Annotated in this window: 47 protein-coding genes and 5 pseudogenes (2 of these 52 running past the window's edge); 22 read left to right on the forward strand and 30 right to left on the reverse strand. The window is 62.9% G+C overall.

The annotated features are described in order from the left end of the window. A protein-coding gene (locus tag N181_RS11950; protein ID WP_037395827.1) for a tripartite tricarboxylate transporter permease crosses the window boundary here: on the forward strand, window positions 1-200 show its final stretch. 1,306 nt of this gene lie to the left of the window's left edge; only the last 200 of its 1,506 coding nucleotides appear in the window; the start codon falls outside the window, past its left edge; it ends in the stop codon at window positions 198-200. A 337-nt stretch (window positions 201-537) separates the two neighbouring features. On the opposite strand, the gene N181_RS11960 is transcribed toward N181_RS11950, so the two are convergent. Next, on the reverse strand, window positions 538-2,130 hold the full coding sequence (locus N181_RS11960) for a gamma-glutamyltransferase family protein (RefSeq protein ID WP_037395823.1): 1,593 nt from the start codon (window positions 2,128-2,130) through the stop codon (window positions 538-540). A 206-nt stretch (window positions 2,131-2,336) separates the two neighbouring features. Next, window positions 2,337-4,577, reverse strand: coding sequence for an adenylate/guanylate cyclase domain-containing protein (locus N181_RS11965; protein WP_037395821.1), 2,241 nt, complete (start codon window positions 4,575-4,577; stop codon window positions 2,337-2,339). Between the two features lie 192 nt (window positions 4,578-4,769). Here N181_RS11965 and N181_RS11970 point away from each other — a divergent pair, with 192 nt between their 5' ends. Beyond that, a complete protein-coding gene (locus N181_RS11970; RefSeq protein ID WP_037395819.1) occupies window positions 4,770-5,018 on the forward strand; it encodes a type II toxin-antitoxin system VapB family antitoxin in 249 nt (82 codons plus the stop codon). Further along, window positions 5,015-5,428, forward strand: coding sequence for a type II toxin-antitoxin system VapC family toxin (locus tag N181_RS11975; RefSeq protein WP_037395817.1), 414 nt, complete (start codon window positions 5,015-5,017; stop codon window positions 5,426-5,428). Before N181_RS11970 ends, N181_RS11975 begins: the two co-directional genes overlap by 4 nt. A gap of 1 nt (window position 5,429) precedes the next feature. Here the strand turns inward: N181_RS11975 and N181_RS11980 are convergent, their stop codons facing one another. Beyond that, the gene (locus tag N181_RS11980) at window positions 5,430-5,954 is read right to left on the reverse strand and encodes an Lrp/AsnC family transcriptional regulator (RefSeq protein WP_012706109.1); all 525 of its coding nucleotides are present in this window, start codon (window positions 5,952-5,954) and stop codon (window positions 5,430-5,432) included. Window positions 5,955-6,002: 48 nt separating this feature from the next. Between N181_RS11980 and N181_RS11985 the strand changes: the two genes are divergently transcribed. The 3 genes and pseudogenes from N181_RS11985 (at window position 6,003) to N181_RS11995 (ending at window position 8,873) form a co-directional block, all read left to right on the forward strand. Beyond that, on the forward strand, window positions 6,003-7,190 hold the full coding sequence (locus N181_RS11985; protein ID WP_037395812.1) for an MFS transporter: 1,188 nt from the start codon (window positions 6,003-6,005) through the stop codon (window positions 7,188-7,190). A gap of 138 nt (window positions 7,191-7,328) precedes the next feature. Further along, on the forward strand, window positions 7,329-8,141 hold the full coding sequence (locus N181_RS11990; RefSeq protein ID WP_060563397.1) for an isocitrate lyase/PEP mutase family protein: 813 nt from the start codon (window positions 7,329-7,331) through the stop codon (window positions 8,139-8,141). Window positions 8,142-8,379: 238 nt separating this feature from the next. Then, window positions 8,380-8,873: pseudogene (locus N181_RS11995) on the forward strand (nucleoside deaminase). 83 nt (window positions 8,874-8,956) lie between these two features. On the opposite strand, the gene N181_RS12000 reads toward N181_RS11995, so the two are convergent. Further along, the gene (locus N181_RS12000) at window positions 8,957-9,622 is read right to left on the reverse strand and encodes a TetR/AcrR family transcriptional regulator (protein WP_037432445.1); all 666 of its coding nucleotides are present in this window, start codon (window positions 9,620-9,622) and stop codon (window positions 8,957-8,959) included. A gap of 293 nt (window positions 9,623-9,915) precedes the next feature. On the opposite strand from N181_RS12000, the gene N181_RS12005 reads away from it, so the two are divergent. From N181_RS12005 to N181_RS12025, 5 genes are all read left to right on the forward strand, one after another. Then, window positions 9,916-10,482, forward strand: coding sequence for a TRAP transporter small permease (locus tag N181_RS12005; protein WP_037395806.1), 567 nt, complete (start codon window positions 9,916-9,918; stop codon window positions 10,480-10,482). A 10-nt stretch (window positions 10,483-10,492) separates the two neighbouring features. Further along, window positions 10,493-11,773, forward strand: a complete 1,281-nt coding sequence (locus tag N181_RS12010) for a TRAP transporter large permease subunit (protein ID WP_037395804.1) — start codon at window positions 10,493-10,495, stop codon at window positions 11,771-11,773. Between the two features lie 63 nt (window positions 11,774-11,836). Beyond that, window positions 11,837-12,850 (forward strand): TRAP transporter substrate-binding protein, encoded by a 1,014-nt coding sequence (locus tag N181_RS12015; protein ID WP_037395802.1) that lies wholly within the window; start codon window positions 11,837-11,839, stop codon window positions 12,848-12,850. An 80-nt stretch (window positions 12,851-12,930) separates the two neighbouring features. After that, window positions 12,931-13,791, forward strand: coding sequence for a shikimate dehydrogenase (locus N181_RS12020; protein WP_037395842.1), 861 nt, complete (start codon window positions 12,931-12,933; stop codon window positions 13,789-13,791). Between the two features lie 60 nt (window positions 13,792-13,851). Beyond that, the gene (locus N181_RS12025; protein ID WP_060563399.1) at window positions 13,852-15,741 is read left to right on the forward strand and encodes a bifunctional sugar phosphate isomerase/epimerase/4-hydroxyphenylpyruvate dioxygenase family protein; all 1,890 of its coding nucleotides are present in this window, start codon (window positions 13,852-13,854) and stop codon (window positions 15,739-15,741) included. A 217-nt stretch (window positions 15,742-15,958) separates the two neighbouring features. Here N181_RS12025 and N181_RS12030 read toward each other — a convergent pair whose 3' ends face one another. Then, entirely contained in the window at window positions 15,959-17,113 is a 1,155-nt protein-coding gene (locus tag N181_RS12030; protein WP_037395798.1) for a ceramide glucosyltransferase, read from the reverse strand. 194 nt (window positions 17,114-17,307) lie between these two features. Further along, complete coding sequence (locus tag N181_RS12035) at window positions 17,308-17,778, reverse strand: cupin domain-containing protein (protein ID WP_037395796.1); 471 nt, start codon at window positions 17,776-17,778, stop codon at window positions 17,308-17,310. 330 nt (window positions 17,779-18,108) lie between these two features. Here N181_RS12035 and N181_RS12040 point away from each other — a divergent pair, with 330 nt between their 5' ends. Beyond that, window positions 18,109-19,446, forward strand: a complete 1,338-nt coding sequence (locus tag N181_RS12040) for a mechanosensitive ion channel family protein (RefSeq protein WP_037395794.1) — start codon at window positions 18,109-18,111, stop codon at window positions 19,444-19,446. Here N181_RS12040 and N181_RS12045 read toward each other — a convergent pair whose 3' ends face one another. The 3 genes from N181_RS12045 to N181_RS12055 are packed head-to-tail and all read right to left on the reverse strand — an operon-like array spanning window position 19,447 to window position 21,649. Continuing rightward, window positions 19,447-20,337: a dihydrodipicolinate synthase family protein gene (locus N181_RS12045; protein WP_037395793.1), complete on the reverse strand. Its 891-nt coding sequence runs from the start codon at window positions 20,335-20,337 to the stop codon at window positions 19,447-19,449. 10 nt (window positions 20,338-20,347) lie between these two features. After that, window positions 20,348-20,983, reverse strand: coding sequence for a LysE family translocator (locus N181_RS12050; RefSeq protein WP_037395790.1), 636 nt, complete (start codon window positions 20,981-20,983; stop codon window positions 20,348-20,350). Window positions 20,984-21,040: 57 nt separating this feature from the next. After that, the gene (locus tag N181_RS12055; RefSeq protein WP_037395788.1) at window positions 21,041-21,649 is read right to left on the reverse strand and encodes a LysE/ArgO family amino acid transporter; all 609 of its coding nucleotides are present in this window, start codon (window positions 21,647-21,649) and stop codon (window positions 21,041-21,043) included. A 99-nt stretch (window positions 21,650-21,748) separates the two neighbouring features. Here N181_RS12055 and N181_RS12060 point away from each other — a divergent pair, with 99 nt between their 5' ends. After that, the gene (locus N181_RS12060) at window positions 21,749-22,648 is read left to right on the forward strand and encodes a LysR family transcriptional regulator ArgP (protein WP_037395786.1); all 900 of its coding nucleotides are present in this window, start codon (window positions 21,749-21,751) and stop codon (window positions 22,646-22,648) included. A 213-nt stretch (window positions 22,649-22,861) separates the two neighbouring features. Next, on the forward strand, window positions 22,862-23,335 hold the full coding sequence (locus N181_RS12065; RefSeq protein WP_037395840.1) for a VOC family protein: 474 nt from the start codon (window positions 22,862-22,864) through the stop codon (window positions 23,333-23,335). A gap of 83 nt (window positions 23,336-23,418) precedes the next feature. On the opposite strand, the gene N181_RS12070 is transcribed toward N181_RS12065, so the two are convergent. From N181_RS12070 to hutC, 4 genes are all read right to left on the reverse strand, one after another. Continuing rightward, window positions 23,419-23,865, reverse strand: a complete 447-nt coding sequence (locus tag N181_RS12070; RefSeq protein ID WP_370036560.1) for a type II toxin-antitoxin system VapC family toxin — start codon at window positions 23,863-23,865, stop codon at window positions 23,419-23,421. Next, a complete protein-coding gene (locus N181_RS12075) occupies window positions 23,840-25,801 on the reverse strand; it encodes an elongation factor G (protein ID WP_037395782.1) in 1,962 nt (653 codons plus the stop codon). The genes N181_RS12070 and N181_RS12075 overlap by 26 nt, the downstream gene beginning before the upstream one ends. A gap of 109 nt (window positions 25,802-25,910) precedes the next feature. Beyond that, window positions 25,911-27,527 (reverse strand): GMC oxidoreductase, encoded by a 1,617-nt coding sequence (locus N181_RS12080; RefSeq protein WP_037432428.1) that lies wholly within the window; start codon window positions 27,525-27,527, stop codon window positions 25,911-25,913. Between the two features lie 121 nt (window positions 27,528-27,648). Next, window positions 27,649-28,356 (reverse strand): histidine utilization transcriptional repressor HutC, encoded by a 708-nt coding sequence (gene hutC / locus N181_RS12085; protein ID WP_037395778.1) that lies wholly within the window; start codon window positions 28,354-28,356, stop codon window positions 27,649-27,651. A 522-nt stretch (window positions 28,357-28,878) separates the two neighbouring features. Here hutC and repA point away from each other — a divergent pair. The 3 genes from repA (at window position 28,879) to repC (ending at window position 32,550) form a co-directional block, all read left to right on the forward strand. Further along, window positions 28,879-30,072 carry a plasmid partitioning protein RepA gene (gene repA, locus N181_RS12090; RefSeq protein ID WP_037432433.1) on the forward strand — a complete coding sequence of 398 codons (1,194 nt, stop codon included), beginning with the start codon at window positions 28,879-28,881 and terminating at the stop codon, window positions 30,070-30,072. A 3-nt stretch (window positions 30,073-30,075) separates the two neighbouring features. Further along, window positions 30,076-31,080, forward strand: a complete 1,005-nt coding sequence (gene repB / locus N181_RS12095) for a plasmid partitioning protein RepB (protein WP_037432426.1) — start codon at window positions 30,076-30,078, stop codon at window positions 31,078-31,080. Between the two features lie 156 nt (window positions 31,081-31,236). Further along, window positions 31,237-32,550, forward strand: a complete 1,314-nt coding sequence (repC, locus tag N181_RS12100; RefSeq protein WP_037432424.1) for a plasmid replication protein RepC — start codon at window positions 31,237-31,239, stop codon at window positions 32,548-32,550. A 404-nt stretch (window positions 32,551-32,954) separates the two neighbouring features. Here the strand turns inward: repC and N181_RS12105 are convergent. Together N181_RS12105 and N181_RS12110 are read right to left on the reverse strand one after the other, a co-directional pair. Further along, a pseudogene (locus N181_RS12105) lies at window positions 32,955-33,307 on the reverse strand (VOC family protein). Between the two features lie 94 nt (window positions 33,308-33,401). Further along, the gene (locus N181_RS12110; protein ID WP_037432422.1) at window positions 33,402-34,238 is read right to left on the reverse strand and encodes a hypothetical protein; all 837 of its coding nucleotides are present in this window, start codon (window positions 34,236-34,238) and stop codon (window positions 33,402-33,404) included. A gap of 638 nt (window positions 34,239-34,876) precedes the next feature. Here N181_RS12110 and N181_RS12115 point away from each other — a divergent pair. Further along, window positions 34,877-36,043, forward strand: coding sequence for an RHE_PE00001 family protein (locus N181_RS12115; protein ID WP_037432420.1), 1,167 nt, complete (start codon window positions 34,877-34,879; stop codon window positions 36,041-36,043). A gap of 33 nt (window positions 36,044-36,076) precedes the next feature. Here the strand turns inward: N181_RS12115 and N181_RS12120 are convergent, their stop codons facing one another. Both N181_RS12120 and N181_RS12125 read right to left on the reverse strand, forming a co-directional pair. Beyond that, entirely contained in the window at window positions 36,077-36,577 is a 501-nt protein-coding gene (locus N181_RS12120) for a hypothetical protein (RefSeq protein ID WP_037432418.1), read from the reverse strand. Between the two features lie 175 nt (window positions 36,578-36,752). Beyond that, window positions 36,753-37,616 (reverse strand): DMT family transporter, encoded by an 864-nt coding sequence (locus N181_RS12125; RefSeq protein ID WP_037432416.1) that lies wholly within the window; start codon window positions 37,614-37,616, stop codon window positions 36,753-36,755. A gap of 110 nt (window positions 37,617-37,726) precedes the next feature. Between N181_RS12125 and N181_RS12130 the strand changes: the two genes are divergently transcribed. Next, window positions 37,727-39,124: an aminotransferase-like domain-containing protein gene (locus tag N181_RS12130; protein ID WP_037432414.1), complete on the forward strand. Its 1,398-nt coding sequence runs from the start codon at window positions 37,727-37,729 to the stop codon at window positions 39,122-39,124. A 409-nt stretch (window positions 39,125-39,533) separates the two neighbouring features. On the opposite strand, the gene N181_RS12135 is transcribed toward N181_RS12130, so the two are convergent. The 4 genes and pseudogenes from N181_RS12135 to N181_RS12145 form a co-directional block, all read right to left on the reverse strand. Further along, window positions 39,534-40,643 (reverse strand): S-(hydroxymethyl)glutathione dehydrogenase/class III alcohol dehydrogenase, encoded by a 1,110-nt coding sequence (locus tag N181_RS12135; RefSeq protein ID WP_037432412.1) that lies wholly within the window; start codon window positions 40,641-40,643, stop codon window positions 39,534-39,536. Between the two features lie 67 nt (window positions 40,644-40,710). After that, window positions 40,711-41,346, reverse strand: a pseudogene (locus N181_RS12140) (sugar phosphate isomerase/epimerase); the annotation flags it as partial. Next, window positions 41,342-41,484 (reverse strand): annotated as a pseudogene (locus N181_RS35345) (LacI family DNA-binding transcriptional regulator); the annotation flags it as partial. The pseudogenes N181_RS12140 and N181_RS35345, both read right to left, overlap by 5 nt. 221 nt (window positions 41,485-41,705) lie before the next feature. Next, window positions 41,706-42,641 (reverse strand): LysR substrate-binding domain-containing protein, encoded by a 936-nt coding sequence (locus tag N181_RS12145; protein WP_037432410.1) that lies wholly within the window; start codon window positions 42,639-42,641, stop codon window positions 41,706-41,708. Window positions 42,642-42,731: 90 nt separating this feature from the next. On the opposite strand from N181_RS12145, the gene N181_RS12150 reads away from it, so the two are divergent. Then, window positions 42,732-44,276, forward strand: coding sequence for a trimethylamine methyltransferase family protein (locus tag N181_RS12150; protein WP_037432409.1), 1,545 nt, complete (start codon window positions 42,732-42,734; stop codon window positions 44,274-44,276). A 135-nt stretch (window positions 44,277-44,411) separates the two neighbouring features. On the opposite strand, the gene N181_RS12155 is transcribed toward N181_RS12150, so the two are convergent. Then, a complete protein-coding gene (locus N181_RS12155; protein WP_037432407.1) occupies window positions 44,412-46,400 on the reverse strand; it encodes an oxidoreductase in 1,989 nt (662 codons plus the stop codon). A gap of 101 nt (window positions 46,401-46,501) precedes the next feature. Then, complete coding sequence (locus N181_RS12160) at window positions 46,502-47,497, reverse strand: ABC transporter substrate-binding protein (RefSeq protein ID WP_037432405.1); 996 nt, start codon at window positions 47,495-47,497, stop codon at window positions 46,502-46,504. A gap of 207 nt (window positions 47,498-47,704) precedes the next feature. On the opposite strand from N181_RS12160, the gene N181_RS12165 reads away from it, so the two are divergent. Further along, on the forward strand, window positions 47,705-48,730 hold the full coding sequence (locus tag N181_RS12165; RefSeq protein WP_037432403.1) for a GlxA family transcriptional regulator: 1,026 nt from the start codon (window positions 47,705-47,707) through the stop codon (window positions 48,728-48,730). A gap of 58 nt (window positions 48,731-48,788) precedes the next feature. On the opposite strand, the pseudogene N181_RS12170 reads toward N181_RS12165, so the two are convergent. From N181_RS12170 to N181_RS12180, 3 genes and pseudogenes are all read right to left on the reverse strand, one after another. Next, window positions 48,789-50,067 (reverse strand): annotated as a pseudogene (locus N181_RS12170) (M24 family metallopeptidase). A 219-nt stretch (window positions 50,068-50,286) separates the two neighbouring features. Next, on the reverse strand, window positions 50,287-51,348 hold the full coding sequence (locus N181_RS12175) for an FAD-binding oxidoreductase (protein WP_037432401.1): 1,062 nt from the start codon (window positions 51,346-51,348) through the stop codon (window positions 50,287-50,289). Between the two features lie 5 nt (window positions 51,349-51,353). Next, a complete protein-coding gene (locus tag N181_RS12180; RefSeq protein ID WP_037432399.1) occupies window positions 51,354-52,592 on the reverse strand; it encodes an aromatic ring-hydroxylating oxygenase subunit alpha in 1,239 nt (412 codons plus the stop codon). A 157-nt stretch (window positions 52,593-52,749) separates the two neighbouring features. Between N181_RS12180 and N181_RS12185 the strand changes: the two genes are divergently transcribed. Then, window positions 52,750-53,628: a LysR family transcriptional regulator gene (locus N181_RS12185; protein ID WP_037432397.1), complete on the forward strand. Its 879-nt coding sequence runs from the start codon at window positions 52,750-52,752 to the stop codon at window positions 53,626-53,628. A 113-nt stretch (window positions 53,629-53,741) separates the two neighbouring features. Here N181_RS12185 and N181_RS12190 read toward each other — a convergent pair whose 3' ends face one another. The 4 genes from N181_RS12190 to N181_RS12205 form a co-directional block, all read right to left on the reverse strand. Beyond that, entirely contained in the window at window positions 53,742-54,743 is a 1,002-nt protein-coding gene (locus tag N181_RS12190) for an Ldh family oxidoreductase (protein WP_037432395.1), read from the reverse strand. A gap of 82 nt (window positions 54,744-54,825) precedes the next feature. Next, window positions 54,826-55,905, reverse strand: coding sequence for a quaternary amine ABC transporter ATP-binding protein (locus N181_RS12195; protein WP_037395750.1), 1,080 nt, complete (start codon window positions 55,903-55,905; stop codon window positions 54,826-54,828). Continuing rightward, entirely contained in the window at window positions 55,898-56,785 is an 888-nt protein-coding gene (locus tag N181_RS12200) for an ABC transporter permease (protein ID WP_037395749.1), read from the reverse strand. The genes N181_RS12195 and N181_RS12200 overlap by 8 nt, the downstream gene beginning before the upstream one ends. A 97-nt stretch (window positions 56,786-56,882) precedes the next feature. Beyond that, a protein-coding gene (locus N181_RS12205; RefSeq protein WP_037395748.1) for an ABC transporter substrate-binding protein crosses the window boundary here: on the reverse strand, window positions 56,883-57,671 show its 3' portion. The gene runs 213 nt beyond the window's last position; the window shows 789 of its 1,002 coding nt (coding positions 214-1,002); its start codon lies off the right edge, out of view; its stop codon occupies window positions 56,883-56,885.

The raw sequence follows: 57,671 nt of genomic DNA on the forward strand, positions 1-57,671 counted from the left end.
TGCTGCTCGGCTTCGTGCTCGGGCCGCTGCTCGAGGAGAATCTCCGGCGCGCCATGATCCTGTCACGCGGTGACCCGACCACCTTCTTCACCCGGCCGATCAGCGCCGTCCTCTTGCTGATCGCCGCCATCGTGCTCGTCGTCGTGTTCCTGCCGAGCGTCAAGGCGAAGCGCGAACAGGTTTTCGTCGAGGAGGATTGAGACGATCCTTCCTGATATGGCTCAAGCGGCCCCGCGCCTCGAAAGGCGCGGGGCCGCTTGCTTCCAAGGCATGCCGGCACGTCCCGCTACAGCGTCCGGTTTCTTTTCAGGCGCCACGATACGCGACAGTAGCCCACCGCCTCGCCTGCGGTACGGGAGGGCTTTTCTTCCCTCCTCATTCCTGTGCTCGTCACAGGAATCCAGCCAGCCCAAGTCCTTGGGCTGAAAAGACTCTTCCGCGCCGCAGACGCGGCGCTGCTGGATCCCTGTGACAAGCACAGGGATGAGGGCAAGAAAAGCATTCGTGACATTGTCCCAAAACTCTAGGTGACATGCTCTAATACCCCAGCGCCATTCCATCCTTGCGGGGGTCGGACCCTCCGATCAGGACGCCGCGCTCCCAGTCGATCCGGATGGCCTGCGCGCCGCCGATGGCCGTGCGCGGCGGCTCAACCTTGAAGCCGCGGCGTTCCAGTTCGGCGCCGAGGCGGGTGCGGATGGCTGTCTCGGCCTCCACCGTCGCGGTCGCGGGCAGTGGAAAGAGGCGCGGCAGGTCGATGGCGGTCTGAAGATCGAGGCCGCAATCGTAGAGCCGCGACAACAGATGCGCATTGCCCATGGCCTGATAATGGCCGCCCATGACGCCGAACGGCATGACCACGCGGCCGGCCTCGGCGACCATTCCGGGGATGATCGTATGCATCGGCCGCTTGCGCGGGCCGACTTCGTTCGGATGCTCTGCGACCAGCGAAAAGCTCTGGCCCCGATTGTGGAACAACACGCCGGAACGCGGTGCCATCAGCCCGCTGCCATAGGCGCTGAAGATCGAATTGATGAAGCTGACCACGTTGCGGTCTCGATCCACCACGCAAAGATAGACGGTATCCTTGTGCTCGACCGTGTCGAAGGACGGCAGCGGCTCGGCGACCCGATCGACGGAGATGGCGCTGGCGAGGCGGTCGGCAAGCGTGCTCGACAGCATGCGCTCGACGACCCCGTCCGACCCGGTCGGATCGGCGACCATCGCGTCGCGCGCGGCGTAGGCGAGCCGTGTCGCCTCGAGGAGGATATGCAGATCGTCGATCGCGAACGGGTCCTTGGACACCGAGAAACGCGAGAGGATGTTCAGGATCAGGAGGGCCACGACGCCCTGACCGTTCGGCGGACATTCGTAGATGGTTCGGCCGCGATAGGTCGTGGAGATGGGTGTCACATAGTCGCCTTGAGCGCTGCCGAAATCCTCGAGGCTGTGCTGACCGCCGAGGCTGCGCAGATAGTCGACCATGTCCTCGGCCACGGCGCCGCGATAGAAGGCGTCCCGGCCGTCGCGCGCGATCCCGTCGAGGGTGTCGGCGAGCAGCGGCTGGCGCTGGATGCTGCCGACCGGCGGCGCCTCTCCCTCCACCAGGAAGGTGGCCCGGGCGGTCGGGTCTACCGCCAGGAGATCGCGCTGCAGGCCAAGATCGGCGGCGACACGCGGCGTCAGCACGTAGCCCTCGCGTGCCATCGCGATCGCCGGTTGAAGGACCTCGGCGATCGGCATCCGCCCGAAGTCGCTCAGGAGGCGGCACCAGGCGTCGACCGCTCCGGGAACGGTGACGGCATGTGGAGAGGAGCGCTCGATCGCCTCCACCCCTTCGGCCCGCAACGCCTCGCCGGTCAGGGCGGCCGGCGCCCGGCCCGAACCGTTATAGGCGCGAATGTCGGTGGATCCCTCCAGCGCTATCATCGCAAAACAGTCCCCGCCGACGCCGGTCGAGCCGGCCTCGACGACCGACTGAACCGCCACGGCCGCCACCGCCGCATCGACGGCGTTGCCGCCTGCCTTCAGGACCTCGATGGCCGTCAGGGTTGCGGCCGGATGCGAAGTTGCCGCCATCCCATGGCGGGCAACGGCCAACGATCGGCCAGGATCTTCGAAATTGCGCATGGCGTTGTCCTTGTCACTCCGCTCGCGTCAGTGCAGGGCCGGTCACGGTTCGGCGCGGATCACAAAGCGGCCCATCACGTGTAGGTGGTCACTTGCTTCTGCCGCATAAGATGTGACAGGAAGAGCATGCATTCAATCGATGATAGCAGCGGGACTGGCGAGCCCGGCATGGTGCGCTGGGTGCTACCTCGCCGTTTTGCCTGCCCTTACTGCACCTGCGAGAAGGTGAAGGCGATATCGCCATGGTACCAGACGAACTCGTTCTCCTTGGCGTTGAGGCCTCCGGGGTTTCGCAGCACCAGGCCGCAGAGGCGCGCGGTGTCGAGCCACACAAAACAGACCTCGTCACCCGGAAAGCGCATCTCGACACCGGTCATGCGGCCACCGCCGATTGAGGCCCAGCCTCCCGATAGCGTGCCCTCGCCCTCCGCCGAGATGGCCGCCTCGTGCACCTCGCCATCGAATATGCGTCCGCGCAGCCGATGCCCGAAGAACAGCGAACGGACCTCTTCGGCCGTCAGCCTGTTCCTGCTGGTGAACTCGCCGTTCATCAGGCTCTCCGGCACGCCGGCGAGCCGCAGCCCCTCCCGGAGCGGTTCTCGGTCCTCGTGTGTCTTGACGCCGAGCGGCGGGGACGTCAGCGGCGGGCACGTGGCGATGCTGACCACGGTTCCGCCCCGTCTGACGCTCAGCGCATTGAAGCGGGCGACTGCGGCTTCGGCTTCCGACCGACGACCAAGATGTCCAGAGGCGGCGGCAAGCACCAGAAGCGAACTCTCGTCCTCGGGATTGAGCCTGATGCTGCGCTCCACAGCCTCCACAGCCGCCTCGTAATTTTCCATGCGGAACTCCGTCAGGCCGAGGACATACATGAAGAAAGCGGGATAGTGAGGGTCGAGCCGGATGGCCGTGCGGATATGGGGAATGGCCTCCGCCGGCCGCCCGGCCGAAGTGAGGATCAGAGCCATCAAGGCATAGCTCCAGGAGTCTCCGGGTTCGAGCGCGATGGCTTCCTTGACTTCGGCGAGCGCCTCCGGGTGCTGCCAGTCGGCTTCGGCCAGCAGCCCGGCCGCCTGGTGCGCCAGTGCCGTGTTGTGCTTCTGCGCACTGCGCAGATACTTCGATGCCTTGGCTCTCGCTTCGAAGCGCGTCATTCCCAAATGGTAATGCCAACGCCAGTGATAGAGGCGTGCATGAACCATGGCCGCCGCGGCATAGGCGCGTCCATAGGCGGGATCGAGCGCGATCGCCTCTTCGAAATAGGGCAGCGCCTTGACGGAATCCTCGGGAGTCATGCGCCGGTAGTGCTCCCAGCCGCGCAGGAACGCATCGAAAGCGGCCGGCACCGTGGTTTCCTTGCGGCTGAGGGCCATTTGCTCGTCGGGCTGCAAGCGAAGCGCCAGGGCGTCGGCAATGCCGCGTGTCACTTCGTCCTGCAACGCAAAGACATCGGCGAGCGTCCCGTCGAATTTTCCAGCCCAGGCGTGCCCCCCGTCTTGCGAGTCGACAAGCTGGGCATTGATGCGCAGCTGTTCCCCGGCGCGCTGCACGCTGCCCTCCAGGATGTATCTGACGCCGAGCTCCCCGGACACCTGCTCGGCCGTCACCGCCCTGCCCTTGTAGGCGAAGGTCGAGTTGCGGGCGATCACAAACAATCCGGAAATCTGCGCCAGCTCGGTGACGAGCGCATCGGTCATGCCATCGGCGAAATATTCCTGCCGCGGATCGTCGCTGACATTGGCAAAGGGAAGCACGGCGATCGACGGCTTGTCCGGCAGGGCCAGATCCGCGCGGGCGATCGAGGCCGGTTCCTCGGCCCGGTCCCACGGCTGCCACCAGATGAGGCCGGCAGCGACGCCGAGCATCGCGGCAGATGCCGCGAGTATTCCAAAGCGTCGTCTGCGGCGACCCAGCGACTTCGCGCTGCCGGCGCGCGCTTCACACGGCAGGAGGCGGTAGGTCCGCACCGGCTTTTCGATGTGCTTCAGGCGCTGTTCGCCGAGAAAGTCGAACCCGACGTCGAGGTGCTTCTCCACCTGGTCGAAAGCCGTGCCGGATATCATGATCCCACCCGGTTCGGCGCGGCTCTGCAGTCGCTCGGCGATGATCACGCCATCGCCCTGGATGTCGTCTCCCTCGACGATCACGTCGCCGAGATTGATGCCGATGCGGAATTCAAGCCCGTGCTCGTCGACGCCGCGTTTCTCGGATTTCGCCCGCTGCACCTCCACCGCGCAGCGGACCGCCTCGACGACGCTGTGGAACTCGATCAGCAGCCCGTCGCCCATGGTCTTGATCAACCGCCCGCCGTGTGCGGCAATGCGTTCTTCAAAAAGTTCGTGCAGATCGGCCTGGAACCGCACACGGGTGCCTTCCTCGTCGGCCTGGCTGAGTAGCCCGTAGCCGGCGACGTCCGCAATCATGACGGCGGCAAGCCTGCGCTCCATTGGACGAAGTCCCTCGGATGACTACTCTACCGCAATATTGGCAATTACTAAAACAAGCCGATGGCACCTGGACCTTCCGGGAGCCGCATCGAAGACATAAGCGTCCATGCGGAACTGTGCCATCAAGGTGGCACGAGCCATCTTGATGGCTTTGTCATCTCGGCCTATATTGACTGGGCAAGGAGTCCCAAAATGGCCGAACCGCAGCTTTCAGTCAGAAGTGCCAGAGCCCGTGATCTTGCGCATCGGCTTGCGCGACGCGAGAACCGCTCGATCGCCGACATTGTCGAACGCGCGCTTGAAGCCTATGAGATTCGCGAAGCGGGCCGCGAGCCCGCGTCGGCCTTCTACGCCCGCTTGTCTGACAGCTACGCAAGCGACATCGATCTTGAGGCCATGATCAGGGAAGGACGGCGGCCCCATAAGGGGCCCGAGCTTTGATCTTTCTGGATACCAACGTCATCTCCGAGACGCTGCGCAAGTCGCCGTCCGAAGCGGTGATCTCCTGGCTGGTGCGTCACGACGCGGAGATCGCACTTCCGACCGTGACGATCGCCGAGATCGCCTACGCTATCCAGAAGATTATGCCCGATCAGCGCGCGGCGCGGCTGGAACAGGCGCTTTCCGACTGGCGGCGACGGTTTGCCGACCGGATATTCGGTCTAACGGAAGAGGCGGCGATTGCCTATGGTGAGATCATGGGCGCAGCCTCGAGGCAGGGGCGCACAATGTCGGCCCCGGACGGCATGATCGCCGCCATCGCACGGGTGAATGGCGGACGTCTGGCGACCCGCAATATTGCGGACTTTCGATCGACGGGGCTCGACCTCGTTTCACCGTGGGACTTCTAATCTAGCTCTTCACCACGGCCGGCCATTCGCTCGTCGTGCCCGGCTGCACCGGCCGTTCCAGATAGGTCGAAAGCACGACATAGCTCCGCGTCGCCTTGACGCCGGGGGTGTCGTAGAGGCGCGCCAACAGGCCTTCGAGCGCATGGGTGCTCTCGGTGCGGACCTTGAGCAGCATGCAGGTGTCACCCGCGACCGAGTGGATCTCCTCGACTTCGGGATATTCCTCGATAGCAAGCAGCGCCTGCGTCTTGCCCCAGCCGGTCGTATCGACATGGACGAAGGCGAGCAGCGTCTTCCCGACAGCCTCGGGATCGATCAGCGCGGCCACGCGGCGGATCGCGCCGGAGCGCCGGAGGCGCTTCACCCGCTCATGCGCGGCCGGCGGCGAAAGCCCGACGCGTTCGCCGAGCTCGGCGTAGCTCGTCGTCGCGTCCTCGACGAGGACGCCTAATAGCTTTCGGTCCATCGCGTCGAGGTCGCGCTCTGGCGGGCGCTTCCGCCGAACGTCATCTGTATTTTGATCCATTCCGTTATTGCCTCTTGCTACCGAATTTCATTCTGCAAATATGCAGGAATGACGAACATCGATCAATCTATTTCCACGCTATCGGCAGAGCGGGCGCGCATCCCGCCCTTCGCCTTCGTGCTGACCGTCTGCATCGGTGTCATCGGCTCCAACTCGCTGGCGCTCGGACCGATTGCGCCGGAAGTGGCACGGAGCCTCGGCGCCGATGTCCCCGCCGTGATGACGGCTTCCGCTGCCTTCGGCCTCGGCACGGCGGCGAGCGCCGTCTTTCTTGGCCGCCTCATCGACCGGCACGGCCCGCGGCGCATGCTCGCGGCGGCGCTGCTTTTGCTTGCCGCCGGGCTCGCCGGCAGCGCCTTCGCGCCGGCGTTGCCACTCCTGGTCGCTGCCCAGCTCGTCGTCGGCATTGCGGCAGGTATTGCACTTCCGGCCATCTACACGCTGGCCTCGGTGATCGCGCCGGCCGGGCGGGAGAGCGAGACGATCGGCCTGGTGCTGACCGGCTGGACGCTGAGCATGGTGGCCGGCGTGCCGCTGTCGGCGGCCATCGCCGATTTCGCCGGCTGGCGGACGGTCTACCTCGTCGTCGCGGCCGCGACCCTGGTCGCCTGCACCGCCGTCCGGCTCGCGGCGGTGCGGGAAGGATCGGCGGGCCAGGCGACCTCGCCGCTGGCGGCACTCGGCGTGCGCGGCGTCGCGCCGCTTCTGGTCGCCTGTGCGGCTTTCATGGCGGCCTTCTATGGTGTTTACGGCTATATCGGCGACCACCTGCATGCCGCGCTCGGCCTGCCCGTCAGCGCCAACGGCCTCGTTGCGATCTCCTACGGACTGGGCTTCGGCGGCGCCGCCTTCCTCGACCGGCTGATCGATCGCTTCGGCGCGGCCAGGCTGCTGCCGCTCATTTTCCTCGCCGTCGCCGGCGTCTATATCGCGATGTCGGCGGCGAGCGGTTTCTATCCGGCCATGCTGGCGGTCGTCTTTCTGTGGGGGCTTGCCAACCATTTCGGCCTGAACGTGCTCATCATGCGGCTGACCGCGCTCGATCCCGCCAGGCGTGGCGCAATCATGGGGCTCAACAGCGGCGTCACCTATCTCGCCCTCTTCGCCGGCACCATCGGCTTCGGCGCGGTTTATGCCGGGACTGCCTTTTACAGCCTGCCGCTGGCGGCGGCAGGCTTGATGCTGGCGGCGGCCGCCTCGGCAGCGCTCGCGCCTTTGCAGACCGGCGCGCACTGAAAGATTGCCAGGCAGCTAGCTAAGTCCTCCGTCGATGACCAAGGGCGAGCATTCGCTGAACTCATCCGTGCAACCGTTCTTTATTTGTTCTCGCGAACTTGCAATGCTCGCCTATGGAGAGCTTCGATGAGGTGACATATGGACGACAAACACACGCTGTTTCGGAAGCTGCACGACGACCCCGGGGCCTTCATCATTCCCAATCCCTGGGATATCGGCACGGCGCGAATTCTGGCGGCGATGGGTTTTCCCGCTCTCGCCACGACCAGCGCCGGCATGGCGTTTTCGCTCGGCCTACCGGAGGGTTTCGCCTCTCGCGAACACACACTCGCCCATTGCCGGTCGATCGTCGATGCGACGCCACTTCCGGTGTCGGCCGATCTCGAAAAAGGCTTCGGGAACGATCCGGAAAGTGCCGCCGAGACCGTCGTGGCGGCGGCCGGCATCGGCTTGGCCGGGTGCTCTCTGGAAGACCACACGGGAGATCAGGCACAGCCCATCTTCGATTTCGGACTGGCGGTGGAACGTATCGAGGCGGCGGCGCAGGCCCGCCGATCCCTGCCGCACGATTTCATTCTGACGGCGCGTTGCGAGAATTTCCTCTGGGGGCGCGCCGACCTCGATGACACGATCCGACGGCTGCAAGCCTTCGAGCGGGCCGGGGCCGATGTGCTCTATGCTCCGGGCCTCCCCGACCTCGATTCGATCCGCACCGTTTGCGAGGCTGTGACGAAGCCGGTCAACGTCGTGATGGGAATGTCGGGGGCGACGTTCAGCCTGGCTGAACTGGCCGGGGCCGGGGCGAAGCGCATCAGTGTCGGTTCCGCCCTGGCACGCCTTGCTTTCGGTGCGGTCGTGGGCGCCGCACGGGAGATGCGCTCGCAGGGCACCTTCCGGTTCTCGGAGAAGGCCATGGGTTTTGCGGAGCTGGAGGGATTTTTCCGCAATTAGGGAGCAACCGCCACCGGTCCGCCCGATCGTTCTCTGACGAGCTTACACCTTCGATCTGTGTTGCTGACAAATTCAAAAGGATCAAACTTGATTTTTGATACCTGTTCATGGGGGAAGTCAGTAACCAGCGCCGGGAAGTGGCAACTTTTATACTTTGCGGAGAACGCAAATTGCCCGCTCCGTTACCGGGGAAGCATTGATGGTGAACGAACTGCCATAACTCTCAGGAGCTCACAAAATGGCAGGCACCAAACGGCCCTATGATGAGTCACTTTTGCGGCAGGCCTTCGATGTGGCGCGGCGTTCGCGCGAAGGCGGGGATCACCCATTTGGTTCAATTCTCGCCGACCATGATGGCAATGTCTTACTGGAACAGTGCAATGGCTACAGTTCGGAAGGTGGCGACCGCACGGCCCACGCGGAGCGGCTTCTCGCCACGCGCGCCGGCAAGGCCTATGACTTGGATTTTCTTGCCGGATGCACGATGTACACGTCCGCGGAGCCATGCGCCATGTGCCCGGCGCGATCTATTGGGCAGGCATAGGGCGCGTCGTGTTTGGCCTGTCCGAGAGACAGATGAAACAACTGACGGGCGACCACGTGGAAAACCCGACGCTCGATCTTCCCTGCCACATCGTGTTCGCAGCCGGTCAGCGCCCAACGGAAGTTGTCGGCCCCATGCTTGCGGAGGAGGCCGCGAAACTTCACGAAGAGTACTGGTCTCGCCGTTAGTGGCCCTTCTGCGACATGGGTGGCCGTTGCTACCTGATTGCGGATCTTTCCGAGCCCCGACGTAGCGGCTGTTTACACCCGCGTCATCCGCCCACAACCTCGCCGGCCTCCTCCTCCTTCAGATAGCTCACCACCGCATCGGCGATCATCGTGCGGTGCCGGCCGATCGTCGCCGGCTCGGAGAGGTCGCGGCGGAAGATCGTGCCGAAGGTGTAGCGGTTCGAGACGCGGAAGAAGCAGAAGGCGCTGATCAGCATGTGGATGTCGATCGGGTCGGCCTTGCGGCGAAAGGTGCCGTCCACTAGGCCGCGCTGGACTATGGCATCGATAGTCTGGATCACCGAGACGTTCAATTCGCGGATCGCCTCCGAACGCAGCATGTGGGCGGCGTGGTGGATGTTCTCGATGCTGACGAGCCGGACGAAGTCGGGATTGGCCTCGTCATGGTCGAAGGTGGTGGCGATGAGAGTGCGGAGCGCCTGTTCCGGCGGCAGGTTGGCGAGTTCCAGATCGGCCTCGAGCGTGCGGATCTTTCGGTATGAGCGCTCGAGCACGGCAAGATAGAGCGCTTCCTTGCTGCCGAAATAATAATAGATCATCCGCTTCGAGGTGCGGGTCTTTTCGGCGATCGTATCCACCCTCGCGCCGGCGAGACCATGGGTGGAAAACTCCTCGGTCGCCACCTCGAGAATGTCTTCCTGAGTTCTCGCCGGATCGTTCTTCCTGCCGTTCATCTGCCGTTCGGCCATCGTCGCGCGCTGCCCCGCTCTTCCACAAGCCCTTGTTCCGTCGGCCATAATGCCCGCTTTTCCAGATCGAGCCGGAGGCCCCTCTCCCAAGCGATGCATCAAGACATATTCAGCTTGGCGCTTGCTTTCAATAGCAAGCCACTTGACATCCGAACTAGTTAGTACATTTTAGAAAGACATTGCTGGACACGCGGAGGAGCGCGGGGTCCTGGCGGCCGGGATCTTCCGGCATTGGGAGACAAGCTCGCGCAAGCCGCGGCCACCAGGCCCGGTTTGTCGCTCGGGAGGAGCGCATGACCCGCATCATCGATTTCTATTTCTTCGCGCTGAAGGTGACGATCGCCCTGCTGCTGGCCGGCATGGTCGTGCTCGTCTTCGGCAATGTCGTCCTGCGCTACGCCTTCAACCAGGGGATCACGGTCTCCGAGGAGCTGTCGCGCATCTTTTTCGTCTGGCTGACCTTTCTCGGCGCCGTCGTCGCCATGCGCGAACACGGCCATCTCGGCGTCGATACGCTCATCAAGCGGCTGCCGCCGCTCGGCGCCAAGATCGCCGTGCTGATGGGCCACGCGCTGATGCTTTATGCCACCTGGCTGATGATCAGCGGCAGCTGGGCGCAGACGCTGATCAACCTTCATGTCGGCGCGCCGGCAACCGGGCTTTCCATGGGCTTCTTCTATGGCGCCGGTCTTGCCTTCGGCATTCCGGCCTTCCTGATCCTCCTCTCCGACGCCTTCGCCATCGCCACCGGCCGCATCGATGTGACGACCGCCGAACTGGTGCGCGACAGCGAGGACGAGGTCGCCCTCGACGAACTTCCCTCCTCGCCCGCCCTCGGGCCGGTTTCCGCGAAGCACTGAGGAGGCGTCCATGACCGTTTCGATCTTCATCGGCGCCCTTCTCGGTCCCATGGCGCTCGGCGTGCCGATCGCCTTCGCCCTGATCTTGAGCGGCGTCGCGCTGATGCTCTATCTCGGCCTCTTCGACGCGCAGATTGTCGCGCAGAACGTCCTGAACGGCGCCGACAGCTTTCCGCTGATGGCGGTGCCCTTCTTCCTGCTCGCCGGCGAGGTGATGAACACCGGCGGCCTTTCCCGGCGCATCGTCGCGCTTGCCATGGCCATGGTCGGCCACATCCGCGGCGGCCTCGGCTTCGTGGCGATCTTTGCCGCCTGCATTCTCTCCAGCCTCTCGGGCTCGGCCGTTGCCGATGCGGCGGCACTCGGTGCGCTGCTTCTGCCGATGATGCTGAAGAGCGGCCATGACGCGGCGCGGGCCGGCGGCCTGCTGGCGTCTGCCTCGATCATCGGTCCGATCATTCCGCCGTCGATCGGCTTTATCCTCTACGGCGTCGTCGGCGGCGTCTCGATCACCAAGCTGTTCCTCGCCGGCATCTTTCCCGGGCTGATGATCGCCGCGGCACTTTGCATCACCTGGTTCATCGTCGCCCGCAAGGAGCAGTTCGAACTGCCGCCGAAGGAGAGCGGCGCGGTGCGGCTCCAGGCCCTCGCCGACAGCATCTGGGCGCTCATGCTGCCGGTGATCATCATCGTCGGCCTGAAGTTCGGCGTCTTCACGCCGACCGAAGCGGGCGTGGTCGCGGCCGTCTATTCGCTCTTCGTCGCGATGGTCGTCTATCGCGAGCTGCCCCCGGCCCAGCTCTTCCACGTCTTCGTCGCGGCCGCCAAGATCACCGCCGTCGTCATGTTCCTGGTCGCCTGCGCCGCGGTCTCGGCCTGGCTGATCACCGTTGCCGACGTGCCCGGCGCGCTCGCCGCCCTCGTCGAACCGCTGATGGACAACCAGACGCTGCTCCTCATCGCGATCATGGCGCTGATCGTCGTCGTTGGCACCGCCATGGACATGACGCCGACCATCCTGGTGATGACGCCGGTCTTGATGCCGATCATCAAACAGGCGGGCATCGACCCGGTCTATTTCGGCGTGCTGTTCATCATCAACAATTCGATCGGCCTCATCACGCCGCCGGTCGGCACGGTGCTGAACGTCATCTGTGGCGTCTCGAAGCTGTCGATGGAAGACCTGATGAAGGGCGTGATGCCCTTTCTGATCGCCGAACTGATCGTTCTGTTCCTGCTTGTCCTGTTCCCTGAGCTGGTGACCGTTCCGGTCTCCTGGTTCGGGCACTGACACTGACTTTCGCGCTTATTCAACGCGGCCGGCGGGAGTGCCGGCCCAACCCGGGAGGAAAACATGTTGAAATTGACGAAACTGGCACTGGGCCTCGCCCTGCCGCTCGCCCTGCTGACCGCAGAGCCGACGCTCGCGGAGATCGGCGAACACACGCTGAAATTCGCCTCGGCCAACAACAAGGGTCACCCGCAGGTGACCGGAATGGAGAAGTTCGCCGAGTTGGTGAAGGAAAAGAGCGGCGGCAAGATCGAAGTGAAGCTCTTCCCCGGCGGCACGCTCGGCGGCGACGTCCAGACCGTCTCGGCGCTGCAGGGCGGCGTCATCGAGATGACGGTTCTGAACGCCGGCATCCTCGCCAACAACGTCAAGCAGTTCGGCGCCGTCGACCTTCCATTCCTCTTCAACAGCGGCGAAGAGGCCGACAAGGTGATGGACGGCCCGTTCGGCGAGAGCCTCATGAAGCTGCTGCCTGACACCGGCCTCGTCGGCCTCGGCTATTGGGAGCTCGGCTTCCGCAACCTCACGAACAATCGCCATGCGGTGACCAAGCTCGAGGACATCAAGGGGCTGAAGATCCGCACGATCCAGTCGCCGATCCCGCTCGAGCTCTTCAACACGCTCGGCGCCAATGCCGTGCCGCTGCCCTACACCGAGCTCTACACGGCGCTCGAGACCGGCACGGTCGACGGCCAGGAGAACCCGGCGGCCAACATCCTGAACGCCAAGTTCTACGAAGTGCAGAAATACATGACGCTCACCCGTCACCAGTACAATCCGCAGATCGTGCTGGTCAGCAAGAAGTTCTGGGACGGGCTGAACGACGAGGAGAAGGCCGTGCTGCAGTCGGCGGCGACCGAAGCGCGCGACTTCCAGCGCAAGGTTTCGCGCGAGAAGGACGCCGAGGCGCTCGAGGAAATCAAGAAGACCGGCATGGAGGTCAGCGAGCTCAGCCCCGAGGAAACGCAGAAGCTGCGCGATGCCGTCAAGCCGGTGATCGAGAAGTTCAGCGCCGAGATCGGTGCCGACACGGTGCAGGCGCTCTTCAAGGAGATCGGCGCGGCCCGCGGCCAGTAACCAGCCAGGCTTCCGGTCCGCCGTCTCAAGCGGCGGACCGGGTGAAGCGCGACGGGATGGACAAAGTGGAACCGGAAAACATGACCGAAACGCTTGTAAGACCCTTGAAGGCTGGCCTGATCGGCGCCGGCATCCAGGCCTCGCTGACCCCGGCGATGCATATGGCCGAGGGCGCCGCCCAGGGGCTCGGCTACGACTACGAGTTGATCGACCTGCAGGCGCTCGGCGCCACGGAGGACGACCTGCCGCGGCTGCTCGCCGAGGCGGAGGGCCGCGGCCTTGCCGGGCTCAACATCACCCATCCGTGCAAGCAGGCCGTCATCGCCCATCTCGACGAACTCGCCCCCGACGCCCGCCGGCTCGGCGCGGTCAACACCGTGGTGCTGAAGGGCGGACGGCGCTTTGGCCACAATACCGACTGGTGGGGCTTCGGCGAAGGCTTCAAGCGCGGTCTGCCGGGCGCCAACCTCTCCTCCGCCGTGCAGCTCGGCGCCGGCGGCGCCGGCGTGGCGACGGCCTATGCGGGCCTCTCGCTCGGCCTCAGCCAGCTTACCGTGTTCGATCGCGAGCCGGAACGGGCCGAGGCGCTTGCCGAGATGCTTTCGACGCTCTTTCCCGAGGCGGAAATCGCCGCCGGCACCGATCTCGCCGCTGCGATGCTTGACGCCGCAGGGCTGATCCACGCCACCCCGACCGGCATGGCGAAATATCCGGGGCTGCCGCTCGACCCCGAGCTGCTTGCGGCGCGCCACTGGGTCGCCGAAATCGTCTACTTCCCGCTCGAAACGGCGCTCCTCAAGGAAGCCAACCGACGCGGCTGCCGCACGCTTGACGGGGGCGGCATGGCGGTGTTCCAGGCGGTCGGCGCCTTCCGGCTGTTCACCGGCCTCGAACCGGATGCGACCCGCATGCTCGACCATTTCAAGGCAATGACGGGGTGAGGAACTGATCGGTGGGCTGGCGCACCCCCCCATAACAAGTGTAAAAGCGAGGACAGGACGATGAAGACCTCGATAGCGACAGTTTCCTTGAGCGGCGACTTGAGCGACAAGCTGCGCGCCATTGCCAAGGCCGGCTTCGATGGCGTCGAGATATTCGAGAACGACTTCCTCGCCTTCGACGAGAGCCCGCGCGAAGTCGGCCGGATGGTGCGCGACTTCGGCCTCGAGATCAGCCTCTTCCAGCCGTTCCGAGATTTCGAAGGCATGCCGGAGCCCTTGAGGACGCGCACCTTCGACCGGGCCGAGCGCAAGTTCGACCTGATGCAGGAGCTCGGCACCGACCTCGTCCTCGTCTGCTCGAATGTCTCGCCGGCAGCACTCGGCGGCATCGACCGGGCCGCCGCCGATTTCCGCGAGCTCGGCGAACGCGCCGCAAAACGGGGCCTGAGGGTCGGCTATGAGGCGCTCGCCTGGGGCCGCCATATCAGCGATCATCGCGACGCCTGGGAGATCGTCCGGCGCGCCGACCATTCGAATATTGGCCTGATACTCGATAGCTTCCACACGCTGTCGCGAAAGATCGAGGTCAACTCGATCCGCTCGATCCCGAAGGAGAAGGTCTTCATCGTCCAACTCGCCGATGCGCCGCTGATCGACATGGACCTGCTCTATTGGAGCCGTCACTTCCGCAACATGCCCGGCGAAGGCGACCTGCCGGTCACCGACTTCACCCGCGCCGTGGCGGCGACCGGCTATGACGGCTACCTGTCACTGGAAATCTTCAACGACCAGTTCCGCGGCGGCAACGCCAATGCCATTGCCGTCGACGGCTATCGCTCGCTGATTTATCTGGGCGACCAGGTCAAGCGCGCCGAGCCGGATATCCGGCTACCGGTTCCGGATATGCCGCCGCGCGTCGATGTGAAGGGCGTCGCCTTCGTCGAGTTCACCGCATCGGAAGAGGAAGCGGTCGAGCTCGAAGCGCTGATCCGCACGATCGGCTTTCGCAAGGCGGCGCGGCACCGGACGAAACAGGTGCTGGTCTACCGCCAGGGCGCGATCAACCTGGTGGTCAACACCGAGCGCGAGGGCTTCGCCAGCGCCTCCTATCTGGTGCACGGCACTTCCGCCTATGCCTTCGGCCTCATGGTCGACGATGCCGCCGCCACCGCGGTACGGGCCCGCGCCCTTGGCGCCGAGCCCTTCGATCAGGCCGTCGGGCCGGGGGAGCTCATGGTCCCGGCGATCCGCGGCGTCGGCGGCGGCCTCATCTATTTCCTTGACGAGAAATCCGGCCTCGCGAAGATCTGGGAGATCGAATTCGAACCGGTGACCGATGACGACCCGGTGGCGCCGGCCGGCCTCACCGCCATCGACCACGTCGCCCAGACGGTCAAATACGAGGAGTTGCTGACCTGGCTACTTTTCTACACGTCGTTGCTCGACACGCGGAAGACGCCGATGGTCGACATCATCGACCCGGCCGGCATCGTCCGCAGCCAGGTCGTCGAAAACGACGCCGGCACGCTGCGCCTGACGCTGAACGGCGCGGAGAACCGCAACACGCTTGCCGGCCGCTTTATCGCCGAAACCTTTGGCTCCGGCGTCCAGCACCTCGCGTTTGCGACGGACGACATCTTCGCGACCGCTGCAGCCCTCAGGGCGAACGGTTTCAAGGCGCTGCCGATTTCGCCCAACTACTATGACGACGTCGAGGCCCGCTTCGGCCTCGAGGCCGAACTGGTCGAGCGGCTGAAGGCGGAAAACATCCTCTACGATCGCGACGACAGCGGCGAATTTTTCCAGCTCTACAGCCCGACCTATGGCGAAGGCTTCTTCTTCGAGATCATCGAACGGCGCGGCTACCGTGGCTACGGCGCCGCCAACGCCATCTTCCGCATCGCGGCGCTGAAGAAGCATTTGCGCCCGGACGGTATGCCGAAGGGGTGAGTGGGGGGCGTACGTTTGCCCGCACCTCTACGGAGCTGCGGACTATGCAGCATATCCTGGGAAACTTCGGCATAGCATTCAGCGATATCCCGCTTGCTGCTACGCTTGAATATAGACGCTTATGAGGTGTTCACACCTCTGCAAGAGGTGCCCGACACGTTCTCGCGAAACGTCGCTGCGAAGGTTTCGGAGCGGATAGTGTTTCGTATGCTCTTCACTAAGCACTCGCCAGCGGCGACAGCCCACTCGCCTCCAGCCGGCACTCCTGCGAGCCGATCGATATCTTGTTGCCGCGCCAGTCGGCGCTGCCCGCGAGCCAGCTGCGGACCCAGATGATCGGCAGCAACAGGTCGCGCGTGAGCATGGCGACGGGCGACCAGCGGGAAAGATGCCAGTTCTTCCGATGGACGAGGACGAGTTCCGGCAGGTAGGCAGCGGTCGCGACAAAGCCGGCAACGGGAAGTAGGCTGTGGCCTGCAGCGATAGCGGCGACCGCCGACAGAATGAGCGGCGGCACCACGCCAGCCAGGATTTCCGGCGCGAAGAACTGGGGAAAAGTGACGCGCCGCAACCGCGCCCAGCGGCACTGCCGCGCCCAGACCTCGCGGAACGTGCGGGTGCCGAGCGGCTGTTCGAACGGCGCGGAAACGAGATGCACCTTCAGGCCGAGGCTTCTCACCAGTTTCGTTGCGGCCGCATCCTCAGCGATCTCCGACGCCAGTGCCTGAATGCCGCCGTGGGCATTCAGCATGCATTTGCGCCAGAGCATGCTCTTGCCCTGCGCAAACCCGAACCCAAGCGCCTCGCCGGCGTATTGCCAGCGCGCCTGGTGGGCGTTGAGAAACGCACATTCAACCTCTGCCCAAAATCCGTGCGGGCGTGAGCCGAGCGGGGTCGAGCAAACCAGCCCACTATCCGACCGCCACGCCGCCATCAGCCGAATGAGATAATCAGCCGGCATAAGAACGTTCGAGTCGGCGAGAACCACCCATTCATGCGCAGCCGCACTCCAGCCCTTGACGCAGTTGTTCAGCTTGGGATTGGCGCTGATCCGGTCGTCCCCGACAAGAATTGTTGCAGGAACGGCCGGGTGGCGCAGACGCACTTCCTCGATCAATGGGATCACCGGATCCTTCGCGTCAGCTATGCAGAAGATGACTTCGTAGTCCGGCCAATCGAGGCGAAAAGCGCTCTGGAGCGTTTCCCGGGAAAATTCCTCAAGGCCGCATAGCGGGATCACCACAGAGACAGGAGGCCGACGCAACGTCTTGGGCTGAGGGCTGAGACGAGGCCAGATACGCCAGCCCGCAATCATCAGGCTCAACACGTTGATGGCCAGAAATGCACCGGCGGCGAACAAATTCAGCATCATTTACCCAGCTACGAGCCGCGTCGCCATTCTGGCGAACTCAGGCGCACAGATAAACATCACCGGAAGATGACATGGCTATGACACCCAGGACCCAGCTGGGAGCAAGTACCCAGAAGGCATGAAAGGCATTCACCCCGCCCCTTGGGCAGTGCTTTGTCGAGTGATTGCCGTTTGTCCTTAATTGCTGCGAGCGGCTACTGCGACTTTTGGGGATCGTCCGCCGGATTGACATACTTGATGCCCCACGGCCCATTGGTCGTAATCTGGACGACGGTCTCTTCGTCGAAGTAAGCGAAATGTGCCATGCCGGACGGCAGTGCGAAGAAGCTGCCAGCGGGCAGTGCCTTGGCGGCACTCCGATCGGCGGTCTCTCCCATTCCAAGATTGATGGTCCCCGAGATGACTGTGACCACTTCATTCGCTGGATGCGTATGCGGCGAGACCGCGTAGCCCGACGGCACTTTGAGCCGGAGCGCAAATAGGCCCTCCTTGGTGGGATCGCCGAACAGGACCGCCGTTTCCGCTCCGGCAGGTAGTATTTTCGGGGCCGGGGTCCACTTGACCTCATTGGGCACGATTATCGTGTGCGCATCTTCTCCCGAGGCAAAGGAGGCGATCCCGCAGAGTCCGATGAAGACGACGGCGGTTAGTGACGCGTTTTTCATGATGAACCTCCATCTGTCGCCGCGCCTTCCACCTCGGCTGCGCGCCGGGGCAGGCTCGCGAAACGCTGAGGATAAGTCCGCAGGCCGTCTCCAAGCAAGCGCGTCCGATCATGCGAGGTTGATCCGGCAGCCGATGAGGGACCACCGACCTTTGTCGCGTCCGAAGCCGCGCCGCCGCATCGGTCGCCGAATTGAACAAAACCCCTGCCCGGTTGGTTATATGACTGCACCGAGCGCCTTTTCAGGCGCACGGCGTCCGTTGCTTTTCCCGGTCCCGGATCGACCCATTTCCTGGGAACAGGCAGCAGCCAAATCGCGAAGAGAAAGACGATGGATTTGGTCGAGGCCCTCAACGCTGCCGCTACGTGGCTCCAGGCGTTCCTGCTCAACGAATGGACGCTCTACCAGTCTGCGCTGATCGTCGTCGGCTACTTCGTTTGCGGCCTGCTTGCAAAACGCCTCGAACCGACGCTCGAGGCCCGCGCCCGGATGATCAAGGGAAATCCGGATCTGCTGCGCGTCATCATCGCCTTCATGCGGCGGCTCAAGTGGCTGTTCCTGATCGTCTGGTTATGGATCGCCGATGTCGTCCTGTCGCGTTATGGGTGGCCGTCCTATCGCTGGCTGGTGGCAACCGCGCTGACCCTCGTCGCCGCATGGTTCATCATCGCAGTGCTGACCCGCATCATCCGCAACCAGATGCTGGCGCGCGTCGTCGCCGTTATCGGCTGGCTCTATTTCGCGCTTTACGCGCTCGGCCTGGACCGCCCGGTGCTGACTGCGCTCGACAGCCTCGCCGTCAATCTCGGCGCCGTCCGCCTTTCGATGCTGCTCGTGCTGAAGGCGATCCTGCTGTCCGCGGCGATGATCTGGCTTGCCGTCCTCTTCGGCAACATGACGTCGAACTGGGTCCAGAAATCCGCCGACCTGACTCCGTCGCTGAAAGTCTTGATCAGCAAGCTGATCAAGATCGGGCTCATCATGCTCGCCGGCACCATTGCGCTGTCGGCCACCGGCATCGACCTCACGGCGCTCACGGTCTTTTCCGGCGCCGTCGGCGTCGGCATCGGCTTCGGCCTGCAGAAGGTGGTGTCGAACTTCATTTCCGGGATCATCATTCTGCTCGACAAGTCGATCAAGCCGGGAGACACGATAACGCTCGGGGAAACCTTCGGCTCGGTCCGGGATCTCCGCTCCCGCTTCGTCTCCGTCATCACCAGGGACGGCAAGGAATATCTGATCCCCAACGAGGACTTCATTTCCAAGCAGGTGGTGAACTGGTCGTTTTCCAGCGACTATGTCCGCATCGACGTGGGCTTCGAGGTTTCCCCCACCAGCGATCCGCACAAAGTAGCGCGCCTGGCGATCGAAACCGCCAAGAGCATTCCGCGGGTCGCCAGCGCCTATGCCGAACCGGTCTGCTGGCTGACCGGTTTCGGCGGATCGTCGCTCGGTTTCAAGCTCCGGTTCTGGATTTCCGATCCGAGCAACGGGCTGACGAACATCCGCGGCCAGGTGTTCATGGCCCTTTGGGACGCGTTCGAGGCGGCCGGCATCTCGATGCCCGACCCGCGCGAAATCATCATGAAGACCCCGGTCGAGGTTACCGGTGCAGAAGAGCCGACGACAGCGCCGCGCGTTCTGTCAGACGGCCGGCGCCAGACGTGATCAGATCAAGACGTGACCGAGCGCGCTTCTCACTCTCGATATTTCCGCATCGGGCAAAGGCAGGATCGGGCGCGGCGGCTCGGCCTGGCAAAGGCCGAGCGCTTCGGCGATCGCATACATCACCCGGAAGCTGCCGAACTGTTTGAACAGGCTCCACAATGGCTGAAATGCCCGGTCGAGCCGTTCGACCTCGGAGCGGTTTCCGGCCTGGGCGGCGCGTGTCAGCGCCAGGGCTTCCGCGGGCAGGAGGCCGGCAATCACGCTGTACCAGGCTTCACAGCCGGCAAGCAGCGCAGCCGCCGCTCCCCAATCGCCGCTGTAGCCGATCGAGAAACGCGGCGGAGTCTCGGTGCGAAGCCGGGCCATCTCGCCCTTGAAATCGCCATCCGGCGGCAATGGCATTTTCACCGCCGCGATGTTCGCCAGCTTCGAAAGCCGCCCGATCAGCGCATCGCTGAAGGTGAATTTGGTGGTGCCGGGATTGTTGTAGATGCAGAGCGGCAGGTCCCCCGCATCGGCGACCGCCGCGAAATGTTGGTATACCTCCTCGTCGAGCAGCGGCGTGTAGGACATGGGCGCAAGCAGCAGCCCGTCGGCGCCGGCCGCCTTGGCATCACGCGCCAGTGCTTGCGCGTCGTCGGTTCGAAGCGCCCCAACGCCGACGATCACCGGTGTTCTGCCGCCAACGCAGGCCACTGCCGCTTCGATAGCACGGTGCCTTTCCTCCCGCGAAAGGAAGGCGTAACCGCCCGTGCTGCCGAGCAGCCCGATGGAATCGGCACCGGCCAGTTGGATGCGCTCCAGCAAACGCGTGAGCGCCGCCGTGTCGACATGCCCGGAAGCATCGGTCGGGGTGATGGGAAAGGCCGAAAGTCCGGTAAAGAGCGTCACGATCGTCTCCTCATGCGCGCGACAGCAGCAGCCGCAGGCCGGCCACGCCGAAAAACACGGCCAGAAGGCCCTCGATCCAGCGCCGCGCCCGGCGATAGAGGCGCACCATCGGCGCGGTCGAGAAAATGATCGCGTAGCCGCAGAAAATGGTCACGCTCAGCACCGCGCAGCCTGCCAGCATCGCCGCGAGCGTATGCCACGACGACCCCGGCCCGAGTCCGAGGGTTACCAGGGCGATCCACGCGAGCACGGATTTCGGATTGGTGAGATGCATCAGCAGTCCGCGCCGGTAGAGAGCCGCGCCGGAGAGCGCCTCATCGCCCGAGGTCGTGCGCGCCGCCTCAGCGTCGGAAACGAGAGCGGCCCGGCCGGCCCTGAAGGCGAGATAAAGGAGATAGAGGCCACCGAAGATCTTGAGAACGATCAGCGCTTCGGCATATCGACTGAGGATGGCGGAGATGCCGGTCGCGGCCATCATGCCCCAGAAGATCGAGCCGCTGACGACGCCGGCGGCAAGCACAAGGGCGGCTCGTCTTCCATTGTTCATCGCAACGCCCATGATCCGCATGTTGCTGGGGCCAGGGCTGCCGGCAGCGATCACGTAGGCGGTATAGACAAGCAGAAGATGGTGAAATTCGGCGAACAATCTTTGAGATCCTTGTGAAGTGAGCGTCGGTTCTTGCGCAACGATACGAAGTCGGAATCACGTCCCGCGCAACAGTTTGGAGGCGATCATCCACATCGTAAAGGCAATAAGGGTTTCCAGCACGCGCCAGGCCGACGGTTTGAGGAAGACCGGCCGCAGCCATGTCGCGCCGTAGCCGAGCGCAAAGAAGAACAGGAAAGAGGCCGTCACCGCACCGGTGGTGAACGAAACCTCCTGTCCGGGAAATCGCGTCGAGATCGTCCCGAGCAGCACCACCGTGTCCAGATAGACGTGCGGGTTGAGCCAGGTCAGCGCCAGGCATGTGGCAAGCGTCTGCCGGAAGCTCGACGATCTCGCCTCTGCGGCCGCCAGCGCTCCGGACGACCGCAAGGCGGAATAGAGGTTCTTTGCCCCATACCAGATCAGGAAGGCCGCCCCGCCATAGCGCATGACCGGATCGAGCCAGGGCAGCAGCGCGGCGATTTGCTGGAAACTGGTGACGCCCAGCACAATCAGCAAGGTATCGGACAAACCGCATGCCAGGCAGACGGCGAAGACGTGCTCGTTGCGCAGGCCCTGGCGCAGGACGAATGCATTCTGAGCGCCGATCGCGACGATCAGGCTGAGCCCCATCATGAGACCCGTCACATATGTCGAAAAACCCATTGGCCTGGCGCTCCCATAATGAGGTGAGCATTTCCGCTATCGCGGCGGGATGATTTAGGCTAGTTAATGTTGCTGATCCTGATTAAGTGAAACTAATCCATGCTCGACTATTCCGCCCTCCGCGCCGTCTCGGCGGTCGTTCAGACAGGCAGTTTCGAAAAGGCCGCGGGCATCCTGAACGTCACGCCTTCGGCCGTCTCGCAACGGGTGAAGCAGCTCGAGGAACGCCTCGGCACCGTGCTCATCGCCAGGGGCAGTCCCTGCACCGCGACGGAGAAGGGCGCATGGCTCTGCCGGCACATGGAGACTGTCGGCATGCTCGAAAGCGAGCTGTTCGAGCATCTGCCTGCCCTCATCGAGCCGGGTGAACCCCGGCAAACGGTGACGCTCAACGTTGCGACGAACGCCGACAGCCTCGGGACATGGTTCGTGGCGGCCATATCGCGCTTCGCCAAGCGCTCGGAATACCTAATGAATATCGCAATCGACGACGAGGACCATACCGCCGAGTGGCTGCAGCGCGGCCGGGTGATTGCGGCCGTCACCAGCCTGGAAAAGCCGATCCAGGGCTGCCGGCGCGTGTCGCTCGGCGCGCTTCGCTACCACGCGACGGCAAGCCCCGATTTCGTTGCCCGGCATTTTGCAAACGGCGTCACCCCGGAGGCGATCGCCAACGCCCCGGCCCTGACCTTCAACCAGAAGGACAGACTGCAAAGCCGGTGGATGCGGCAGACGCTTGGAAAGGACCTCCCTTGTCCGACCCATTGGCTGCCTTCGACGCAAGGCTTTCTCGATGCCAGCCTTTCAGGCATGGGATGGTGCATGAATCCGACCCAGCTGGCGCGCGAGCATCTGGAATCCGGTCGGCTGGTCGAGCTGATCCCCGATACGCCCTTGGACATTTCCCTCTATTGGCAAGTGAACCGCCTCGCCGCCGACCGGCTCGCCGAGCTCACGCGCGCGGTGACGACGGTGGCGGCGGAGCAACTGCTGCGTTGAACAGTGCGGCCGGAGGCGATGAGAAAGCTTACGCAAAAAGGTCGAGCGATTGCTTACCCCCAACGCTGGCAGCGGCCTGCAGGTCGGCGCCCTTCGCGACCGCCCCGGCGCGGCGGACATTTCGGGGGTGGAGAAAAACGGTTGGCAACCTATTTCGCAGGATAGCGGAAGGGAAAACGAGGCCGGATGGCTTGAATGCGAAAGGAACATGCAATGGCGAAGAATACGATTTGCCTCTGGTACGACAAGGACGCCGAGGCTGCCGCTCGGTTCTACTGCGAGGTCTTTCCTGACAGCAGGGTGAGTGCCGTGCACAGGGCTCCCAGCGACTACCCATCCGGCAAGGAGGGCGACGTGTTGACGGTCGACTTCACCGTTGCCGGCGTTCCCTGTCTCGGCCTGAACGGGGGACCCGCGTTCAAGCACAACGAAGCCTTCTCGTTCCAGATCGCCACCGACGATCAGGAGGAGACCGACCGCTACTGGAATGCCATCGTCGGCAACGGCGGCCAGGAGAGCGCCTGCGGCTGGTGCAAGGACAAGTGGGGAATTTCCTGGCAAATCACGCCGCGCGTCCTGACGGAGGCGATGGCGGCTGGCGGAGCCGAAGCAAAGCGCGCATTTGAGGCGATGATGACCATGAAGAAAATCGACGTCGCCGCGATCGAGGCGGCGCGGCGCGGTTGAGCTCATCGCCCGGCAAAGATAGCGCCGGAGCCTGTCCGCTCGCCCACTCCAATCACGCCGGGTCCGGGCGGATGCGCCGGCTTCTATTTGGCATTCGGCGCGATCAGCGTGAGCGATGGGAAATAGGTCCGGTAACGGCCGGTATCCCGGGTAAGCAAAGGGAGTTGGCCGACTGCAGCGTGGGCTCCGATGAAGAAATCCGGCAAGACGCCGGTCCTGGATCCACCTGAGCGGCGATATTGAGTAAAGACCTTGCCGGCGAGGAAGAGCGCCGCCCGCGGCGTCGGGGCGAGCTCCGGTCCCGCCTCGCTCAGGAACGCGTCAAGTTGCTCGATGCGGTCATACCGCACGGCGAGCTCCGCATAGACCGTGTCGTTGATCAACAGCGGTCCGTCAAGGCTCGCTGCCTCGAGCGCGGCGCGGCACTGTAGGCGTCGATGACCCCGCCAGCAAAGTCTCGATGGGCCAGCCGAGGCTATGCGCCCCGCATCTCCCTCCCCTCTCTCAGTGCTCGCTCGCCTGCGTGCCATGCGCATGGATGATCGCCTGCGCCTCCTTGCCGTAGAGCTCTTCGAAATGATCGAAGCTCTTCGAAAAGTAGCCTATGCCCTGCGTCGCCGATCTCAGCGAACGGGCCAACTCCTCGAAGGCGCTGCCGGGGATGAGCGCGCGGAAGATGTCCCATCCCTTCGCCGCCTCGTCGCGATCGAAGCCCAGGACCTGGCCCTTGAGGGTCGAGACGACAGGCACGAGCGCACCCGAATAAATCGACGGCACATGGATCTCCACCCGGAAGATCGGCTGCAGCAAGACGGCGGCAGCCTGCGACAGCGCCTGCCGCACCCCAAGCTTGCCGGCCGTCCTGAAGGCATATTCCGAACTGTCGACGGAATGGTGCTGGCCGTCAGTCAACAGCACGCCGACGTCGATCGCCTTGAAGCCGAGCGGACCCTTGTCCATCGCCTCGCGGGCGCCCGCCTCGACTGCCGGGATGAAATTCCGCGGCACCGCCCCGCCCTTGACCGTTTCGGCAAAGGAGAAACCTTCGCCGCGGCCATTCGGATGGACGCTCAGCTTGACGTCCGCGAACTGGCCGGCTCCACCGGTCTGCTTGCGGTGACGGTAGTGGACCTCCGCCGATTTCGAGATGGTCTCGCGATAGACCGGGCTCGGCGGCCGCTCGCTCACCCCCACGTGGAAGACATCGGAAAGCGTCCTGCAGATGTCGCGCAGATGCACCGGCCCTTGGACGCTGACCAGCTGCGCGCCGGTCCCCTCCTCCTGCATGACCGTCATGCCGCGATCGGTTTCGGCGAGCTTGCCCAGCGTTTCGGAAAGCTTGTTCTCGTCGCGCTCGCTTTCCGGCACCAGGATCCGTTCGAGAATCGGGGTCGGGGGTGCCGTCCAGTCCGGCGGCGCGACCGTCGCATGGGGCGTCAGCAGCGCAGGAATGCTCAGGTGATCCGATTTGACCGCCGCGAAAAGCTGGCCCGCCACGGTGATGCCGCTCGCCATCGCCCGGCCGCTTGCCGGGTCCTGGAGCGCACCGAGACCGGAGCCGCCGAGCACCGCCCCCTGCTTCACGCCGTTTTGCAGGGCGCGGGCGACAACCGTCTTGCCGACACTCTGCCGGTGATAGGCATGGAAGCTGACGGCCGTCAGTGTCGCCTCGTCGATGCCGGCGGAAGAGGCCAGGCGCTTGCGCAGCGCATCGGCGCGCGGCGCCTCATGACGCAGCGCCTTCATCAGTCGCATGATGCCGTTGCTGTGGCTTGCCGCGCCGAGAAGCACCGGGATGATCTTGTTCTCGTTGAGGACGCGGGTGGAGATCGCGTAAATCGTGTCGCTCGCCGGCTCGCGATCCTCGATCAATTCCTCCAGGAGCCAGTCGTCGAACTCCGAAAGATGCTCCAGAAGTTCGGCGCGGGCCTCGTGTTCGCGCTCGATCGCGCTCTCGGGTATTTCGAAAAGCGACGATGTCTGGCCTTCGCGATAGCGCCAGGCGCGTTCCGAAATGAGGTCGCAACTGCCGATGATCTTGTCGCCGTCGCGAATCGGAATTTGACGCAGGACGAGCGGGCGGCTGCAATAGTCCTGCAGCGCCGCGACCACGTCCCTGAGCCGGCCGCGCGGCTCGTCCATGCGGTTGACGAAGAGGATGCAGGGCGTACCGGCGGCTTCGATCGCCCTGAGATAGGGCGCGGCGAGCACCGCCTCTTCGAGGACCGGCGAAACGCAGAGAACGCAGGCGTCGCTCGCCAGCAGCGCGTCCTGCGCATGGGCAAGCGCCTCGTTGTTGCCCGGCACGTCGAGCGCACACCAGGCCTCGCCGCCAAAATCGAATTCAGTGATGGATAGACCGTAAGGGGATACTGACTTTTTCGGCTCGCCTTCCAGCGAGCTCAACCTTTCCACGAGCGTGGATTTTCCGATCTGCGAAGGACCGAGTACAGTAAAGCAGCGCATCCGCGTTCCTCCCTCTGCCAGGATGACACTTCTATGAAGATAGGATGCCCCTCTCGGAGGCAAAGTGCCAGAGATTGCTGTTTTTTCTTGGGCGAGGCGACGGCGCAAATCACGCGCGCCGCGTTTGCGCCAGATGCGCGCCAAGCCTGAGCGCCAGAGCGACGGCCGGCAGCGTCGGATTGGCCTGACCGCCGGTGGGGAAGACCGCGCTGCCGGCGACATAGAGATTGGCGACGTCGTGCAGGCGGCAATCGGCGTTGACGACGCCGTCGCGCGGGTCTTTCGACATGCGTGCTAGGCCGATCTGGTGATAGCCGTCGAAGGCCTGTCGGCGAACGGCTTGGCGGCATTCCGGCCCTTCGTGCAAATATGCGAGCTTGCCGGTGCCGCTTTCGCCCAGCCAATGGTCCAGAAGCTGGTGAGAGCGGACGACGGAGTCGACGTCTTCGTCATCGACGAGATAGTTCACCTTGAGCGCCGGCAGATAGGCATTCGACGGACTGTCGTCGAGGACGACCCGGCTTTCCGGGATCGGTCTTTGCTCGGCATGATAGCGCAGCAGGTAGCGGCCCTTCGGACTGGGTAGCGTGCGCCGCCCGGCGAGCCGGCTGCCGATGAGATTGCTCGCCGAGGCGGCAAGATCCCGGAAGAGCGCCGGATCGCTTCTGAGATTGAGAAGATGCTCGCGATAGCCCTGTTGGCGCCCCCTCGCCGTCTTCGGTGCCCGCCCCTCCGAGAGCATTCCGTAGAGGCCGGAGATCGCCAGCGGCAGGTAGAGAGCGGACAAGGCGCCCGAACCATGCGCGGCATCGGCGATCGAGAGGGCGTCCAGCCAGAAGGCGGCATTGAGCAAATGGTTGTCGTGCTGCCTGCCGGCGCTGACCTGCAGCCGGCGCCGGAAATGACGACCTTCCTTATCCTTCTGAAAAGACAGGGCTTTTTCGACTCGTTTGTCGGCGAATTCGATGACGGAAATATGGCCGGTGATGTGTCCCTGATAGAAGCGGCCGAGCGCGCCTTGCGGTCCACCGAATTTGGCGGGCCAGTGACGTTGAGTGGCGAGCAGCAACCGTGCATTCTCCAGTCCGCCGCCGGCAAGCACATAGGTCTTTGCCCGTATGGGGAGCGCGCGGCCCTGTCGCTGGACCATGAGACTTTCGACCACGAGACCCTCCGGCTCCAGCTCGATCGCAAAAACGGTGGCTTCGCTGAGCAGCGTTATCCGCTTCGAAGCCCGCAGATGCGCCTTGTGCAGCGGGCCGAGCGCAGGCCTGGCGCTCCATCGCTCCACCGTCGAGGTCACCGCGTCGCCGCCATGGACATCTTTTCCATCGGCCGGAGCGGCGCCGCAATTCAAAAACGCAAAGGCGGCGGCATAGTGGTCCCGCACGTCGGCATGGCTGATCGGCCAGCCGGAATGCGGCACATGCGCCCGTTCGGCAAAATCGAGATCGTCGAATTCCACGCATCGGCCGCCCCATAGCGCCGACGTACCGCCCAGCCCATGACTGGTCATGCCGGCGGTCGCATGGTGGGCGTTCGTGTAGTCGATTGGGCCAAAGTTGTCGCTGACGTTTGACGGACCGTCGAGGGCGCCCGCCTCGACAATGAGAACGCTCAATCCCCGCTCCTCCAAGGACGAGGCGAGAGCGAGGCCCACCGGCCCGGCGCCGACGATGCAGACATCCGCGACCGGCAGATCCACGGCTGCGCCGCCTGCAATCATGCCTCGCCCTCCCCGGAATGCACACGCGCCGCACAAATTAGCCAAGCATAATATACACGCAAGCGGCGCGAAGCGCCTTCATCATTTGACGGATGCGATCGGAGATGACGAAGCCTGCGGACTAGCCGTTTGCCCCGGGTGCGAATTCGGCGACGAGTTCGTGCCGATCGCCGGGATAGGTGAGCCTGACGCTGGTGACGGGGACGCCGCCGCTCCAGGTCCGCCGCTCGATCACCAGGCAGGGCGCCCCGAGCACTATATCGAGCGCCTGTGCCGCCGGGCGGACTGCCGCCACGGCCCGGATGCGATGCTCGGCGGTGCTCCAGGGGATCTGGCCGAGCAGCCATGAGCCGGGCGCGACCGAATCGAAGGCTTCCGTTTCGGCCTCCGGCACCGCACCGAGGTTGATCAGCCGCTCTTCGAAACAGAAGGGCCGTCCGCCGGCGAAGTGCCGGCAGGTAATTTCGAGCAGGCGACCCGAGCCCGGCAGGTCGATTCGCGCCGAATCGCCGGTCGTGGCCTTGCGCAGCACGCGTTCGTCGAGGCTATAGGCATAATCGAGACCGAGCGACTCGACCTCGAGCTTGACATCATGGATCTCCATGACGGCCGACTGGACGTGCGGAAAGGTGACGTAACTGCCGGATTTGCGTCGGCGCTCGATCAGGCCGCGCTTGACGAGGTCGCCGATCGCCTTGTTCACAGTCATCCGGGAGCAGCCATATTGCTCCGTCAGTTCGTGCTCGTACGGAATCCGGTGCCCCGGCGGCCAAAGGCCCGAGAGAATGTTCCCCTCGACGTCGTTCAGGATACGCTGGTGCAGCGACAACTGCTCGGGGCGCCCTCTGTCTTCGTTATGTTGATCGTTGGAAATGGCCGGGCCCTCGCTGATACCAGCCGCGCACCTTAGCGATTTCCGGCGCCGGCGACAGCCCTCGCACCTCGGCGTCCTGTATGTTTCCGCAAATCGTAGCCGATTTAACGATCGGAATATGTGGTAGATCAAAGCGCTGTAGCGCCTTTCCCCACGGGATGGCTTGCTGCTCGCCTGCGCGCATCAGGTCAGCCGGCCTTGTTAGCCGTCTAATGAAAGAGATGCAGGTGCCGCGGGGGTTGCGCAGCCGGCTCGCACGGGAGACGGACCGAGGCGTACCGCCACGTATCTCAACGCATCTATGCCCAGTTGTCCGCGGACAACTTGAGCAGTGTCCCTCATGAAACCATGTCGCGCCCTTGAGCAAGTGGCCCTTTTTGCCAGGCGTTTGTCAATCGGCAACGAATCGGCGCATAGTGTAACTGCGCAGATTCGCTGCTATTGGCGATTTTTGCGCAGTTTTCGGAGATCATGATGTTGCAGCCAAGGGTCCAGAGCGTCGATGAGCAGGAGCATTTGCCCTCCCTGCTTTCTGCCGACGCTCAGGAACTTGCCCATCAGCTGCAGGAACATCAAAAGAAAATCTTCTCCCCGACGGCACAGAAGACCATGCGGCTCTTCAGCCCGGCGGAGGCAGCCGCCTTCATCGGAATAGGTGAAGGCTACCTGCGCCAGATCGCCTCAGAAGGCCACGGTCCGCAGCCGCTGTCAAACGGCCGGCGCATGTATGCGGTCGAGGACATCGAGCGAATCCGCCGCGTCCTCGACGACGGGGCCAAGACGGGCAAATACATCCCGCACCGCCGGCCGGGCGAAAAGCTGCAGGTCATTTCGGTGATGAACTTCAAGGGCGGTTCAGGCAAGACGACGACCTCTGCCCACTTGTCGCAATATCTGGCGCTGCGCGGCTATCGCGTGCTGGCGATCGACCTCGATCCGCAGGCGTCGCTTTCGGCGCTTTTCGGCCATCAGCCGGAGCTCGACGTCGGCGAGGCCGAGACCCTCTACGGCGCCATTCGCTATGACGCCCCTCGCCCGATCGCCGACGTGGTGCGTTCGACCTATACGACCAATCTCAATTTGATCCCCGGCAATCTCGAATTGATGGAGTTCGAGCACGAGACGCCGAAGGCGATGATCGGTGGTTCGGCGGAGACCCTGTTCTTCGCGCGGATCGGCGAGGTGCTGACGGAGATCGAGAGCTTCTATGACATCGTCGTCATCGATTGCCCGCCGCAGCTCGGCTTCCTGACGATGTCGGCGCTCTGCGCCGCAACCTCGGTGCTGATTACCGTGCACCCACAGATGCTCGACGTCATGTCGATGTCGCAGTTCCTGTCGATGACCAGCGAACTCATGGCTGTCGTCGAGAAGGCGGGCGGCCGCACCAGCTATGACTGGATGCGTTATCTCGTGACGCGCTTCGAACCGAATGACGGCCCGCAGAGCCAGATGACCGGCTTCATGCGGGCGATCTTCGGCAACCGCATGCTGCACAATGCAATGGTGAAATCGACCGCCATTTCGGATGCCGGCGTCACCAAGCAGACGCTTTACGAAGTCGAGCGCTCGCAATTCATCCGCGGCACCTATGACCGGGCGATGGATTCTCTGTCGCTCGTCAATGCGGAGATCGAAGAGATGATCCGCAGCGTCTGGGGAAGGAAGTAACCGATGGCCCGCAAGAACCTGATCGGCATCTCGGACAGCCCGGCCGCTCCGCTTGACGGAGAACGGCCTGCCGTCGAGCGGCCGATCGCCGGCGTTTCGCCAGGGCATCGAACCAATGCATTGGTTGGCGGCATCACCAGATCGCTGTCCAACATCACCCAGAAGGTCGAGCGAGCCGAAGAGCTGGAGCGTCAGCTGGCGCAAGGCCAGGCAATCGTCGAGCTCGATCCGTCGCTGATCGACGCCTCGTTCATCATCGACCGGCTCGGCGTCACGCCCGAAGCGCAGGCCGCCCTGGTCCAACAGATCCGCGACCACGGACAACAGGTGCCGATCCTCGTGCGACCGCACCCAGGCGTCGAGCACCGCTATCAGGTGGCCTACGGCCACCGGCGGCTTGCGGCGCTGCGCGAGATCGGCGGCAAGGTCAGGGCCGTCGTCCGTGAACTGAGCGACGAGCAGCTCGTCATTTCCCAGGGACAGGAGAATAACGCCCGCACTGACCTGTCCTATGTCGAGCGCGCGCTCTTCGCGGCTCGGCTCGAGGACCGCGGCTTTTCGCGTGAAACCATCATGTCGGCGCTCGGTGTCGACAAGGCGGCGCTGTCGAAGATGATCAGCGTCGTGCGCCGCCTGCCCGTCGAAGTCATCGAGGCGATCGGTGCCGCGCCATCCTTCGGCCGTCGGCGCTGGATGGAACTGGCCGACCGGCTTGAGAACGACGGACGTCGCACCAAGGCACTCACCTACATCCGGCAAGGCCCGTTCACGGAAATGGACAGCGACCGGCGCTTCGAAAAACTCTTCATCTTCCTGGCCGAAGCCAGGGGGCGGGCTAGGGCAGAGGCCTGGCTGGCGCCTGACCGGACGCGGCCGGTACGCATCCGCGACAACGACACGGAGACGACGCTTGCCTTCAACAAGACGGCAGCACCGGGCTTCGCAGAATTCGTGAGGCAGAGGCTCGAGGCGCTCTACCTCGAATACCAACAGGAAACAGGAGACTAGGCAGAGCAAAAGAAAAAGGCTTCCGAACGACTAGCGCTGCGGAAACCCTTCTCTCGTGTAGCAACTTGAGATTCCCATTTCCGCGAATCAGTGTCAAGCATTTTTGACGTCGTTTCGGCGAACGGTTTTCTTTTGCCTTGGAAAAGGTGAAGAAAAATGGAACGTGGGAATGTGACGACGCCTTTCGGGCGCCGGGCGATGACGCTTGGCATGCTCGCAAGGCAGATCACTGCCGGCGATATTCCGCCGAAGCAGTCGGTCGACAAATGGAAATTGTTTCGCACGGTTTGTGAAGCGAAGTCGGAGATCGGCGTCTCCGATCGCTCGCTTGCCGTACTCAATGCTCTGCTGAGCTTCTATCCCGGCGCCGAACTCTCGAGCGAAAGCGGCCTCGTCGTGTTTCCCTCGAATGCGCAGCTTTCGCTTCGCACCCACGGCATGGCCGGCACGACGCTCCGCCGGCATCTCGCCTGCCTCGTCGACGCCGGCCTGATCGTCCGCCGCGACAGCCCGAACGGCAAGCGCTATGCTCGTAAAAGCCGCAACGGCGCCATCGGCGAAGCCTTCGGTTTCGACCTAAGCCCCCTGCTTGCAAGGACGGAAGAGTTCAGGGCCGCCGCCGCGAAACTTGCCGCCGAAAAGCAGCATCTCCGTCTCATCCGCGAGCGTCTGAGCCTCTGCCGACGCGACATTACCAAGCTGCTCGACCTCAGCCGGGAGAGCAGTCCGGATGCTGATTGCCAAGCCTTCGAGTTTGAGTTCGAGCAGCTCATGGCCGGCCTGCCGCGCAAGGCGCCCGCCAGATTCTTCGAAGCACTGCTCGAAAAACTCGGAAACCTCCGCGACAAACTCACCAATCGATTGGAAATACTGCTGAAATCGCAAAAAACGGCCACCAATGATCACCAGAATGGGCGGCACAAACAGAATACAGATCCAGACTCCAATCCTGAATCTGAACCGGGCTTGGGAAAGGGCGAGGGGGTCTGCCTGGAAGACGATTGGTGCTCAGTGGAAAAGACCGCTCTAACCACCGACCCCGGTGGTGACCAAGTGCGGCACAAGGAGCCTCCCCGGTCTCTGGGCAGCTCCCTTCCCCCCGCCGCGCCCAACGGAATGCCTCGCCGCCAGATCCCCTTGCCGGCAGTGCTTCAGGCCTGCCCCCAGATTGCTGACTATGGACCGTCCGGCCGCGTCGACAACTGGAAAGACCTGATGACCGCGGCAATCGTCGTACGCACCATGCTGGATGTGAGCGCCGATGCCTATGCGGATGCCTGCTCGGTTCTTGGCTACGAGAACGCCGCAACGGTCATGGCCTGCATCCTCGAAAGAGCCGATCGGATCAATTCACCAGGTGGATATCTGCGAGACCTTACCCGACGGGCCAGGCAGCAGACGTTCTCGCTTGCGCCGATGATCGGCGCCCTTTCCCAACCCAGAAAAGCGACCACATCGATGGCAGGTTAGCCGTAGGAAGAGAGCCGGCTATTGCATGTTTCCTTAAGTCGGGCCGATTTAAGGATAAAACATGCAGCGATTCAAAGTGCTACAGCATCCTTGGTGCGTCTGAAAACACGCACGGCGCTGTAGTGCGGGACGGTCTTTGCTGGGCGAGGCGCTGAAAAATGAGGTACGCGCGCGCTCTGATCACATTGCTTTGCCGTCGCGAATCGCGAACACTCGGCTTAAGACTGCGTCGTCTTATTTCGGCTTTGACACCTGTTCTTAACGAATTTGCCGCCATCGTAACTCATTGACGAAAAAGCTATCCCGCCTTCCTTGCGGAAGCTAACTGGCCGATCGTTTCCGCTACCTCGGATTGGAATATTCAGCCCCTCGCCGCCGGGCACCCCGTAACTTGTCGCCGCTCTTCAATCGGTTTTGCGGACAGCGCGGCTGGAGACCGATGTGGAATTTTGGCAGGGGTCTTTCGCTTGTGCGAAGTGAAGGACGTCGGCTCGGTCTATGGGGCCGAATCAAGGCCATTCTCCTCAGAGCGCCGGCAGAAAGCCTCCACGTCGAAGACAAGCTTGATGACCGACTGGCCACCGCGCTGCCCTTTCGAAGCCGGATGAAGCATGATGGCGGCACCGCCGTCCGGGGCGAATAGCTCCAGGATCCAGTCGCCGGGCAATGTGGTCGCTCTGAACCCGAAATGTTGCTCGTAGAAGGGAGCCATCGCTTCGATATCCCGGGCGTAGATAACCAAGCTGTTGAGCGGCACGTCGTTCCTTGTCGCTATGGCCACCGATGAGACATGCGGGCGGAGCCCAGGCTCCAAGCTTGTTGACAGCTGTCAACCGCGCCCAGACCGGCAATCACTCGCGCCAGTGCTCGGCGACCCAGTGGGTCGGGCGAATATAGTGGCGCAGGTAGCGAAACGGGTTCTTCTCTCTGCGCTCTGGCGAAAACAGACCCCGGACGTGGCCGAGCGGTGTGGCGGCGCGGCCCTTGTAGCCGAACTGACCGTCGATCGCGTGCTGCGGCAGAAGTCCGCGCGGAAAGAGAACGATCCGGGCATCGGCCGGCAGGCGCGGGGCCAGATAATAATTGAGCGGAAACGGCCAGCGGCAGTCCTGCCGGAAATGCAGGACATGGTGCCTGGGGAAGAATTTTGCCCCGCCCGGCGCATTGCGCGTCACGAAGCGCTGTTCGAAGCGGTATTCGTCTGCCACACCTTGCGGATCGGCACGGAACCTCTCCTGCAACGCCACGAGTTTGCCGACCGGAAAGCGGAACACCGATGTCTGTCCGAGCCGCTCGAAGGGCGTCGTTTGGTTGACCGCGAGCACGACGTCATCCGGCCCGCCGATTTCAAAGAAACTGTCGAGCGATCCGACGATGACCACATCCAGGTCGAGGAACAGCACGGGGCCTTTGAGATTGCCGAGCTTCGGCCCCCAGAGACGCGCCTTCGGCCAGATGCCCTTGGTGTTGGTCGGCATCTCGACATCGAGCGGCGGCAGGTCCTCGCAGAGAATTTCGGGGCGGAGGTTGTCGCGGCTGTCGGTGAAGCAGGTGAAGGTGAAGGGCGGCGTGATGTTGCGCGCCACCATGGCATAGAGCCGATTGATGAAGGGGACGCCGTATTTGGTGCCCCAGCTGATGCAGATCACCTGCTTGACGCCGCCGCTTGCCGCCAGAACGCTTGCCATGGACTGTCGCTTCCTTCGTATCCGTGCCTGCCGAAAGCGCCTTCCCGAAACTGGCGTTCGGACCGCCGGAACCGATGATGCGGCGAAGATCTTGCAGACAATCGATCCAACCCCGGGTGACTTAAAGCAGGAATTGCCGACACCTGGCAAGATGCGGCACTCCAGGCTGATTTCGGATGGACGCGATTCCACACGTGTCGTGGGGAGGGGCCTAACGGCGCCTTACAGCGCCGCGCGCTTATCAGGCGCGCAAAGGTCGCTGTAGCACTTTGAATTGCCGCATGTCTTTGTCCTTAAATCGAGGACGATTTAAGGAAATATGCAGTAGGGACTCGAAGTTGACAGCTGTCAACGGCGGCAGGCAGGGCAACGCGGAATGGAAGAGCGCTTAGTTCTGGAGCGCCTTATCTCGCCCCGGAAAGGAGATCCGGGGATGTGAGCCTGGACCGTGCTGTTGACAGCTGTCAACTCGATCGCCGGCGATGCCGCCTCAAAAGGACGGCGGGCGCCGCCGAGGCACTGGTGCTCGAGAGCGAGTTGCGGTTTCGGCAAAATTTCAGTGGGCAATAACGCGTCACCCTGTGACGGAAGGAAATTGCGTGTTAGCTTCCGTTTCAGCGAAAGGCTTCATCTTTATAATGAGATACGAAACACCCGATCCGCTTCATCCAGCGCTGCTTCCGGGCCTGATCGCCGCGGAGGACGGGCTCGCCCGGCTCGATGAACGCGCCGCCCGCCATGTGGTTGCCGAGGGGTTTCGCGAGCGCGGGCAGTTCTTCGACGCGGCGGCCGCCCTTTGGGTGGCGGGCGAACTCGTCCATGTCGAGGACATCGTTTTACACGATTCGCACATGGATGCGCGAGCGCCTTCTCACGAATTGACGATCGCCCATGCCGTGTTGCGGGCGCGGCGCCGCCTGGAACTCGCCGAACCCGGCTGGGCGCTGAACCTGCCCGGGCTGAACGCGCTGAGGGGAGAGCAGGGCGCCATCCCCGCCAAGGACGACCGTTCGGAAGCGCCGGATGCCCAGCCGAACCGCGAGGAAGGGGGCGGAGCTGCAGATGATGGCGATGACAATCCGCTCGCAAACGAATTTGCCGAACTCGATGCGGCCATGGCACGATCGCAGCGGCTACTGGATTTTCACGCCGGCAGCCTCGCTGAAACCGAGTCGCCGCTGTCTCCGGAGAGGATGGCGCCGGAGAGGACGGGGGCGGAGCCTACCGGCCAGCTCGGCCTGCTCTTCGACGAGGATTGGGACGAGGGGGCGCGGCTCGATGCCTGGCGCGGCGTTCTGGCCGCCGCCGATCAATTGCCCGCCTGCCTCGGAGCGGCGGTCCTCTTCGATGCCTGGGAAAGGATCGAACCGCTGCGCCGCCAGCATTGGCTCGGCTCGCTTCTTGTCGGCGCCTATCTGCGTTCTCGCGGCAAGGTCGCCTCGCATGTCCTCGCCTTCAATACGGGGCTGAAGACCATCCGTCACGAGCGACGGCGCTCGAAGGACCGGTCGGCGCGCCTCAATGCCTTTCTCGAGGCGATGGCGGTGACCGCCGATCTCGGCCTGAAGGAGCTCGACCGGCTGTCGCTCGCAAGGACGCAGATGGAGATGCGGATCAAGGACCGCCGCTCCAACAGCAATCTTCCGGGGTTGATCGATCTTGTCCTTTCGCGACCGATCGTCTCGACGGCGATGATCGCCCGGCATCTCGGCGTTACCCCGCGCGGCGCCCTCAATTTGGTGCGCGAACTGGGCGTGCGCGAAGTCACCGGCAGGGGACGTTATCGCGGCTGGGGGGTGATCTGACGCGCATGCTTGCGCGCGGGCTGCCATCGCCAACTACTTCCGCTGCAGATTGATCTCGCTGGTCACGACGCGGTTGCCGGACCGCGGATCGACATCGACGGTCACAAGCTTCATGCCGTTCTCGCCGACCTTCTGCAGGGTCAGGTTGGCGCGGCGATCGCCGTTCACCTCCCTCGCCCAGTGGATGGTGAGATTGATGGCGCTGCCGCGCCGCTTGCCGGTCAGCGTCGACTTGCGGCCGCTCGGCCCGACATAGGTGCCGCTATAGTTGACACCTGTAAACTGAAGGTCCGCGCCGATCGAGCGCGATACGACGATAAGGCCCCGGCATGTGCCGCGCATCGACAGGGCGGCATCGGTCGCCTGCGAATCGAAGTTGCAGGAGACGTTGATCGGCGTCCTGTCGACACGAACCCTCACCATGCCGCCCCCGGCCCATTGCCCCTCCAGTGATCCGAGAAAGGCCGATTCATCGGCCTGAACCGTGCCCGCGGGGAGGGACAGCATGGCCGCGACGAATAGATGCCTGATCATCGATGAGTGTCTCCCCCAATCGTCCGAGGCTGGACGCGTTTCCCATCCGGTGCAACGCGCCGTCCGGCCGGAAGTTCCCCGGCGAGGATACTATCATCGAGCACCGCCTGGCAGGACACATCCTCAGGGTGATGGTCGGACGGCGCATCCGCAACCATCCGCGGCGGGTGCGTGACTATTTTGCGAATTTCTTCGCGCCGGCAACGCAGGCGACGATCGCAAGCGTGGCGCCGAGCATCGCCCAGCTCACCGGTTCATCGAGCAAGGTCGCGGCCAAGGCGAGCCCGAAGAAGGGCTGCAGCAACTGCAACTGGCCGACGGCGACGATGCCGCCCTGAGCCAGGCCGCGATACCAGAAGATGAAGCCGACCAGCATGCTGAAGACGGAGACATATCCGAGACCCAACCAGGAGGCGGGGCGCAGGTCCTCGAAGCTCGCGGGCATGGTGGCAAGCGCCAGTCCCAGCATGACGGGAAGCGACAGCACGAGGGCCCAGGAGATCACCTGCCAGCCGCCGAGCTTGCGGGACAGCTTCGCACCCTCGGCGTAGCCGAGACCGCAGGCGAGAATGGCGGCAAGCATCAGGAGGTCGCCGACCGGGGAGGCGGAAAACCCCTGACGCAGAGCGAAGCCGACGACGATGGCGCTGCCAAGTCCGGAGAAAAGCCAGAAGGCCGGCCGCGGCCGCTCGCCACCGCGCAGCACGCCGAAGATCGCCGTTGCCAGCGGCAGCAGCCCGACGAAGACGATCGAATGGGCGGAGGTGACGTGCCTCAGCGCCAGCGCCGTCAAGAGCGGGAAGCCGACCACCACCCCCAGCGAAACGATGGCGAGCGGCAGCAGATCGCCGCGCGCCGGCCGCTTTTCGCGAAAGGCGGCGAGCAGGCAGAAGGCCAGCATTCCTGCGATCGTGGCGCGGGCAACAGTCAGGAAGACCGGATCGAAATCCATCACCGCGATCCGCGTCGCCGGCAGGGAGCCGCTGAAAATCAACACGCCCGCCATTCCGTTCATCCAGCCGCTCGCGATCCTGTCCATGCCTTGCTTCCTTTTCCCGTATCGGCTCTGTATCTGCCGGGAAGGCTGGCGCTTCCAGATACGGTGGAGTACAGTTTCTCCAAACTGTTGTGGTGGATGGACCGGTACGGATGAGAACTCAGTCAATCGACGCCGACGGCGAGACGCTGATCGCCAAGGTGATGGCGACGGTCCGGAACCGGATTTCCGGGCGCACTCTGACGCCCGGCGCGCGGCTGCCGTCGATCCGCGCCTCCGCGACGAACCTCAAGGTTTCGAAGTCGACCGTGGTGGAGGCCTATGAGCGGCTTGCGGCGGAGGGGCTGATCCGCTCGCGGCCGGGTTCCGGCTTCTTCGTCGCCGCGCCGCTCGCGCCCTTGTCGCTCGCCGAAATCGGTCCCCGCGTCGAGCGCGAGGTCGATCCCTTGTGGATCTCGCGGCAGGCGCTCGAAGCGGATGGCAATGTTCTGAAGCCCGGCTGCGGCTGGATGCCGGCCGCGTGGATGCCGGAAGAGGGGTTGCGGCGCGCCTTGCGGACGGTCGCGCGGGCGAGTGCCTCGACGCTCGTCGACTACGGCCCGCCGCTCGGGCTGCTGGCGCTTCGCGAGCTGCTCGCCCGCCGGCTGGTGCAGCACGGCATCGAGGCTTCGCCGGAGCAAATCATGCTGACCGAATCCGGCACCCAGGCGATCGACCTGCTCTGCCGCTTTCTCGTCGAGCCGGGCGAAGCGGTGCTCGTCGACGATCCATGCTACTTCAATTTTCACGCGCTCTTGCGGGCGCATCAGGCGAAAATCGTCGGCATCCCTTACACGCCGGTCGGGCCCGACATCGAACGCTTCGCGGCAGCGCTCGAGGAGCACCGGCCACGGCTCTACATCACCAATTCCGCCCTCCACAATCCGACCGGCGCGACGCTTTCGCCGCTCGTCGCCCACCGTCTCTTGAAGCTCGCCGACCAGTCGGGGCTGACGATCATCGAGGACGACATCTTCGCCGATTTCGAGGAGGCGCCGGCGCCGCGGCTCGCCGCCTTCGACGGGCTCGAACGGGTCGTGCATATCGGCAGCTTCTCGAAATCACTGTCGGCGGCGGTGCGCTGCGGCTTCATCGTCGCGCCGCGCGGCTGGATCGAGCCGCTGACCGACCTCAAGATCGCCACAAGTTTCGGCGCTGCCGGATTTTCCGCCGAACTGGTGCTGACGCTGTTGAAGGACGGCAGCTATCGCAAGCATATGGAGACGGTGCGGCAGCGATTGTCGCGGGCGATGGCCGAGACCGTCGCCAGGCTCCGTCAGATCGGTATCGAGCCGTGGATCGAGCCGCAGGCGGGCATGTTCGTCTGGTGCCGCCTGCCGGACGGCATCGATGCTGCGGAACTCGCCAGGAGGGCGCTTGCCAGCAACATCGTGCTCGCCCCCGGCAACGTCTTCAGCCGGGCCCAGACGGCAGGCAATTTCCTGCGCTTCAACGTGGCACAGTGCGAGGACGAGCGGCTGTTCCGGGAGCTCGCGGGATTGATGAGGTAGCCGTAAAGCAAGGGCGCGCCGGCTACGAAGCGATGGCTTGGACCGGGGTCTTCCTGGCGGCTTTGCCGTGCGAGTAGGAGGGGGTTGAAGTTCCGCCTGCCTTTGGCGGCGTACGAGGGCTGCGAGCGACGACAGCTTGTGGTCCAAGCGGTCGCGTCTGCCAGCCGAGCGTCCGCAATGAGGGAAAGCGGTCGCCCGACCAACTCCTTTTCTGAGGTGGCCCCACGGCAGGAGCCGACACTTCGATTCCTCCGGAAAATCGTTAGGCGCACCACTTGCCACACAATGCGAAAAGAGAGGTGGTCGGGAGCCACCTCTCTTCTTCGAACCGCATTGTGAGGAGATTGGATGCGGTTCTTGCCGGATTGTCGACCACGCCCTGAAAGATCCACCGTGGAAACGCCGCCGATCAGTAATGGATCACGGATCGTATCGACTTGCCTTCCTGCATCAAATCGAAGGCGTGGTTGATCTCCTCGATGCGCATGGTGTGCGTAATGAATGGTTCCAGCTCGATATCGCCGTTCATCGCGTCCTCAACCATGCCCGGTAGCTGGCTGCGACCCTTGACGCCGCCGAAAGCCGTGCCCTTCCAGGTCCGGCCGGTGACGAGTTGAAACGGCCGGGTGGAGATTTCCTGGCCGGCACCGGCCACGCCGATCACGACGGATTGCCCCCAGCCGCGATGCGCGCATTCAAGTGCTGCTCGCATCACGTTGACGTTTCCGATGCACTCGAAGGAATGGTCGACACCCCAGCCCGTCATCTCGATGACGACCTGCTGGATCGGCTTGTCATGCTCTTTGGGATTGATACAGTCGGTAGCACCAAAGGATCGGGCAAGCTCGAACTTCGACGGATTGGTGTCGATGGCGATGATGCGGCCTGCCTTTGCCTGTCGCGCGCCCTGAATCACCGCAAGACCGATACCACCCAGGCCGAATACCGCGACCGAATCCCCGCGTTGGACCTTCGCCGTATTGCGAACCGCGCCAATGCCGGTGGTCACACCGCAGCCGAGAAGGCAGACATGCTCGTGATTGGCTTCGGGATTGATCTTCGCCAGCGAGACCTCCGCGACGACGGTGTATTCACTGAAGGTCGAGCACCCCATGTAGTGGTAGATCGGTTGCCCCTTGTAGGAGAAGCGCGTCGTGCCATCCGGCATCAAGCCCTTTCCCTGGGTGGTGCGCACGGCGACACACAGATTGGTCTTGCCGGACTTGCAGAACAGGCATTCCCGGCATTCGGCGGTATAAAGCGGAATGACATGGTCGCCGGGGCTCACGCTGGTAACACCGTCGCCAACCTCGACGACGACGCCCGCCCCCTCATGCCCAAGCACCACGGGAAAGATGCCTTCCGGATCGGCACCGGACAAGGTGAAGGCATCGGTGTGACAGACGCCGGTATGGGAGATTTTGACAAGCACCTCGCCCTTCTGCGGCGGGGCGACATCGATTTCGACGATCTCGAGCGGCTTGCCCGGCTCGAACGCGACGGCTGCACGTGATTTCATCATTGTCCTCATTGTTCGTTGAATTGGGGGCTCAGCAGGTGTTCCAGAAACGTCTGATCGCGACCGCTCAAGGAGCTGTTCGGGCCGTCGCGGCCCATAGATCACGCACCATCTGCCGAAGCAGCAGGGCCTCCGCCCACCTGTCGGTCGAGTCGTTGCCGTCTCTCCCGGTGATCGCATAGGGCTTGGGCCCCAGCTCGCAGGTGAAGATCAGCTCGGCGTCATCGGCGGAGCGTGATCGCCAGTTCCGAAAGCCGTACGCCCACCACTCGAGGAATAGATCGACCCAAGGGCGGTGGTGCGGATAGGAGATTTCGATCTGCACCTGCTCGCGCGAGGCGACCCTGCCGTGAAAGGCCCACGCATCGCGCAATATGCGTCGGATCATCGTCTGGTTTTCCTCCTCCACCGGAAAGGCGAATTCGCGGCCGACAAGGAAATGCGACAGATCGGCCAACAGCGGCAGGTCGGGACGCTGTTCGAGCAGATCCAGCGTGAAGAAAAGGTCGGTAGTCATCCGGTCGCGATGCGTTTCGATGAACACGGGGATGCCGGCATCTTTCGCAAGTCGCATCCAGCCGTCGAGCAGCGGCAGGCAGTCTTCGACTCGGCGCAGGCGGATATCCGGTTGCAGGTTGATGTGGCTGACCGGAAATTCGGCGGCGAGTTCCAGCGGCAGGCGCAAATCCTCGACTGAGCGGGGACTCCAGGGTACGCGCGGCGATTATGACCTTTTCGACAAGCGCGGGGCGGACACCCCCTCGGCCGTTCAGGCCCGCTCGACCGTGGCCGTTCCCACGCCGGCAAGGCGGGCGATGTTCCGATAGTTCGGCTTGTTCAATTTATCGCACCCTCGAATGGGCTGACGCGCGCCATAGTTGATTCAATGAGCGTAAGATGTCCTTGTCATATACTTCAGCCGCGAACCTCACAGAAGATGGCCAAGGGCGGCATGCCATGACGTGACGGGCAGGCTTGTCGTGTTCCGTGGGCGGCGCTGTAGGCCCGATAAGGTAATCGACGTCCTACCCAAATTAGCACTTGCGAGCCGCCGGCGACCGGCTAACGCTGGTTGCTCGTCTCCGAACGGTCGCGAAGCCCTTCGTTGATCAGCCAATCGCGTATGCGCCGCGCTTGCGTGTTGAGCTCGCGCGACCGCGGCCAGACGACATAGAAGGCCTGGCCGGTCCTCAGCACATGTCCGCCGACTGGCACCAGCGCGCCGGATTGGACTTGCCTGGCGATCAGGTGCTCCCAGCCGAGCGCAATTCCCTCTCCGGCAAGCACCGCCTGGATGACGAGGATGTAGTCGTTGATCGCCAGCCGCTTGCCCCGCGCCGGAGCGGAAAGACCCGCGCTTGCGAACCATTCCGCCCAATCGCAGGCGCGCCTGACCGGCTCCTCGAGATGAATGAGATTGTGCTTGAGCAGTTCCGCCGGGCTCCTCGGCAGCCCGTGCGCCTCGATATAGGCGGGCGTCGCCACGGCATTGACCACCTCGTCGGCGAGCAGCGCCGCGTGGTAGCGCGGCCAGTGGCCCGGATCGCCGCCGCGAACGCCGAGCGGGATAGGTTCCTCGTCGAGGTCGAGGTCGCGGACGCTCGTCTGGATCCGCAGGTCGATTTCCGGCAGGTCTTCACGCAATTGGTTGAGCCGCGGCAGCATCCACATCGACGCAAAGGCCGTCGAGGCGGCCAGCGTGATGTTCGTCTCGCGGCCCTTGGCACGAATCTCTTCGGCCGATTTCCGGATGCGGGCCAGCCCGACGGAGACATCCGCATGGAACCTCTCTCCGGCTTCCGTCAATTCAACCGCCCGGTGCACGCGGTGGAAGAGGGGCACGCCGAGCTGGTCCTCCAAGCCGCGGATGGCGTAGGACACCGCGGCCTGCGTCATGCCGAGCTCACTGGCGGCGCGGGTGAAGTTCTGGTGGCGACCGGCCGCCTCGAAAACAACGAGGCTGGTGGCCGAGGGAAGCAGGCGGCGTAGATTTTCCATAAGTTCGCCTTATATCATGTGTCAATTTTTTCCTGAGTTACAACGGCCTTTCTCGTCAATACCATCACTCTACATGATGGGAGGTCGACAATGGAAGTGACAGCAGCAGCCGGCGACACGCCGAGACGGACGCGGGGCGCGAGACCGCAGCGACGGGAGGGCGGCAGGCCCGTTGGCGTTCCCTACATTGTCCGCAACATTCCGACTTACGATATTCTCGGTGAGGAGAGCCTGGAGCGGATCGAGCGAACCGCCGATCGCATCCTCGCCGAGGTGGGCATCGAATTTCGCGACGATCCGGCGGTGCTCGACCACTGGCGCCGCGCCGGGGCGAAGCTAAATGGCCTGCGCGTCACCTTCGAGCCCGGAATGCTGAAGGAGATCGTCGGCTCGGCGCCGTCGCAATTCACCCAGCACGCCCGCAATCCCGCCCGCAGCGTCGAAATCGGCGGCCGCAATGTGGTCTTTTCGCCGGCCTACGGCTCGCCCTTTGTCACAGACATCGACAAGGGCAGGCGCTACGGCACGATCGAGGACTTCCGCAACCTCATCAAGCTCGCCCAGGCGAGCCCCTGGCTGCATCATTCCGGCGGGACGATCTGCGAACCGGTCGACGTGCCGGTCAACAAGCGCCATCTCGACATGGTCTACAGCCACATCAAATATTCCGACCGTGCCTTCATGGGCTCGATCACCGCCGAGGAGCGTGCCGAGGATTCGATCGAGATGGCCCGCATCCTGTTCGGCGCCGATTTCGTCGACAAGAACTGTGTCATCCTCGGCAACGTCAACGTCAACTCGCCGCTCGTCTGGGACGGCACGATGACGAAGTCGCTGCGCGCCTATGCCCGCGCCAACCAGGCCGCCGTCATCGTACCCTTCATTCTCGGCGGCGCGATGGGCCCGGTCACCAATGCCGGCGCCGTCGCCCAGTCTTATGCCGAAACGCTTGCCGGCTGCGCGCTGACGCAACTCGAGCGCAAGGGCGCGCCGGTGATCTTCGGCAATTTCCTGTCGTCCATGTCGCTTCGCTCCGGCTCGCCGACCTTCGGGACGCCGGAGCCGGCGATCGGCAGCATGGTCGTCGGCCAGCTGGCGCGCCGGCTGGGCCTGCCGCTGCGCTGCGCCGGCAACTTCTCCAATTCGAAACGCCCGGACGCGCAGGCGATGCAGGAAGGCGTCATGTCGATGCTTTCGGCGGTGCATTGCGGCGCCAATTTCATCCTGCACTCGGCCGGCTTCGTCGACGGGCTGCTCGCCATGTCCTACGAGAAGTTCATCATGGATACCGATTTCTGCGGGGCGCTGCACGCCTATCTTGCCGGCGTCGTCGTCGACGACAATTCGCTCGCCATGGATGCCTTTCTGGAGGTCGGTCCGGGCCATCATTTCCTCGGCTGCGAGCACACGATGCGCAACTACCAGACCGCCTTCTGGGACAGCGCGCTGTCCGACAACGAGCCCTTCGAGAAATGGGTCGAGCAGGGCGAAACCGACATGGCGCTGCGCGCCAACCGGCATTGGAAGAAAACGCTCGCCGAATACGAAGCGCCGCCCCTCGACGAGGCGATCGACGAAGCGCTGCGAGACTATGTCGAGAGGCGCAAGAACAGCATGCCCGACGCCTGGTACTGATGGATCGGGCCAACCGGGACAGCGCCGTTGAGAGGACATGTTGACGCGGCAGGCGAGGTCAGTCTCGAGCGTTACCCTGTCGGCAGCGGCCAAGACAGCCCCGCGAGAGCGGGGCCGCCTATGTCCTGTTGGGGATCAGCTCACGCTCATGCCGGCCTTCCGACCCTCGTAGAACGCATAGGGGGCCTGTCTGGGCGCTACGCCGTCGCCGATTTCCACGAATTCGATTCCCATCTCGGCGAGCTCCAGAGCAAGCCAGTTGAACGCCGAGTTCGTCGTGGCCATGACCAGGCTGTCCGCCTCAAGGGTTTCCGTGGTGCCGGTCAAATGGGAGATCAGAACGGCCGAGTGCCCTTGCCAGCTTGCAATGCTGGTTTCGGTGTGGAAACCAACACCGAGCCTCTTCAACGTTCGGCGCAAGGGAGCGTCCGCTGACGTGCGTTGAAGCTCCTTCCCGACCAGCCCATCCGGGGTGACAAGCCAGACGTGATGGCCTTGCTCGGCAAGTTTCCAGGCGGTCCCGCATCCCTTCCATCCGCCCGTCTCGTCGAGCACGACGACCCGGCTGCCCACCCTGGCTTGGCGCGCCATCACGCTTTCGGCAGAAAACACGTTGCCGTTTTCGATTCCCGGAAGGGCGGGCCTATCGGGGAGGGCTTTCTGAAATCCAGTCTCGCCCGGTATCGACCCGGTGGCGAGAATAACGGCATCGGCGCCGATCGAGGCGACGTCTACGCCTTCCATGTAGGAATTCAGCCGCACCTCCACTCCAAGCTTGCTGAACTGCGTTTCGTACCATTGGATTAGATCCAGGATTTGTGCACGCCGCGGCTGTTCGCCCGCAAGACGAAATGCTCCGCCCAGTCGGTCCGATGCCTCCGCCAGGACCACCTTGTGTCCCCTCTCCGCCGCCACGCGGGCTGCTTCCATGCCGGCCGGTCCGCCGCCGACGACCAGGACGCGTCGTGGCCGCTCGGCCGAGCGAAAGCGATCACCGCCCCACTCGGCTTCTCTGCCGACCGATGGATTGATGAGACAGCTGATCCAATAATCCCGCGAGCGGCGCCCCCAGCACATCTGATTGCACGATAGACATCCGCGAATGTCCTCCGGCGTTCCGCTGCGCGCCTTGTTCACAAGGTGCGGATCGGCAATTTGGCCCCGCACGATCGACACCAGATCGGCCGCACCTTCGCCAAGGGTGATCTCAGCGTTCTCGGGGGTACGGATGTGGCTTTCGGCAATCACCAGCGCGTGTCGTACGACCTTTTTCAGGCGCGCCGAGAGGTCTGCTCCAAGTCGCTCCGGGTAAAGGAACGTCGGCATAAGACTGCCATAGTCGAAATACCCGCCAGAGCCGCAAGTCACGTAGTCGATCAGTCCGTCTTGATCGAGAAGCGAGATGATTTCGGCTATCTGATCTCGCGACAGGGCGGTGGGACAGCCCGGCTCGTCGCTTACGGTCAGTCCGACGATAAAGTCCGGGCCGCAACTCTCCCTGATACGGCGCAGGATCTCGCGAGACAGCCTGGTGCGGTTGGCGAGCGTGCCGCCCCATTGGTCCTCGCGTTTGTTGTAAAAGGGCGTCCAGAACTGATCCAGCAAGCCTCCATAGGCGGCCCAAACCTCCACTCCGTCGAAGCCGGCCTTATGGCAACGGACCGCCGCTGCGACGAAATGAGCGATGGTCTCCTCTATCTCCCGCTCGGTCATTGTGTGCGAGCCATCGCTGTCATGATAGCTCGGACCACCGGACGGAGACCAATGCGGGTGGTAGGAGAGATCGGAGTCGCCGTGACTGCCGACGTGGTAGAGCTGCTGCAGGACGACGGCGCCGTGCTGCTTCACACTTTCCGTCAGCTTCCTGAATGCCGGGATCACCGTGTCATCGGAGTGACGGAAGTTGCCGCGTGTGAGGACGGTCGCGGCGTGAACGGGCATGGGCTCGACGACGATCATGGCGGCTCCGCCCAGCGCGCGTTCCACGTAGTAGGCGATGTGCTGATCGCCGGGAACGCCGTTTTCGGACATGTTCGCCGTGTGTGCACCGAATACGACTCTGTTGCGAAGTCGATGACGGCGGATGCTGATCTCCGAGAAGATCTTGGGGAACTCGGTTTTCATTTGCGATTCCTGAACTCAGACAAAGGTTTGGCGATCCTCGCGAGCCACCGACAGCGAATTGCGTGAGCTCGCCAGCGCGGGCTCACGCAATTCTACCGACGTCAGAGCGCGGACTGGATCTTTTCCGCGACGTCTTCCGAGACCCAGGTCATCCAGAGATCCTTGTGTTCTTTCAGGAAGTAGACCGCGCCGTCCTCACCGCCGGCTTGCGCATCCGTCATCCATGACATGACCGAATTGACCGTTTCATTGTCCCAGGACCGCTTGCTCAAATAGGCGACCACGTCAGGATTGCTGCCCGTCGCGAGCTTCTTCGAAATCAGCGTCGCCACGTGATCCTTCGGCCATGCGTTTTTCTTGGGATCAGGACAGTCGGCCTTGGTGTTGCAGCGCTTCCACTCCGTCGCATCATGTGGCACTCCCGCTTCCAACCGTACCATCGGATATTTGCCCAGCAGGGCGGTGGGCGACCAGTAGTAACCGAGCCATCCCTCCTTCCGCTCGTAGGCTTTCGCCAACGCTCCATCCAGGCCCGCTTGCGTACCCGGGTCGACCAATTTGAAGTTCTTTGATGTTCCGGCATAAGCCTTGAACAGCTGCGCGCTGACGACCGACCCGCCGGACCCTTGCGGACCGTTGAATACCGCCCCGTTGGACGCATCCTCCGGGTCCGCAAACAGCTCAGGATGGCCTAACGCATCATCGACAGTTTTGATTTCAGGGTGCGCGTCGACGATAAACTTCGGAATGTACCAACCTTGGACCCCGCCATCGGATAAAGCTTGTCCGATTTGTACAATACGGCCCTCTTCGGTCCCGCGTTTTACGATCTCCGGGACGAGGTCCACCCAGGCCTCTCCGGCGACATCCGGCTCTCCCTTTTCAACCATCGACGTAATGGTCGGCACCGTATCCCCCGGGATGAATTCGACCTCGCAGCCAAATCCATGCTCAAGCACGAACTTGTCGACGTTCGCCAGCAATTCTCCGCTTTGCCAATTCATGTTTGCGACGGTGACCGTACCGCACTCCGCGTTTGCAGCGGACGCCGTTCCCATCACAAGAGCCAGTGTCGAAAATGCGAGAATATTCCTCATGCTCCACCCTTTTCTTTGTTCCCCAGGGATTCCTTGGCCGACCCGAGTCACAATCAGCCACCGCATTGGGGATGCGCGAGCGCCGACGGCTTCCGGTTGAAAGGCTGACGCGCGCCCATACCCGATGGGTAAACCCAAGCTACTTGTGATGATCCGTGGCGTATTGTATGTTTCGGACAACTTTTATTGGAATTTCGGGCATTCCATATGCGCGGTGACTATTCGCACCTCGGGCCAGCCAAGGCTCCTCCGCCCATCGACACGCCCCTTCGCGTTGCAATCGTGCCGACGCCGAATTTCACGCTGATGCCGCTTGCGTGTTTTGTAGATTTCCTGCGGCTATCCGGGGACGAAAGCGACTACAGTCGGCAGATATACTGTACTTGGGATGTATTGTCGCACAGCGACGAACCGGTGTTCTCAAGTTGCGGGATCGCGATATACCCTAACAAGTTATATGGGGATCCCTCGGATTACGACTACATCATCGTCCATGGGGGGATACTTCATGGAAACGAAAGACCTCATCCGGACCTTTACAAATTCGTTACGTCAGCGTCCAGGCAGGCCGTGCCGCTCGTCGGCAGTTGTTCTGGCAGTTTTGTGCTGGCTGAAGCGGGTCTCTTGTCCGGAAAGAGGTGTGCGGTTCATTTCGCCCTTGCCGGGACGCTGCGGCAGAATTTCCCGGATGTCATTCCCGTGACGGATACGCCAGTCGTCTCGGATGGGAATGTCATCACGTCTCCTGGAGGCTTGGCCGCCATCAATCTCGCCATGTTTCTCGTCGCTGACGCCTGCGGTGAATCAAGGGTCCACAAGGCGTTCCATTACCTGTTGGGCGACCGCGGTTTTGACAAATCGAAGGTAACGGAGGAACTCGAGATCGGCTTGAAATGCGAGGATCGCCGCGTTGCGAATGCGATCGGCCTCATGCGCCAGAAGATGTACGAGCTGTGCTCGATATCGGAAATTGCAGCGGGCGTGGGCACCTCGGAACGCGAGTTATCTCGCTTGTTCAACAGGCACCTGCAGGTGACGCCGAGTCATTACTGGCGCCAGATGAGACTCAGGGCGGCGAAATGGATGCTGCTCAACAGCGATCGCTCGATAGCCCAGATCGCCTATGAATGTGGTTTCACGGATTGCGCCCATTTTGTCCATTGGTTCAAGCGCACATACCATGTCACACCCGCGAGGATGCGGCGATCGCATCGGGAATTCGGCCTTCGGTGAGTGCCGGATCGTTCCCCGCGGGTGCGGCGATTTGGGGAAAAGCCGCAACCAGCGCCGTTCACGCGTCTTCCCATAGGAACGTATCCAATCGTTCCGCCCCTGTCGCCGTGATTACGACCTGAGTCTCGAGCTTGATACTCTCGGACCCCTCTTCAGCAATCAGGCTTTCAACGTTAAGCACCATGTCGTGCTCGATCATACCGCTGCAATTCCGGTCGAAATCGGGATGAAGGAAGACGCCTGGCCACTCGTCGGCCATGCCGGTTCCGTGCAGCGCCAGAGTGTAGCGATACGGCAGGTATTTGTCGGGAATGCGCCAAGACCGCTCGTTGAACTCGGCAAAGGTTAGTCCCGGTTTCAACACTCCGAGATTATGCTCGATCTGCTCGCGGGCGGCGGCGTAAAGCTCCTGTTGCTTCGCGCTCATCAACATGGCCGCATGTCCAGGAACGCGACAGATCCGCACAATAGCCGTATGGCCCGATCATGTCCGTATCGAAAGAAATCATTTCTCCCCGCTGGATCACATAGTCAGAACACTCCTGGTACCAGGGATTGGTTCTGGCGCCTGCGGTAAGAAGTTTCGTTTCAAGCCATTCACCGCCACTGCGCGCGTTCTCATAATGCAGTTCTGCCCAGATTTCTCGTTCGGTGCGACCCGGCTCCGACACCTCGTACATACGCGCCATTCCGGCTTCGCACACCCGGATAGTCCATCGCATCAGCTCGATCTCGTCCGGGCTCTTGATCGATCGGGCGCGTTCGGCCAGTTCCTGGCCGTCGACGAGTTCCAGTCCCCGCTCTTGCAACGCAAAGGCGTCGGCCGGTTCGAGCTTGTCCACGGCCAGGCGCCGATTGCGCCCTTGCGTCTTGACGATGTCTGAAACTTCGTCCGCCCATTCCGAAAGGCGCGTTTCGACCAGATCGCCGGCGGTGAAGAAAATCCATGATTTGGCCGGGCGGATTTCGTCGATTCCCGGAAGCCCTTGGTTGAGATGCTCCGCCCCCTCGAATTCGAACAGGATCGCCGGACCATCGGCCAGGATCAGAGCATAGCGGGCCGCATTGTGCATGGTCCATATGCTCATATTCGAGGAATCGAAAGCATAGCGGATATTGACCGGATCGTAGAGCAACAGAGCAGAGCAGTCATGTTCCGCCATTTTGCTCCTGAGGCGACCCAACCGGTAGCGCCTGGCGCTGTCGAGGACACGCGCCGGTATCGGGCTTTTCAGCGGCCTGTCGGCTCCTTCGGGGTTGAGATAGGCTTGCTTTCTGTCGTCCTTAAACACGGACTGCCCGCTTATGTCATTTCGGCGGGTGGTGGACTGGTCCATATTGCTCGTCCTCTCGTTGAGCGCCGTGTGGTAATTGCGGCCATGCGTGAACTCGCGCGCTCCGGCATCACCTGGGCGCGATCGCGAGGGCGGGCGCTGCCGCGACTCCGGCGAAGCGAGGGCCAGCCGACGTCACCGCAGGCATGTTGAGACGCCGGCCGGCGACGTGCTTCATCGTACTGTTCGGCCGAGACGATCTCTTGGGTTGTGAGGTAAGGACTATACTTCGACGCTTATGCGGCCCAGGGGCTTGGAGCAGCAGGCGAGGATATAGCCTTCGTCGACATCCTCCTCGGTGATGCCGCCATTGTGCACCATATGGACCTGGCCTTCGGTCTTAAGGACCTTGCAGGTGCCGCAGATCCCCATCGAACATCCCGAAGGAATCACCAGCCCCGCGGCCTTTGCGGCCGCCAGGATCGTGTCCGTCTCGTTGCATTTGGCGGTTACGCCGGAGAGGGCGAACTCGATCTCGGCTCGGTTCTGTGCATCGGGAACCACATCCTGCGGAACTTCCTCGGCATGCTCGGGCTCCGCCTGGAAACTTTCCTGATGGTAGCGGCTCATGTCGTAGCCGAGAGCGGCAAGCGCCTCGCGCACCGCCCGCATGAAGGGTTCGGGGCCGCAGCAGAACACTTCGCGATCGAGGTAATCCTGCGCCATCAGGCCCAGCATGATCTGGTTGAACATCCCCCGATAGCCGGTCCAGGGCCGGAAGGGGTCGGCCTCCTCGACCACCCATTTCAGGTCGATGCCGACGATGCGCGACGTCATGAGCTCCATCCTGTCGCGCAGGATGATCTCGGAGGGACGGCGGGCGCAGTTGATGAAGACGATGTCCGGTTCGCGTCCCGAATCGTAGAGCCACGTGGTCATCGCCACCATCGGAGTGATGCCGGAGCCGGCCGAGATGAAAAGGTATTTCTCGGCAGGATGATGGACGATCGAGAACTTTCCCGCCGGCCCTATGGCCCTGATGCACATGCCCTTGCGCAAGTTGTCGAGCATCCACCTTGTGCCGACGGAGTCACTCTGCGCCTTGACGGTGATCGTCAGAGCCGTCGGTCGCGAGGGCGAAGAGGAGATCGTGTAGGTGCGATAGAGCGGCCCACCAGGAAGGGGCAGTTCCAGCGTGACGAATTGCCCCGGATCATGATTGAACAGCGCGCCGGACGGGCTCTGGAAGCTGAAGGTCACGACATTCGGCGCTTCCGGAGTCCTCGTCACGCATTCAAGCTCTTCCGCGTCATTCCAGAAGGTTAGGTTTTTGAATGCGGTCATGCGCTTTACTCCGCGGCCTGCCGCATCGGCGTCAGTGACCGTTCGAGCCAGGTGGCGTACCAATCGACGAACTGGATGACGCCGCTTTCCTGGTTCGACGAATAGGGCCCGGGAACATAGGCCGGCGACAGAATCCCCTGCTGGTTGGTTTCGACGATCTCGCGGTCTTCGTCATTGGTGGCGATCCAGACCTCGGTCAGCCGCTTGAGATCGTAGTCCACGCCTTCGACGGCATCCTTGTGGACGAGCCAGGTGGTGGTGACTTCGGTTTCCATCGGGCTGATCGGCGTGACCCGGAAGGTCAGCGAATGATCCGGCAGGAAGTGGTTCCAGGTGGTTGGATAGTGGAACTTCAAGAGCGTGCCCGCGTCGGGCAGGCTGACTCGGCCGAGGTTCCTGTTGACGGCAGCCTTGCCATCGAGCGTGTAGCTCACAGCGTTTTCCTGCAGCGGCATGCGCGCCAGGCGATACTGGCCGTCTCCGGCAATGCGGAATTGCGCCGGCGCGCCGGAAGCTTCGCAACGGTCGAAATGCGCCCGGAGCTTCGCCGAGACCGATCCGTCCGGAGACACACCAGCCACATCCGGGTCAAGGGGAAACGAACGGCACAGTGCGGGATGGTTGCTGCTGCAGTGGTAGCATTCGCGATTGTTTTCCCAGACGAGCTTCCAGTTCGCCTTTTCGACGATGGTCGAGGTATAGGCGACCTTCGCTTCGGTCAGATCGTGTATGGCGAGATAGGGACGGGCCAGCTGAGCAAAGGGCCCGAAATCCGGCGGGGTCTCCGACAGGCAGATGTAGATCAGGCCCTCGAGATTGCGCAGGTTAACGGGTTTCAAGCCATGCTTCGACGCATCGAAGTCGGGCCCCATGTCATTCGCCCAGATCAACTTGCCATCGAGTTCGTAGGTCCATTGATGATAGGGACAGACGAGCTTGGCGACCTGACCTTGGCGGCCCTTGCAGATCAGTGAGCCGCGGTGACGGCAAGAATTGTGGAAGGCGCGGATTTCGCCGTCGCGGGCTCGAACGATGATGACCTCATAGGCGCCGACCCGCATCGTGACGTAGCTGCCCGCCTTGACAAGCTGGCAGGCCGGGACCGCGTAGAGCCACTCCTTGTAGAAAATATGCTCCAGGTCGAGCTCGTAGATCGCCGGCGATGTGTAAAACGGCTGTTCGAGCGCATGGCCCGGAACGCGGCGCTCAAGCAGGTCATGGATGGAAGGCGAGGGGACTGTCATCGGAAGATTCCATGCTCATCAGGTTCAACTTTGATAAAATCTTCCTTTCATCAAACCCTTTTGACAATAGCACTTTTTTTCATGATGAGTTAGTTTAACTAATCTCACAAAGTGCCGGTCTGGCGTCCAGACAGGGTGCGCTTTCAATGAGTCCCCTATGGCAAGACCCTATGATCTCTCGTCGATAACCGCTCTCATCTGCTTCGAGGCGGCCGCCCGGAATGCGAGCTTCAAGAAGGCCGCTCAGGAAATGAATGTGACGCCTGCAGCCGTCAGTCACCAGATCAAGGCGCTCGAGACGGATCTAGGCTGCAACCTGTTTCTGCGCCGCAGCCGCGGTGTCGAGCTTACGGAGAAAGGGGCTTTTCTGTTCATCGCGATACGGCGCGGCTTCGAGACGATTTCGGAGGCTGTTGCTCAGATTCGCGATCGCCAGGAAACGGTTGACGTAACCGTCCGGACGACAACCGCTGTTAGTTCGCTGTGGCTGACGCCCAAGATTTCGGCTTTCTGGAAAATCCATCCCGCCATCACGGTTTCGCAGATCATCAGCGACGTCCCCGGCATGACCGGTCGCTGCGATCTGAGCATCCACTATGGAAATCCACCGGAGAATGACGGCGAATACCGCAAGCTCTTTCAGGATCACATCGTCGCTTTGGGCACGCCGGCCTTCGCCGCAGAGTATGGTATCATTCACGTCGGTGATCTGCTCAAGGCGCCCTTGATTCATACGAGCAACGAAGAAACCGACTGGACGACCTGGTCCGACTGGTTTCTAGCGCTGGGGCGCCCCGCTCCGAAGGGCCGCAGTTTCTACGTAAACAACTATATGATTGGGCTTCAGGCCGCTCAGGACGATGTAGGTGCGGTGCTTGGCTGGGACGGCCTGGTTGAAAACCTGATACGCGAGGGGCGGCTTGTTCAACTCGTAGCCGAGACTATTCCCTCACCGGCGGCCTTTCATCTGAAGATCCATCCGCGCGCGACTGCGAAGGCCCGCCTGTTTGCGGACTGGCTGGTCAAGAGCGCCTGATGCATGTGTCCTTAAATCGTATTCGATTTAAGGACACATGCAGCAATTCAAAGTGCTACAGCGACCTTTGTGCGTCTGAAAAGACGCACGGCGCTGTTGCGCTCTCCGCTCTCTTAAGAGGGAATAAAAGTCATTATGTCGTCGAGGAGACGGGCGTCGATACGGATGACATCCGCATCGTCGGCTCCGTAAACCGAGCTGCGGCCGGGAACGTGCACCCCGAGATCCTCCAGGCGGCGAAAATGATCGGCGCCGCGAACCGCGAACGACGGATCGGTGGCGACGGGATCGATCGCGATGACTGTCAAGCCAACATTCGGAGACCGATCGCCGTAGCGGAAGTCTCCCGCATCGAGCGACCAGGCCGCTCCGGAGAGGCCGGCCGACAGGACTTCGACAAGCAATGCGATATTCGCCCCCTTGTAGCCCCCAAACGGCAGGAGCGCGCCGAGCACGGCCTTGGCGGGATCGGTCGTCACCGCTCCCGTCTGATCGGTAGCCCATCCTTCCGGAATGGCGACGTTGTCTGCGGCTGCCCGAATAATGTTGACAAATGCCGTGGCGCTGGCGGCCTGATCGATAACCAACGGAGCCCGCGGCGCCGGCAAAGGAGCCCCGAAAGCGAGTGGGTTGGTGCCGAATACCGGCTTGCCGCCGACCGCCGCGGCCATCAACGCGTGGGCATTCGCAACGGCCATCGACACCAGGCCGTCAGCTGCCAGACGTCGAACATAGTAGCCGAGTTCGCCGGCGGTGTAGCTGTTCCTCTGCGAGAAGAGCGCTATGCCGAATGTCTGCGCCCGTTTGACCAGGTCCTCATAGGCTAGATCGAAGCCGAGCTGGGCTATTCCACCCCTGGCGTCGGAATGGATAAAGGCCGGCAACGGATGCTCTATGCGTGGCCATGCCTTTGTGTCAATGCGCCCCTCCACCATGCTCATCAGGTAATCGACGAGATGAGGGAATCCCACCTCGGGGCGCCCATGACAGGCGGCGGAAAGAGTCGCGTCGACAAGCGACCTGGCAGTCGCCACACTTGCTCCGCAAGCCAGGCAGGCGCGCGTCGCTATGTCCCGGAGCTCCGCGACGGACAAATTTACCTCCTCCTCTGCCATCACAGCTCCAGTCCGATCTTTTTGCCTTCGTAGAATGCGTAAGGGGCTTGAGGCGGAGCCGTGCGGTCTCCGCCCTGCCGTCCTACAGGGCCTCCGTCAAGGCTCTTTCGTTCTGGCTTGCGAAGCTGCCGGAGTTGACCATTGCACCGGCAAGCTGACGCAGGTTGACCATACCAAGTTGTTTCCCCTCCACGCTGACGACGGCGACGTCGTTGTCCGGGCCGTTCGCAATCATGCGGATTGCCTCCTCGATGGTGGTGCCTGCCGGTATGGCCGTGCCGTTCGGTGAAAAGCCCGCCCGCGGAGGCGCCATGACGGCTTCGACGTGGACGACGCGCCCTCTGTTGACCTCCTTGACGAAGTTCGCCACGTAGTCGTCGGCAGGCCGCAAGACAATGTCCTGACTGGTGCCCTGCTGGATGACCTCGCCATCGCGCAAGATGGCGATCTGATCGCCGAGCCTCAGAGCTTCGTCGAGGTCGTGGGTAATGAAGACGATCGTCTTCCTGATCTCCTTCTGCAGGTCGAGGAGAACCGTCTGCATGTCCATGCGGATCAGCGGGTCGAGAGCCGAATAGGCCTCGTCCATCAGCAGCACCGGTGCATCGTTGGCGAGCGCCCGGGCGAGGCCGACACGCTGCTGCATGCCGCCCGACAGTTGGTTCGGATATTTGCTCTCGAAACCTTTCAGTCCGACGCGCTCGATCCAGCGCATGGCGACGTCGACCGCCTTGGAGCGCTCGAGACCCTGCACCTCGAGCCCGTAAAGGGTGTTGTCGAGAACATTGCGGTGGGGAAGCAGCGCAAACTTCTGGAACACCATCGCCGTCTGGTGCCGTCGAAACGCGCGCAGTTCCAGTTCGTTCATCTTGACGACATCGACGCCGTCGACCAGCACCTCGCCGGCGGTCGGGTCGATCAGCCGGTTGATGTGCCGGATGAGCGTCGACTTGCCCGAACCCGAAAGGCCCATGATCACCTGGATGCGACCAGAGGGGATCTCGATATTGATGTCGCTCAGGCCCAGCACATGCCCGTGCCGCTCATTGAGCTCCGCCTTGGTCAAACCCTTCTGGACCGCATCGACGTGCGCCTGTGCGTTCGGGCCGAAGATCTTGTAGAGGTGGCGGATCTTGATGCCGCCGAAATGGTGATCAGCCATGGACGATCTCCCGGTGCTTCTGGAGTCTCTTGCCATAGGCCTGACTTACCCGGTCGAAGATGATGGCGATGCCGACGATGGCAAGGCCGTTGAAGATGCCGAGCGTGAAATACTGGTTGGCAATCGCCTTCAGAACCGGTTGGCCGAGACCCTGAACGCCGATCATCGAGGCGATGACGACCATGGCAAGCGCCATCATGATGGTCTGGTTGATGCCGGCCATGATGGTCGGCAGCGCCAGCGGCAACTGCACGTTCTTCAGCTTCTGCCAGCTCGACGAACCGAAGGCGTCGGCCGCCTCGAGAACGTCCTTGTCGACGAGCCGAATGCCGAGATCGGTGAGCCGGATCATCGGCGGGATGGCATAGATGACCACCGCGATCAGCCCTGGAACCTTGCCGATGCCGAGCAGCATGACGACCGGGATCAGATAGACGAAGCTCGGCATGGTCTGCATGACGTCGAGCACCGGGTTCACCAACCGTTGCAGCCGGTCGGAACGCGACATCAGGATGCCGAGCGGAATACCGATGGCGATCGACAACACCGTGCAGACGAAGATCATCGAGATCGTCCGCATCGTGTCGTCCCACATGTCGAAGTAGCCGATCGCCAGCAATGTGACGAGACAGCCGAGCACCACCCTCCAGCTCCGGCTCGCGCCCCAGGCGATTGCCAGGACGATCAGGGTGACGATCGGCCAGGGCGTCTGGGTCATGAAGCGCTCAGCCGCAATCAGGAAGTGTTGCAAGGGCGAGAAGAAGCCCTCGATGACATCGCCATAGGCACGCGTGAACGCCCGGAACCCCTCGTCGATAGCCTTCTTCAGGCTGCGGAGGGAATCGTCGTCCATGTGCGGGAATTCGTAAAACCAATCCATTCGGTTCCCCTTTTTATAGAAGCCGGCGCAAGTTTCTTAGTTTTATCGGCTGTGGAATGGGACGCGCTCCTGGCGCGCGCCCCACGCGTCAAGCGGCTTAGAGCGCGGCCTTGATCTTTTCGGCTGCCTCTGGCGAAACCCACTTGGTCCAGACATCCTCGTTTTCTTCGAGGAAGTGCTTGGCACCTTCTTCGCCGCTTGCCTGGTTGTCCGTCATCCAAGCCATCAGCTTGCTGACGGTGTCGTTGCTCCAGGAGCGCTTGTTGAGATAGTCCATGACCTCGGGACCGACCTTCTCCGAGAAGGGCTTCGCCACCAGCGTCACGATCGTGTCGACCGGCCAGGCACTCGGCTTCGGATCGGGGCAGTCGGCAACGGTAATGCAGCGCTTCCATTCGGCGGCATCGTTCGGAACGCCTGCTTCCAGCTTGACCATTTCATACTTGCCGAGGAGGGCCGTCGGCGCCCAATAGTAGCCGAGCCACCCTTCCTTGCGTTCGTAGGCCTTGGCGATGGAACCATCGAGACCAGCGGCCGAACCGGTGTCGACCAGCGTGAAACCTGCCTTCTCGGCGCCGAACGCATTATAAAGCTGCGTCGTCACCACAGTACCGCCCCAGCCCTGCGGGCCATTGTATACGGCGCCCTTCTTGGAGTCCTCCGGATCAGGGAAGAGCTCCGGATGCTTCAGCGCGTCGCCGATCGTCTTGATGTCCGGATGGGCGTCGGCGACATATTTGGGAATCCACCAACCCTGCACGCCGCCGTCTGGCAGCGGAGAACCGACCTGGATGATCCGCCCTTCGTCCGTGCCCTTCTTGACGACATCGGGCAAGAGGTCGATCCAGGCTTCCGGCGCGATGTCGGGCTGGCCCTTTTCGGCCAT

Origin of the sequence: Sinorhizobium fredii USDA 205 (assembly GCF_001461695.1) — a bacterium.
In the GTDB taxonomy this organism is placed as follows: domain Bacteria; phylum Pseudomonadota; class Alphaproteobacteria; order Rhizobiales; family Rhizobiaceae; genus Sinorhizobium; species Sinorhizobium fredii.

Bases quoted from the DNA above. Each gene is read 5' to 3' on its own strand.
- N181_RS11960 (WP_037395823.1), bottom strand. From the start codon at position 2,130: ATGCGCAATTTCGAAGATCCTGGCCGATCGTTGGCCGTTGCCCGCCAT.
- N181_RS11965 (WP_037395821.1), bottom strand. From the start codon at position 4,577: ATGGAGCGCAGGCTTGCCGCCGTCATGATTGCGGACGTCGCCGGCTAC.
- N181_RS11970 (WP_037395819.1), top strand. From the start codon at position 4,770: ATGGCCGAACCGCAGCTTTCAGTCAGAAGTGCCAGAGCCCGTGATCTT.
- N181_RS11980 (WP_012706109.1), bottom strand. From the start codon at position 5,954: ATGGATCAAAATACAGATGACGTTCGGCGGAAGCGCCCGCCAGAGCGC.
- N181_RS11985 (WP_037395812.1), top strand. From the start codon at position 6,003: ATGACGAACATCGATCAATCTATTTCCACGCTATCGGCAGAGCGGGCG.
- N181_RS11990 (WP_060563397.1), top strand. From the start codon at position 7,329: ATGGACGACAAACACACGCTGTTTCGGAAGCTGCACGACGACCCCGGG.
- N181_RS12000 (WP_037432445.1), bottom strand. From the start codon at position 9,622: ATGGCCGAACGGCAGATGAACGGCAGGAAGAACGATCCGGCGAGAACT.
- N181_RS12005 (WP_037395806.1), top strand. From the start codon at position 9,916: ATGACCCGCATCATCGATTTCTATTTCTTCGCGCTGAAGGTGACGATC.
- N181_RS12010 (WP_037395804.1), top strand. From the start codon at position 10,493: ATGACCGTTTCGATCTTCATCGGCGCCCTTCTCGGTCCCATGGCGCTC.
- N181_RS12015 (WP_037395802.1), top strand. From the start codon at position 11,837: ATGTTGAAATTGACGAAACTGGCACTGGGCCTCGCCCTGCCGCTCGCC.
- N181_RS12020 (WP_037395842.1), top strand. From the start codon at position 12,931: ATGACCGAAACGCTTGTAAGACCCTTGAAGGCTGGCCTGATCGGCGCC.
- N181_RS12025 (WP_060563399.1), top strand. From the start codon at position 13,852: ATGAAGACCTCGATAGCGACAGTTTCCTTGAGCGGCGACTTGAGCGAC.
- N181_RS12030 (WP_037395798.1), bottom strand. From the start codon at position 17,113: ATGATGCTGAATTTGTTCGCCGCCGGTGCATTTCTGGCCATCAACGTG.
- N181_RS12035 (WP_037395796.1), bottom strand. From the start codon at position 17,778: ATGAAAAACGCGTCACTAACCGCCGTCGTCTTCATCGGACTCTGCGGG.
- N181_RS12040 (WP_037395794.1), top strand. From the start codon at position 18,109: ATGGATTTGGTCGAGGCCCTCAACGCTGCCGCTACGTGGCTCCAGGCG.
- N181_RS12055 (WP_037395788.1), bottom strand. From the start codon at position 21,649: ATGGGTTTTTCGACATATGTGACGGGTCTCATGATGGGGCTCAGCCTG.
- N181_RS12060 (WP_037395786.1), top strand. From the start codon at position 21,749: ATGCTCGACTATTCCGCCCTCCGCGCCGTCTCGGCGGTCGTTCAGACA.
- N181_RS12065 (WP_037395840.1), top strand. From the start codon at position 22,862: ATGGCGAAGAATACGATTTGCCTCTGGTACGACAAGGACGCCGAGGCT.
- N181_RS12070 (WP_370036560.1), bottom strand. From the start codon at position 23,865: ATGGCACGCAGGCGAGCGAGCACTGAGAGAGGGGAGGGAGATGCGGGG.
- N181_RS12075 (WP_037395782.1), bottom strand. From the start codon at position 25,801: ATGCGCTGCTTTACTGTACTCGGTCCTTCGCAGATCGGAAAATCCACG.
- N181_RS12080 (WP_037432428.1), bottom strand. From the start codon at position 27,527: ATGATTGCAGGCGGCGCAGCCGTGGATCTGCCGGTCGCGGATGTCTGC.
- repB (WP_037432426.1), top strand. From the start codon at position 30,076: ATGGCCCGCAAGAACCTGATCGGCATCTCGGACAGCCCGGCCGCTCCG.
- repC (WP_037432424.1), top strand. From the start codon at position 31,237: ATGGAACGTGGGAATGTGACGACGCCTTTCGGGCGCCGGGCGATGACG.
- N181_RS12110 (WP_037432422.1), bottom strand. From the start codon at position 34,238: ATGGCAAGCGTTCTGGCGGCAAGCGGCGGCGTCAAGCAGGTGATCTGC.
- N181_RS12115 (WP_037432420.1), top strand. From the start codon at position 34,877: ATGAGATACGAAACACCCGATCCGCTTCATCCAGCGCTGCTTCCGGGC.
- N181_RS12120 (WP_037432418.1), bottom strand. From the start codon at position 36,577: ATGATCAGGCATCTATTCGTCGCGGCCATGCTGTCCCTCCCCGCGGGC.
- N181_RS12125 (WP_037432416.1), bottom strand. From the start codon at position 37,616: ATGGACAGGATCGCGAGCGGCTGGATGAACGGAATGGCGGGCGTGTTG.
- N181_RS12130 (WP_037432414.1), top strand. From the start codon at position 37,727: ATGAGAACTCAGTCAATCGACGCCGACGGCGAGACGCTGATCGCCAAG.
- N181_RS12135 (WP_037432412.1), bottom strand. From the start codon at position 40,643: ATGAAATCACGTGCAGCCGTCGCGTTCGAGCCGGGCAAGCCGCTCGAG.
- N181_RS12145 (WP_037432410.1), bottom strand. From the start codon at position 42,641: ATGGAAAATCTACGCCGCCTGCTTCCCTCGGCCACCAGCCTCGTTGTT.
- N181_RS12150 (WP_037432409.1), top strand. From the start codon at position 42,732: ATGGAAGTGACAGCAGCAGCCGGCGACACGCCGAGACGGACGCGGGGC.
- N181_RS12155 (WP_037432407.1), bottom strand. From the start codon at position 46,400: ATGAAAACCGAGTTCCCCAAGATCTTCTCGGAGATCAGCATCCGCCGT.
- N181_RS12160 (WP_037432405.1), bottom strand. From the start codon at position 47,497: ATGAGGAATATTCTCGCATTTTCGACACTGGCTCTTGTGATGGGAACG.
- N181_RS12165 (WP_037432403.1), top strand. From the start codon at position 47,705: ATGCGCGGTGACTATTCGCACCTCGGGCCAGCCAAGGCTCCTCCGCCC.
- N181_RS12175 (WP_037432401.1), bottom strand. From the start codon at position 51,348: ATGACCGCATTCAAAAACCTAACCTTCTGGAATGACGCGGAAGAGCTT.
- N181_RS12180 (WP_037432399.1), bottom strand. From the start codon at position 52,592: ATGACAGTCCCCTCGCCTTCCATCCATGACCTGCTTGAGCGCCGCGTT.
- N181_RS12185 (WP_037432397.1), top strand. From the start codon at position 52,750: ATGGCAAGACCCTATGATCTCTCGTCGATAACCGCTCTCATCTGCTTC.
- N181_RS12190 (WP_037432395.1), bottom strand. From the start codon at position 54,743: ATGGCAGAGGAGGAGGTAAATTTGTCCGTCGCGGAGCTCCGGGACATA.
- N181_RS12195 (WP_037395750.1), bottom strand. From the start codon at position 55,905: ATGGCTGATCACCATTTCGGCGGCATCAAGATCCGCCACCTCTACAAG.
- N181_RS12200 (WP_037395749.1), bottom strand. From the start codon at position 56,785: ATGGATTGGTTTTACGAATTCCCGCACATGGACGACGATTCCCTCCGC.